Genomic DNA, 57,671 nt, shown 5'->3' on the forward strand with positions numbered 1-57,671 from the left:
CGAGTACTGCGCGGCTGAGGTTTTCTACTTCAGGCATCGTTGAATTCTTCTGTCCGACACGGGTAAAACGGTCGCGTGCTGCTGACGCAGTCCATCGCGGACGGGTGGTTTTCCGATAAATCGCCAACCTTTGATTCAGGTGAATCCAAGACAGACTGGTAGGCCGACAACAGAACCTGGCCTTGATAGTCAGGCGAATAGATTTGACGAACCCGTTGCGAATTTTGGGCGACTAAATCTGAATCGGCTGGCGTTTGTAAGCAGTCCACCAGTGCGGCGGAATGCTCCCGTGCTGCTCTTTCAAACCCCGGATCGTCACTCAGGCGTTGAAGGACTTCTGTTTGTCGCAAAGGAGTCAGCCGGGCGAAATCAATCGTGTCGTTGTTCCTTTGGCCGCTTGCGCTGTGGGCGGGGACGCTGGCCGTGTTTGATGCTGAATCGACTGACCCGGGGCGGAATGAGGGAGCCAGCGACGACCACGCTGCCGTTCTTGCAGCGTCGAATTCCTTGTGGCAGCTTTCGATCCACTCGTTGTCGCCGGGGATCGGGATGGAGTCGTAAAGGACAGGGAATTCGATTCCCGCGTCCCGAAAATCGGCCGTCACGGTCGGTAGGTTTCTTGCCACCACGCAGCGGTTCATCAGCCACGGTTCCAAGAACACCATTCCGAATCCTTCTGCCACGCTGGGCGACAGAACGTAGTCGCTGGCGGCTACATTTTCCGCGAACGACAAGTTGTCCTGGTGCCCCACGTCGAACAACGCTCCCGGAGCCACGCAGGCGGCGATGGTTTTCCATCTTTGATACGACCTGGCTTCGACCGGAGTGGTCGGGCGTAGCGTAATTCCCGCGAACGTGTTCGTGGGGAGCCAGCGGGACAACAGTAGAAACTCACCGACGTTTTTTCGGCGAATGCCGCGCACCGGGTACAGGCACCATCGTGCGTCTTCGGGAAGATTGAGCGAGTTGCGAACTTTCTTTAATGCGGTTTCGCGATCTGGTAATTCACGTTCTGGCATCGTGACGCTGTTGGGCAAGCAATGCATTTGCTGCTCGGGTACGCCCAATTTGGCAAATACACTCAGGTCGGTCTTCGTTAGCGATGCATAGTGAATCTGATCCGCGGTCGGGTACAGGAACCGGTCCACGTCCGCAGCCGAATCAGCCGCACTGGAACGCACGATGTGCGAGTAGTTTTGTGGCCGATTGTCTTCGGCAAAGTCGTGCACATGTAGCAAGAATCGCCAGCCTCGATGCGCTAGTCGAGCGATCGCAGCAGGGGCCGCGACGTTTTTTCCCAAGCTATGGTTGTGCCAATGCAGGACGGTGTTCTCTGGAGTACATTGGTGTGACGCCAAAGCGTCGCCAATCTGAGTCGCCAAAGAACTGGCACGCGGGTCGAGCGTGGCCGATGGTTTTTCCAGGGAGTCGTAATCCATGGCATCGATGCCGACGTGCATCACGGATTGCCGAGTCTGATTCGAAAGGCCGCCGATGCGATTGCCTGAGATCAACAGCACTTGGTTGACGGCATCGCACGCGCAGAGAAAACGCAAGTGATTTTCAACGACTTGCGTAACGCCACCTCGCTCGAAATGGCAATGAAGTACAACGATGTTCATGGATCGGTGACCTGAGAAGTCCTCAGCGAATCACTCAACACAAATCGATGAACACAGTTTCATCGGAGCGATGGCTACTTATGCGACCTGCATGGAGGGTTTAGCTGATTTTACCACGCCGTCATCCATGCGATAGCACAGATCGGCTTGCTCAGCGATCGCGTCGTCGTGAGTGATCATGGCGATCGTCAATCCGTCGTCGCCGTTGAGTTCGCGAAGCAGTTTCAGAATATCACGGCCTGTTTCGGTATCCAGGTTGCCGGTTGGTTCGTCGGCTAGTAGCAGCGATGGGTCGGTCATCAGCGAACGCGCGATGGCACAGCGTTGCATCTCGCCACCACTCATTTCGGAAGGCTTGTGAGTGGCTCGGTGAAGCAGTCCCACGCGGTCCAGCATGGCTTCGGCCCGCTGCCGCGTTTCCTTGCGAGTCTTGAAATAGCTCCACGCCGATTTGTGAATCATGATGGGCGCGAGCACATTTTCCAACGCCGACAATTCTGGCAGCAAGTGATAGAACTGAAAGATGATTCCAATGTCGTTGTTGCGAAAGGAATCTCTTTCGGCACGTGATGCATTGTCGATGCGATGACCGCGAAAATAAATTTCGCCTTCGTCCGGTTGATCCAGTGTTGCCAACAAGTGCATCAAAGTGCTTTTGCCGCTACCGCTTCGACCTACCAAAGCGGTCACGACTCCTTCGGTAATGTTGACATCCACACCACGCAGTACAGGGACTTCGATTTTGTCCTTGTGGTAGCTCTTCTTGACGCCGAACGCTTGCAATACAAACGGATTGGACATGTCAGATTCTCGCGTGAGGTTGGTTCTAATTTGGTTAGCCACCGGAGATCGCCGCGGGCTTGTTTGTTTTTGATCAGTACAGTCAAACCCAAAATCTAGCGTCGGTCATTAGAGCTAGCGGTTTGGGTGCGTTCTCTACTCGAATCGCAAGGCTTGCACAGGGTGCATTCGAGCGGCACGCAGAGCCGGCAGCACGCTAGCGATGACGGCGATCGTCATTGCTCCCACCATTACCCAGCACAATGTGAAAGGATGGATGATCGTCGGGATCTCGTTGAAGTAGTAGACGGTTGGATCAAACACTTCCTGGCCTGTGATGGTTTCGATCCATCCCGCGATGCGATTGATGTGTTGAACAAAGATCAGGCCGCCCAACAATCCGGCTCCGCTACCGACAAATCCCAGTAGCAGTCCGTAGGTCAGGAAGATGCTCATCACTCCTTTGCCCGACGCACCAAGAGCTTTTAGCGTTCCGATGTCGCGAGTTTTTTCGACGACGATCATAAAGAAAGTCGCCAAGATGCCGAAACCTGCGACGGCGATGATCAGGAAAAGCAAGATGTTCAGGATCATGGTTTCCAATCGAACGGCCGCCAGAAGCGGACCTTGCATGTCACGCCAAGTTTGAATGTTGTAGGCATACAGGTCGGACGGATAACGCAGACGCAGCGCGTCACGAACTGCATTTAGATCGGCACCTTCGATCAGTTTTAATTGAATGGTCGTAATGCTACGCACACCGCTGGATGGATCGATCATGCCGCGAAAATCTTGCAGCTTGTCCAGTCGGCAGAATGCAAAACTGCTGTCGTATTCGCTCATGCCTGATTCGTACAGGTCGACGACAGTGAACTTTTGGTTGATGACTTTGGCATTGTCCGATGCATTGGGAAACATCATGCGGACGTCGTCGCCGGGACGACAGTAGTAGTGCTCTCGGACGATGTTTTGGTCGTCACGCATTTTGGCACTGCAGGTCGCGATTCCCAGAATGATGCCCGGGAACTGATCCTTGGCGGGATCCAATGCTTCGGGGGCCTTGCCGTCACTGTCGGCCAATAGTTCAGGCGAAAACGTATTTCCCATGCTTGGGCCAGCACTGCTAGTGCTGGCTGTTTCGCTGGCCGTCAATGCGCTGATGCGATCACGTTCGGCTTCCAGCATTTTGGCAACAGCTGCGGTGTGTCGTCGATGAGCCCATCCCCAAGGAGTGGGTGACATCGGGTCTCGCTCCATCGGGTAGCCACCGGAGCGAAGTTGGAAATTGGCGTCGGTTTGATTTTTGGGGTGCAGCAGGTACTTGCCGAAATCACTCACCTTGTCGTACGACGCTGCGTCCAAGCCGATTAGCTGGACGTGCCTAGCGATGTTTTGCCCGCGGTATTCGATGCCCAGCATGCTGGGCACGTTGACGCTGACGGACATACCGGCGATTTGATCACCACAGACTTCTTTGATTTCGGCAAGATGCCTTTCGGGATCCGGCATGCCACCGCTGTTGTGGCATTCGATCATGACGTCCGACGCCAAGCCATGCAGTCGATCGTGCATTTCGGCAGAGAAACCTGCCATCACGCTATTGACGACGATCAGCGTTGCGACGCCCAGCGTCACACTGATGATCGACGCAAGCGCGATATAGCGCGTTCGCAAATAGCGAAAGCAAAGCAACCAACGATACATAGCCGTTCCTTCAGCCGATGGTGGGCGAAATCCTTCAAGTCGCCGGAGTCTAGGGGAACCAGCCAAGGGGCGTAAACGGCAATTGGCTGGTCCACAGCGACTGGCAGAACCAATCGCTACTGCTGAGGCCGAAGCACTGGAAACAGAATGACGTCGCGAATCGATTTCTGCCCGGTTAATAGCATTACCAAGCGATCGATTCCGATGCCCAAGCCTCCCGCCGGCGGCATCGCGTGACGAAGTGCTCGGACGAAATCGTGATCCATTTTGGCCATCGAATCTTCGTCTTCTTGGCCATCCAGCTGCGTGGTGAACAGTTCTTCTTGCAAATCCGGGTCATTCAATTCCGTATAAGCATTGGCCAGTTCCATCCCCAAGATGAATAGCTCGAAACGCTCGGCGATCTCCGGATTGTCTCGCTTGCGTTTTGTCAGCGGACAGATGCTGGCAGGGTAATCGATCACAAAGATGGGGCCTTCGAGAGTGTCTTCGACTTTCTCTTCAAAGATCTCGTTGCGGACGACGTCGGGGTGTTTTCCGGACGTATTGATATGTAATTGCCCCGCCAATTCCAGCACCGCTGCTTCATCGGCCGGATCGATTCCAGTCGCTTTCCCGAACAGGCTGGCGTACGTCTCTCTTTTGAATGGCGGCGTGAAATCGATCGTGTTTCCATCGAATTCACGTTTGTAATCACCACCGGTCGCCACGATTGCATCGCTGATGATCTGTTCGGTCAGGTCCATCATCGATTCATAGTCGCCATAGGCTTGGTAGACTTCCAGCATCGTGAATTCGGGATTGTGTCGCGGGCTCAGGCCTTCGTTGCGGTACACTCGCCCCAGTTCGTAGACGCGTTCCATGCCACCGACCATCAATCGTTTGAGGTGCAGTTCCAGAGCGATCCGCATTGTCAGTTTCATGTCCAATGCATTGTGATGCGTTTCAAACGGACGCGCTGCGGCACCGCCGGCGACAGTGTGCAGTGTGGGCCCTTCGACTTCGCAAAAACCGTCGTCGTCCAACGTGCTTCGGATCGATTTGACGATTTTGGTTCGGTCCAAAAACGTTTTCATCGGCCCGTCGTTGAACGCAAGGTCCGCGTACCGCATTCGCTGACGCAGGTCAGGGTCGGTCAGTCCCGCGTGTTTCTCTGGCGGTACGTCCAGCATCTTGGTGTGGAAGAACAGTTTTTCGGCAAACACGGTCAATTCGCCCGTATTGGTGTGCACCAGTTTTCCTTCGGCACCGACCAAGTCACCGTTGTCGAACAGTTTTGCCAGCTCAAAGAATTCGTCACCGACTTGTTTTTTGCCGATGAAAATCTGAACGTCGCCTGTCCAATCTCGGATGGTCAGGAAAAACAGTTTTCCTTGGCCCCGTTTCAGCATGATGCGACCGGCAACGCGGACGGTCGGGCCGTTTTCAGCACCGGGGCCGTTGTCGGCTTTCCATTGCTTGTAGTTCAGGTCCTGGTCGGCAAAATCGGGCAACTCCACCGACGTCCCGTCTTCTTTGACAAACGTGTTGCTGGCTGCCTTTTCAACGCAGTCGCCGATTAAATCGCGATCGTCAAAACGGCTGCCCCAGGGGTCGATGCCCATTTCGACGATTTGCCGCAATTTATCGCGACGGGCAGCGCGTGGGTCGGTCAGTTCTTCTTCGGGGACAGGCTGATTCATCGGTTTGGAAAAATCGGAGAGGGGCAGTCGAACAGGGCACGGTGTCTGGAATCGCGAATTGTCCGTCTGGATCATCAATCATGCAACCACGAGCGATCTTGCTGCGAATGTCGGCTTGCCCGTAAAACCCAGGCTGAATCTCCTTTGCTAGAAGACAGGTTATGAAGAAATTTGACTCAGGCCACGCTGATTCCGCCGCTGCCTCCAGCAAATCCTCTGCTGCTGTCAGCAAAGCGGAACCCCGCAAATCCGCGTCCATCATTGTCGTCGACCCCAATCCGCTTTCGCTGATCGCGACCGCCGGAGTCATGGATTACCAGGGCTACGGCGTCATTTGTGCTCGCACGGGACAGGCTGCCATCGACGCGTTTAGCATGGGACATCAGGATCTCGTGCTCTGGGACGTGGGCGACGATGCGGCAGACGCGTTGTCTCATTTGGAAATGATGCGTCAAAAAACCGGTTACGAAGACCTGCCTGCCGTTCTTGTGGCAGAGAGCCAGTGGGCTGGGCTAGAGAAAAAAGCCGAAGCGATGGCCGCTCCCACCCGATGTCTTTTCAAGCCCATAGACCCCAATTCGCTGATCGCGGTGGTTCATCAGGTCCTGTTCATGCCTTCCTTGGTCAAGGCCCATCGAAAACGGGGGTCGCGGCCCAGTCAAAGCGGTTGGGTTTCCCTGTAGCCCGCTGGGTGGAAAAGCTCGCAAATGACCGACTCGATTTAACAAACCGCACCGAGTGAATCTTGACGTATTACGCTTCCATTGCGTAGGAATATCGCGTACCAATCTCAGTTCACAACAACACCCCGTTCACAAAACCCACTCTCTAGGACGCTGTCGCCAATGTTCCGAACGATTGCCCTGCTTGTTGCTTTCGCTGCCCTGTCAGCAATGACACCGCCGTCCATCGCTACCGCGGACGAAATTGTTCGCTACCAGCTAAAAGACTGGAAAGCCAAGCACATTCACGAAACCAAAAAAGTCGAAACGATCAGCAAGACGCTCAAGAAGCTCGGTTGTGAGATCCAACAGCACCAGCACAACGGCCATGTGGACCTCAAGTATCGCTGTCCCAAATGGCACGAACTGAAACTGAAGACTCACGACGAAGCCCACAAGTGGGAAAAGTGGCTCAAAGAATACGGTTTCACAACCGAGCACAAGCACTGATCACGTTGGCAAAAACGCCCCTGTCACTCGGTCGATAAAGTCGGTCGTCATGCTGGGGCGTCAAGCCAGATCGTTTAGCTCGATCGGCAAGCTCCGCCGTGCCCTGGCTCGGCGGCGAACCTAATCGTCTCGGAGAACGTCGATCAGTTAGACGAAATGCTGACTAAATCACTTTTTCAAACGGCACCAATTAGCCGATAGACGTTTGGTACGGTTTTCGATGACGACCGGTGCCAGCACGCTGCGGCTAGTCTGTCTGAACCAAACGAGTGATTTATTCGGAGTCGAAATGGCAGCGACTTGACGAGCTTCGTTACTGGAGCCAACATAGTCACAGCCAATCTGGAGGATAAGCGAATTGGCAAGCAGGTTGATTCGAAATCAATTGCTCCGCAAGGAGTTGCGGGTTCGAGTCCCGTGTCCTCCGCTAGATGCCCATCAGTGTCAGCAACTGCCTGTTGCTGACACTGGGCGTCAGAAGCCTCGCTATATGCGAGGTTTTTTTTTGCCTTGCCAGAAGCTCGTTGCTGCTTCTCAGTGTCAGGCGATGACCGCTCGCGACTACTTGAGACGCCCGGTTTCCTAACAATATCCTGACACTTTTCGGATGACGGAGCGGGCAGGGCAGCCAGGGCCTTTGCCTGGTCATTAAGACCAACGTGGCAATTCTTCATCGTCATGTCCACAGAGCTGTGCCTTGCCAGGTTCATGGCCTCTAGCACCGTTTTTGAGTAGCTCGGTGATATGGGGGTGACGCCCAGAGGCATGAAAATCAGCGAAGCCGTCAGCGGTGCGGTATGGAATCCCAACCCGTTCAAGGTCTTTCTTGACCATCTTCCAGGCTTTGCGACCGGCTAGTTTTGGGAACAATACGTCGCCCGGCTTCATGTCTTTGAGCCAATAGCGAAGCAGCGTGACGAGTTCTGCATGGATGGGCAGCAGGTCCTTTTTTCGGTGCTTCTACGATTTGCCCCCGACGGTGAGGATAGGGCTCTTTCCCGTCAGCTTAAAGCTCCCCTTGGTCAGGCTTGCCACCTCGCCCTTGCGTAGGCCTGTCATATAGGACAGCGTGTAAATCCGTGCCCGCTCTTCCCCCTGAGTAGCACTGAATAGACACGTTGCTGTTGCGTGCCGATTCAAGCAGTTTGTCAAACTCATCGGTCGTCAACGCGCGGTGGGGGTGTCGGACATCAACGGCAGCGTTTCGGCGAGGAACCCCAGCAAACGGATTGGCGTCAACGATTCGGCGTTTTGGGTGGGCGAGCCAGTTCCCAAACGAATCCATCGCCTGAAGGTAGTGGTTGTACGTTCGTTTACCGTCGTCCTCGTCCTTGTGAAATCGTTTGTCCTTCTCGTTCGTCAGCCAACTGGGCCGCGACAGACTTGTGACGCCGTTGAATGAAGGGCTTGATTGCCAACACCTGCCTGTCGACCGAACGGTTGATTCCTTGTTGATCTCCGTTGATGCCCGCTTCCAAACCCGTCGTGCCTGCCCCTGCTTTGTATTTGCCGACATGGGGCGCAATCGCTTTTCGATACTCTTCTATTTGAGGAAAGAGCTTCTCTGCCGTGAACTCCTTCGTCAGTTCCGAAAGCGCTGTGCGATACATCGTTGGGAAGTCCTCCGTCTTAAACAAGCGTTCAAGCAGCCGGCGATCCGCGATCCAGGGGCGGTCAATGTCCCAATCCACGAGTTGTTCGACACTGGCACCCCGCGTGTGTGCGGCAAAGCTTTCGTTGACGTCCCACGGCAGAAGTCGCATTTTGCCGTCGGCCTTGTCCAGCATCAGATAATAGTTGTGCGGTGCTGAAACGTAGCTGTCGAGGCTGGACAACAGCGATGTCGCGGCAAGATAGCCAGCCAGTTGTGGCAGATCAAAACGCTTGCCAATCTCAGATTCGAATTCACTGTCTGAACCGTCGTTGATCAACTTCAGAAGCTCTCCCAACTGACTAAATTGCCTGGCGTTTTTCTCGCCGTACTTGATGTCGTAGCCGGCGTAGTCTTCAGCATTGTCTCCAAGATATTCCCACGCGTTGACTTCCGGCTTCATCAAAAGGCTATCTTTGGAATCTTTGCCGAAATGGTTTTTCATGAATTGTTTATCGACCTGTTCGATGAGTACATAGATGCCCAGCGGCTCAGTCTTGCCATCGACCGTCAAAGTCACGTTGGCCCAGCCAACTTCCGGAGCTGCGAGGCCGGCCGACTCATAAAGGCCGTAGGCAAGCTTCTCTTTCATGAACGCCGAATCCAACATCGCGTTTGATAGGTTCAGCTTGTCGCGACCATGAAGCGACTGCTTCTTGTTGTATTTGTTCATATGGATCTTCATGGGGCGTTTGAGACTGTTCGCCGAACTGCGATAGGACGAATTGCCTTTGAAGCGCAGACCGACGTCAGCATACGTTTCACCATCAACTTCGATCTGTGCTTTGACGTAGGTGAATTCAGTGCCTCCGCCTGGACCACCGCCTTGTGGTGGTCCGCCGCGACCTTGTGGAGGTCCGCCTCCTGGTGGCTCACCTTGCGGTCGATCACCCGTTGGTGGCCCGCCCCGTCGCGGACCGTCGGGTGGCCCCGGTCGGCGGTTCGGAGGCCCGCCGCCACGGCCACCACGCTCGTCCTGACCGCGAGCACCACGCCCCTCTCGGCCGCGGCCACGTTCCGCTTGCTCAGGCTGCATCGTCTTCCAGTTGTCAGCGCTTAAGGTGATCCGGATGTCGAGCACATGGTTATCTGAATACACGGACTTCCAGAAACCGGACTCAGGAGATGAAGGAACCGTCTCTTGACCGAATGAGTTGCTGATGGGCCCCGCCAACAAGAGAAACAGAACACACGTGGTGAACCATTCCCGACGGGAAACGGCGTGTCTTAATACTGCTTTTTGCCAGGTCTGTGTTTTAATCATATCCGTCTCAGTCAATTCTCTCAGAATTACAAAGTCTCCGCACGCGTGCGGAGACAGTAGAAAAAGGGTATCGCGAAACTCTCGAATTGCCATTCGGGTCGTCAGAAAATGAAAACGAGCTGGGTGCCATACCGCTAAGTTCCGGATGCGAAGGGGTCGGAAAACTTTGGATCTTCGATCAGCTCATGATCGGTCAGGGTCTTGAGGAACGCAACAATCGCTTTCTTGTCTGCGGAGGTCAGATTCAATCCGCGAGATCGACTTCTGCCGCCACCGCGAAAGCGACGGTCCAGGTTGGGATGGTTCTTGATCCCATCGCTGTAGTGAGTCAAAACACTTTCGAGCGTTATGAACCTTCCGTCGTGCATGTACGGGGCAGTCAATTCAACGTTCCGCAACGACGGCGACTTGAAGTCACCCGCATCGCGTAAGTCGAAGGTCTGGTTGGCCACACCCGCATCCTTTGCCTGGTAGTTGCCATCCACACCGTTGTTGGCGGGACCGTCCATGAAAAAGATGGCCGCGTTTCCATTTCGCCCTCGCCCACGACTACCTCCGCGTCCACGGTCGCCGCCCCGACCACGACCACCGCCACGCTGATCCAGCATATGACAGCTTGCACATTGGGCTCGGGTTAAGAAAAGTCGCTTGCCGTTATTTTCAGTCTCGGTGAAATTGGAAAACGATTCGCGAATCGATCCCGCGTTCGCCAGCCCTTCGTCGTACCTGGACTGGTACGAAACAATCGACCGAACAAATTGCGCCAAAGCCATTGCGACGCGATCATTCGTGACGACATCATCTCCGAAAGCACTTTTGAAAAGCGGCGGGTAGACTGAACTGCCTTGAAGTTGCTCGACCAGCTTGTCCAACTGATGGCCCATTTCCAATTCGTTTTCGATTGGCATCAGCACCTGTTCTTCCAGCGAAGTCGCCCGCTCATCCCAAAAGAACCGGCCTCGAGCATAGTAGCGTGAGTTGACCAAACTCATGGAATTGCGTTCGACCTTTTCGCCGTTAAAACCGCGACTGACCTTCTTTGCATCAGAGAACGCAAGTTTTTGCAAGTGGCAGGATGCACAAGAGGTTTTGCCGTTGGCCGAAAGCCCGGTATCGTGAAAAAGGACTCGGCCCAGCGTTGCTCCATGATCGGTGATTGGGTTGGACGTCGGCGTGTTGTCCATACGTCGTACGGCCGACGTCTGAAAGTGCGGTGGAAGCGCGATGTTCGTGTAGTTGTAAGGCGTTTCGGGTAAATGCAGTTGCCTCTTCGTTGGCCCCGGGTCCTTCTGCACTTCTTCGCCCCCAACCGTTTTCGCAGACGGCAGAATCGCCGCAAGAAGGACAATTCCAATCAGCATCAGTGAATCGTTTGACGTCGAATACGACATGGTTTCTCCTTGTTAAGCACAGATTGATGCATTGATTGACGTCTGCAAACTGAATTTGCAGACGGTCCTAAAGCTGTGAATCGGACAAGTTCTCCCTGCTTAGCGTTTGATGCAAATTATTGGCAAGCAAGTCCAAGTCAGCTTCCGAGACGACGCTTTCGCCTTCGTCAACAACTCGGTCAACCGCAAATGCTTGCGACTGATTGGGAGACATCTCGTAAAACGCCGTTGAGTTGACAGGCGTGATTTCCGGATCGAACAGGATTGCACTGGAATCGTCTTCGGCATCTGCCGTCGTTGGTGCGAGCGAATTTGACTGCAGAGAGGCTTGCAGTTGATCCAACTGCACCAGTTCTCCGTTGGCCGATCTTGTCGCTCGCCGACTCAGTTCGTTGATGACCAACAAAGCGTCGAGCGGTGAAATCCTTTGATCGCCACTGACGTCGTACATGAATTGATCCGACGTCAGCTCGCCTTGTGCTTGCGACATCAGCTCAAGTCGATTGAGTACGACCAAAATGTCGGCTGGCGAGGTGAGACTGTCGCCGTTGGTATCGGTGGGTTCTAAGAAATTAGTTGGTGTCGATGGGATGAACACATCGGTGCCAGCAGTCGATCGAACGCTGTAGACGAGGCTCTCGTCGTGCGGCTCGAATACAATCGCGTACATTTGTCCTGCCGTGACCGTCGCTGTCATCACGCCTTGCGAATATCCCCCAACATCGGCAATGCTTTGATTCAAGATTCGAATAGATTGGCTGAAATTGACGGTCCCGATCGGAAGCACTGAAATCGTAGCGTCAGCGACTGCACGAAAAAGGATCGCGGTCGGGATGCTGTCGCCGGGAATCAGATGCGGGCGAACGACATAGTCCGGAGCATAGATACGTGTTGGCGGGTTTGATGAGTCGGCGTCTTGAGTGGTGACTTCCACTCCAACGTTAGCCAACGCAGCGTATTGGGGATCGCTGCTGGAAACGTCGAAAGTGATCAACGTATTCTGATTCCCGTCAATCTGTTCATCGTCGAAACCGCTGACCGTAACCGTCTGCGACACGTTCCAGTTGTTGGGTGTGAACGTCAGTTGGCTTGGTGAGGCAGCCACTTCTTCCGGATCCGCGCTGATGACAGCGACTGTGACAGTTGCTGTCGGCTGACTCGATAGCACCACACTCATCGTATCGACCAAACCTGATTCACTGACGATGCTGGTGCCACCGGACTGAGTAACAACAAGTCCTGGCGTAATGGCCGCGTTGACGAAGACGCTTGCTGTGTCGGTGCTGATCGCCCCTTCGTCGTCAGTGACTTGCAAACCAACGGTGAACGTTCCTGCTGTCGCTGAATCGAACGACGCTGTTGCACCGGTAGCGTCATCGAACTGGCCGTCGTTATCGAGATCCCAGGCGTAAGTCGCGATTGTGCCATCGGTGTCGGATGAAGCCGCACCACTGAGCGAGATCGCATCGCCGACAGTTCCGGTGTAAGGTCCTCCGGCTACAGCCGTGGGAGCAACGTTGGCAACCGCGTCGTTGGTGTTCGCAGCACCAGGAGTAGCGGTCGACAATAGGGTCAATGTCGCAGAACCGTCGGGGAAACGTCCGTAAGAAACGTCCGTTGTTTGTTCGCCAAAGGTAACGGAATCAACCAAGGTGGATCCGTCAGCGGCGTACAGCAGGACAGATTCTCCACCGGCCGACAGCTTGAAGGAAGCGTGGTTGTCACCTTGGTCGGTGTCGCCATCGGCCCAGATGGTCAAGTAGCCACCCGCATCGATCGACGATCCGGCAGGAAATTGCCACTGTGTCGGATCGGCGGCGTCATCGGTCAAGTAGAACCCACTGAGATCCACGGCTGTCGTGCTGGGGGTGTATAGCTCGATCCAATCCTCAAACGCACCGGCTTCATCGGGATCTTCGATCGTTGCGTCGTTGTCCGCCATGATCTCGTTGATGAAGACCACCGGCGATACGTCGGTCACGGTGACAGTCGCCGTGCTGATGCCGGTCGCTCCGTCGTCGTCGGTCACTTGCAGGCCGACTGTGAACGTGCCGGCAGTCACCGCGTCGAATGTCGTTGAGGCGTCCGTCGCATCATCGTACTGGCCGTCATTGTCCAAGTCCCACGCGTACGTCGTGATCGTGCCATCGGTGTCGGTTGAATTCACACCGCTCAGCGAGATCGTGTCGCCGACAGCGCCGGTGTAGGGGCCACCGGCAGCAGCGGTCGGGTCGGCGTTCGTGTTGACGTCGTTGGTGTTCGTTGCACCAGGAGTGGTGGCAGACAACACGACCAACGTCGAAGAACCATCGGGGAAGCGGCCGTAGGAAACATCGGTCGTCTGCGCGCCAAAGGTAATCGAATCCACCAAGGTTGTGCCATCCGTGTTGTAGAGTAAAACACTTTCTCCACCGGCCGACAGTTTGAACGAAGCGTGATTGTCGCCTTGGTCTGTTTCGTCATCGGCCCAAACGATGAAGTAGCCGCCCGCGTCAATTGTCGATCCATCGGGGAACTCCCACTGCGTCGGATCGGTGGCGTCATCGGTTAGGTAGAGTCCGCTGAGATCCACCACCGTCGCGCCGGGGTTGTATAGCTCGATCCAGTCCTCAAACGCACCGGCTTCATCGGGGTCTTCGATCGTCGCGTCGTTGTCCGCCATGATTTCATTGATGAAGACCACTGGTGATACATCGGTTACGGTGACAGTGGCGGTGCTGGTGCCGATCGCTCCGTCGTCGTCGGTCACTTGCAGGCCGACTGTGAACGTGCCGGCAGTCACCGCGTCGAATGTCGTTGAGGCGTCCGTCGCATCATCGTACTGGCCGTCATTGTCCAAGTCCCAAGCGTACGTCGTGATCGTGCCATCAGTGTCAGTTGAATTCACTCCGCTAAGCGAGATCGCATCGCCGGATGTTCCGGTGTAAGGGCCTCCGGCTTCAGCGGTCGGGGCGACGTTTTCAACTATTTCGTTGGTGTTCGATGCCCCAGGAGTAGCAGCAGACAATGCCGCCAATGTCGACGAACCATCGGGGAATCGGCCGTAGGAAACATCGGTCGTTTGCTCGCCAAAGGAAATCGAATCAACCAACGTCGATCCGTCCGTGTTGTATAGCAAAACGCTTTCGCCGCTGGCTGACAGTTTGAACGATGCGTGGTCGTCGCCTTGATCGGTATCGCCATCAGCCCAGATGATCAGGTAACCACCCGAGTCAATCGTTGATCCGCTTGGGAGTCGCCACTGCGTTGGATCAGCGGAGTCATCGGTCAAGTAAAATCCACTGAGGTCAACCGACGTCGTGGCCGAATTGTAAAGCTCGATCCAGTCTTCAAACGCGCCGGCTTCGTCGGGGTCTTCGATTGTCGCATCATTATCAGCCATGATCTCGTTGATGGAGACCTCGACCGACTCCGGTTCCAGGTCATATTGCGCAAGAGCGGAGTTCAGGAAGGTCGACCGGTCCTCGATGAAACTGGTCAATCCGTAGATCGTTCGGTTGCCCGCGTTCACGTTGGTTGTGATGTTCTGTTCAAACTGCGCGTCCGTGAACTGTTTGTTCGGGTCCGCGGTAACATCAGCGCGAATCAGATCGGCAAGCTCACTGATCCGAGCAGTCGCGGAAGTGGCGTCAAAGCCTTCTGCCAGCATCTGCTCTAGATCGCGTAGGTAGTCGGTGCTGTACTGGTCAACCGCCCAAAGATTTTCGGCCAGTGGTCGCAGTTCTTCCTCAATGGGCTGTCCGGGACGCCCCGTCCCCACCGGCAAAAAGAACGGATCGAGTTGGACAATGTTTGTCCCTCGATCAACGAACTGTGTGAACGTGCCGAACGATTCGTTTGCATCCCAGAGAAGGTGGGTGAATTGGCCCGTGTCATCACGTTCATAGAGGTAGTAATTGTGGGCCGCACCGGAGTACGAATCCAAATTCACGAACAAGTTGTTCAGGGCCAACGAAGCTAGCGTGTCTTGGACATCCAAAAGCGGTTCGATGGCACTGGACAAGTCGCCCGACGAAGTACTGTTGAGCACATCGATGAACTCGATCAAGTTGGTGTAATCGTTTGCTGCTTCGTTCGTTTTTAGATCGTAGAAGTCTTCATAGGCAGATTGATCCGTCCCCAGGTACGTCAAGTCAGAACCAAAGTCGGCTGATGGATCGGAAAGGACTGCGTCATCCGACGCAGTTCCTTTGTACAAATTGCCGTCCTCTTCGTCGCCAAATCGGCTTTGCGTGAAAGTCGAATCCACTTGCTCGACTGCTGTGTACAGTCCGTAGAACTCACCGTTGATAGTGACCCGAGTAAATACTGCACGGCCAACGCCTTCGAGGAAGTTCGAGGCGTAATCGTAGAACAACTTCTCCCGCAGCATTGTCGGGTCGTTGTAGTTGTTGTTCAGGTTCAGTTTCTTCAAACCCAAAAACGTCAAGTCGTCGTATTCGTTGAAGTCAATCTTGATCGATTTCTTGACACCGGTACCGTCAAACGAAGAGTTCCCTTTGAAGCGAACCCCCACTCCGTCGATCGCGATCCCGTCAGCGACGAAATCGGCCTCGAAATACGGGTCATCTACATCCGTGTCATGCGAAGTGAAGAGCGTGTTGTACCAATCGTCATCTTCAAAGGTGATCGACACCTCGTGCACATAGGAGTCGTCAAAGAACGCAGCCGCTTCATCATCGACCGTGACGGCATCCCAGGGCGACACGGCATCTCCTACCTCAGAGATTTTGATCGTGCCCGTGTCCACGCTGGTCGCGCCGTCATCATCGGTCACTTGCAAACCGACAACGAACGTACCGACTGCTGTCGATGAGAAGCTAACGGTTTCACCGGACGCGTCGTCATAATCGCCGTCGTGATCCAAGTCCCAAGCGTAGGTCGCAATCGTTCCGTCAGTGTCGGAGGATGTCGAACCGCTCAGAGAAATCGTATCTACCGTCGTGCCAGCGTATGGGCCGCCTGCATTGGCAGTCGGAGCGAAGTTCGCTTCGCCAACGACAGAGTTGGAAGCACCTGGTGTCGGTGTCGTCAGTACGCTGAGCGTATCACTACCGTCGGGAGAACGCCCAAAGGCGACATCGGTCGCTTGCGTGCCGAATTCGATCGAGTCGACCAGAGTTGTCCCGTCGGTATCGTACAGGGCAACCGCTTCGCCGCCCGATGACAGTTTGAACGACGCGTGATTGTCACCTTGTTCGGGTTCGTCGTCTGCCCAAATCAGAAAATATTCGCCCGCAGCAATGTTCGATCCAGCCGGAAATTGCCACTGCGTAGGAGCATCCACGTCGTCAGTCAGATACATGCCACCGAGGTCAACCGCTGCCGTTCCAGCGTTGTAGATTTCCACCCAGTCCTCGAACGCCCCGGCTTCATCGGGATCTTCGATGATGGCATCGTTGTCGGCCATGATCTCATTGATGAAGAGGTCGCCAGCGAGCAACTGACGTGCTTCCAATGCCTCAGCACGAAGAAGACGTGAGTGCCGGCGGCGACGTGTTTTCTTTCGGTCGGGTGAATGGCTAAGCTGTGAAACGACGCGACTGAAAAGGTTTTGTGGTTTTGACATGTTGGCAACGATCTCGTTTCAATGTTGATAAGCCCATCCGCACTCGAGAGGGGGGGCAGTTGGCATGAGCTGAATTGCGAATGGAGCCGATTGTTCTTCGGCACTTTGCAATGCGTCGTTGTGTGCATCGCAGGGCCAAAAAAGAATCGAAATTAATAAAATGACGCGTGAAAGACGTCGTCAGAGCCGTTGTGTCCTGGCAGCAGATCGAAACGCTCCAGGAGTGCCGCAATGGCGACCCTCCATCCTTTGTTTTGAAAAATTCGAAGGCCGCATCACACACCAGTTGCCCACGGAACTCTGCCGGTCTGCTTGCCGATATGCAATATGCAATGAAGTCCCCTCGGCTCCCTTCTGCCGGATTGCAGGCAAATTTGAGAAAAATTTTACGAAGCGCGGCCCACTGCATCTCGCGATTACGCATTGACTTCGGGAACAACCGTTTTATCGCTGTTTGCCACTCGCCAGTCTCGCTGAAGAATCAAACCATGAATCGCGTCCTTTCGTTTTCCGTCGTCGGCATCTTGCTTTGTTCTAATTTGCTGTTCGCTCAACCTCCTGGACGCGGTGGCCCACCCGGAATGCGAGCAGGGGGCCCGTCGACCGAAATGGTCCTCCAGTTGTTTATTCAAGCGGACGCCAATTCTGATGGCAGCGTGACCAAAGCCGAACTCACCACACTCCTGCAGGACCAAGGTCTTAGCAATCAGCGTGGGCCCGGCGGCCCTCCGCCACAGCGGGGCAGCTTCGGCGAGCGCGGACAACAAGGAAAACAGCAGCCGCCTGATGGCGAACAAGGTGGTCACCACGGACCGCCGCCTCAGGCTGGTCAAGTTCTGCCCGAACCAATCGCACAGTCGCTGAATCTGAGCGAGAAGCAACGACGCATGCTCGTTGCCCTCCAGGCCGATGTCGACAAGCGAATCGCTGCGATACTGAAGGACGAGCAGCAGGAGCAACTCCAGAACACCCGTCCGCCACATGGTCCCGGGCACGCTGAAGGCGGCGATGTCGGAAACCGTGGACAGGGGCGACCTCAGCGTCCTCAGCGTCCTCAGTGATCGTTTACCTTATCCGGGGCGGAACTCGTCAAGAGTTTCGGTTTGGATAACCTGTCTCCTTCGACCAGCCGAAAGTTTTGACGACTTCCGCTACGACCTTCATAGTTTCAGGCCATTGCATGTTCCGACATCTCCTCGCGTCGCTAAGCGTCTTCTGTTTTGTCACATTTGCTCAGGCCGATGATTGGCCTGAGTTTCTTGGTCCAGGTGGCACTGCGCGCTCCGCCGAAGTCGTGCCCGTAAAATGGGACGAGACAGAAAATTTGGCGTGGAAAGTTGAATTGCCTGGCAGTGGATCGTCCAGCCCGATTGTCGTGGGGGAGAAAGTGATCGTGACGTGCTATGTCGCTAGCGAAGAAACTGCCAAGCGCGAAGTGCTCTGCTTTGACAAGAATAACGGAAAGCTGCTCTGGTCAATTGATTTCCCGATCGACTACCGCGAAGACGGCTACCAGGGCTACATCACCGAACACGGCTACGCCAGCAACACTCCTGTTACCGACGGCAAGCATGTGTTCGTGTTTCTCGGCAAGGGCGGGGTCCATTGCTTGACGCTTGACGGAGAGAAGGTTTGGAACGTCGATGTCGGCAAGGAATCCAGTAACCGCAAGTGGGGATCGGCAGCCAGTTTGGTTTTGTTTGACGACAGCGTCATCGTTAACGCTTCGGAAGAGGCCAAGGCGATCATCGCGCTTGACAAATCCACCGGCAAAGAGGTGTGGAAGCAAGAAGCCGGCATGCTGGAATTGACTTACGGCACTCCCCGCATCATCAAACTCGATAGTGGCCGGCATGAAATGGTCATCAGTGTGCCCGGCGAACTTTGGTCATTGAATCCCAAAACGGGCAAACTGATCTGGTATGCCGAATCACCGATGACCGGTAACGTTTGTCCGTCCGTGATTATCGATGGGGAAACCATCTACAGCTTTGGCGGCTACCGAGCCAGCGGAAGCATCGCTGTCCGAGCCGGCGGAAAAGATGACGTGACCCAAACCAAAATCCTTTGGACGAATCGTGCGAGTTCATACGTTGCGACACCACTGCTTCACGAAGGACGGTTTTATTGGATCGACGACCGAGGGATCGCCTATTGCACTTCCGCCGAGGGCGGCGAAGAGATATACCGAGATCGTGTGAACAAATTGAAAAGCGGTCGGCCTGTCTATGCATCCCCGGTCATGATCGGCGAACATATCTACGTGGTCACTCGGCGGAGTGGCACGTTGGTCTACAAGCCTAGTGATTCGTTCGAGCCCCTCGCTCAAAACGTCATCACTGGTGACGAAACCGATTTCAATGCTTCCCCTGCCGTCTCCGACGGGAAGCTTTATCTTCGCAGTGACCAATCGCTGTACTGTATTTCTACCCTTTGATGAACAACCTCGTTGCGTAGCTGTTCCAGAGTTTGATCTCTTTTTTGCAAGTCAGTTTCGAAAGCAATCCAATGGGGGATGTGAACTATGGATTCGCCCAGGGTGCAGCGACGTTTGCTAGTCGACTGGTTCGCGATGGCCGTAGGTCTTTGTTGCCGCCATCGAACTCGCGTCAGTGGTTTTCTGGTGGCGACTGCTCGAAATGTTTCGCGTCTTGGTCGTTCGTTTGCAGGACCTTGCCGATCCGTCGGGTAAGCATATTGATACGCTGAAGGTTCTCGATCACGTTCGTTTCCAGTTTGAACGCTGCAAGCCGATGGGCTCGAACGCGACCAGTCGTTTGGAGAGGTGCGTCGTGGCGGCTTCGGCCAAGAGGTTGACTTGGTCTTTGCTTTTCACGGTGTCCATCGCAGCTGTCTGATGGTAATCGCGCAGGGCGTCGAGGGCCCGATCAAACGCCCAGCAGACTTCTTCGTGGACGGTTCGCAGCACCGTGATCGTTTCGGGGCTGACTGCCACCGCACGTCGAACCCGCTTGGCCGCGTCGATCAGGACAGTGGTTCAATCCCTCTCCGCTGCCCAAATCCGCACACCGCTCACCCGATATGCTCAAGTCCCATCGTCAAACGCTTAACGACGAAACGCGACACGAATGACGCCTGGGACGTTTTTGCAATTGCGACCATTAAAGCGGGATCGTTGGATGATTCGATACGTCGGATCAGCTCTACGGTTGATCTGCGATTGCCTGGAGCTTCGGAGACGCTGTCATCAGCGATTCAATCACGGCAGCCAATTTCTTTGGGGGACTGATGAGTTCAACGTAGGAGTGTTTGCCGGCTTCATTGGCATGCCATCTGGTTTGGCCGTCTTGGTCGACTCGAACGTGTCCGCCTGCAACTGTTTTCCAAAATGCTGGTTCAGCGTCGTGCGCGGCAAACAACGCAGCCGCCTGATCATAACTTGGCTGCCCCTGATCGATTGCCCGACGACCTGCGTACGGTCTCAGTTCGTAGGCTTTGCGAATCGGGTTGTCGTTGGGCATCTGCTTGAGCTGCGCACCGGTGATCAGGACATTGCCGACCTCGAATCCATGCCAGACCATTTTGCCAGGCCATTGGTCTGCGACGAATCGAGCTGCTGCTACATGAGTCGCGACGTTGGTCTCGGGTTTGTTTGACTGCGGAAATGCACCGCCCATGACCACCAACCGACGGACTTTCCTGCGAACAAGCTCCGAATCGTGACGGCAGAGTTCGGCCAAATTGGAAAATGCGCCGATGCTGCAGATCGTGACGCTGTGATCGGGTTGATCGGCCAGGACGTGTCGATAAACGTCCAACGCATCCGGAGCTTTGTCGTCCGGTCCAATGTCATTCGGAAATCCGTCTCGCAATGCCCTTGTATAGGAACTGGTGCGTTGCAGAGCGATTGGACTTGTTTTGTCGGTTCCAATCGGAATGTCCGGACGTCCGTACCAGGTGTTGATCGCGTCGGTGGCCGCCGCAGACGCATTGGTCAGATCCCTGCGGTTTAAAAGCGTCGCCAATAGTTCACATTCGCCACGATCGGCCAACGCGTGCAATAGCGCCAGTGCGCCGACATCGTCGCAGTCACCGGACATGTCGGTGTCCAAAATTAGCTTTACGGGCGCAGCCGGGTTCAGACGCTGGACGTTCACATAATAGGCACCCGAAATCGGTGTTTCTTCGCTGTCATGGAACCAAGTTTGCATCGTGGTTCGACCTACTGGCAGCGAGAGCTCGAAACGAGCCGACGACGCGTCGGCATTGACTTCGGTCCTTTGCTCGATATCGCCGACGCGAATAGCTGCCGATGTTACCGGCCACGCGGGGCCAGCCGTCAGCATGCCATCGGTGACCTTCGTTTCGCCGACTCGGTCGCGAAGTCGTAACCCGGAATTCTGCGGCCAGCGACTCAGGGTGAACGCGTACTTTCCGGCTTCCGCCACTTCGATATGCCAAAGCCCGTTTTTGCGGACTCCACGGCGGACCTGGCTTTGTTGGTCCACGAAGACATCGGCCCATTCACAAGCGGTCAGTTCGACCGGATTCTGTGCCTTGTGGCCGATCACCGAAGGCTGGAACTCGCGAGCGGGCAGCTTCACTCCGTCCCACCAATCATTCAAGTGCGAACGCATCGCGGCGACGACGGCCGGGTGGCGATCGATCACGTTGTCCTGCTGCAACGGGTCCGAATTCAAATCATACAACGCTTTGTCTTCGAGTAGTCGCCAACTCTTCCAAAGCACAGCCGCTCTCTCGCGGCGCGGAACGGCAGGATTCATCGGTGTTGTCCGCATCGTTTTGAATGGCATTCGGCTGTAGTTGATGACCAGCATCCGCTCCGTCGGCACCTCCGTATCACCACACAGGATCGGAGCCAGACTGATTCCATCGCAGTGACCGACGGAGGACGCTGGGAGCCCAAGCAGATCCACCAACGTCGGCAGCAGATCCTGGACCTGCGTCAAACCGGTTACGTCTTGCGGTGATTGCAAGCCACCTGCGGGCCATCGAATGAAGCAGGGGACGCGATGGCCGCCTTCCCACAGCGTCGTCTTGCCGCCCTTCATGTTCGCATTGAAATACCGGGGACCAAAAGTGCTGCCGTTGTCCGTCAGAAACACCACCACCGTGTTTTCACGCAGCTGATGTTGGGTCAGAAACGTTTCCAGCCGCCCGACGTTTTCATCGATGTTGACACACATGGCAAGAAAACGAATCAACTGTTCTTCGACTTCCGGGGCAAGGTCCGGCAAGTCGCGATTCGGCAAGTCGCTTGCAGCCGCACGAAGTGATTCACGAATCTCTGCGATGTACTTTTGGGGAACATAGTGAGGCTGATGAGCTGCCGCTGTAGCGAGGTAACACAGGAACGGACGTTCGGCCTCTGCTTCGTCGTGCATCCACGACATGGCTTCGTCAAACAACACATCCGTTGTGTAACCGGAGTAAGCTTGTTGCTTTCCGTTGTGAATGTAGGTGTCATCGAAGTAGTCGTTCTGCCACTGGTCGGGAACAGAGCCGATATGCGACGAGGGAAACCAGAGCGTTTCACGAAATCCACGATCCTGAGGTCGATAGGGATACGTGTCGCCGAGATGCCACTTGCCGAACAAGCCGGTGCGATATCCGGCGTCTGCAAACACGTTGCCCAACGTCGGAAGTTCACGGCGTAACAATGTGCGACCGCTGCTAACGTTCATGGCCCCGTTGCGAAACGCATCGACGCCCGTCATCAACTGACCGCGTGTCGGAGTACACATCGGTGCGACGTGGAAATCCGTCAACCGGACACTTTGCGAAGCCAAACGATCCAGATTTGGCGTTTGCAGGATTGGATTGCCGTGAGCTGAAAATTCGCCGTACCCTTGGTCATCGGTTATCACGACGATCACATTGGGACGTTTCGCCGACGTTGCATCAGCCATCGTGGAGCTGACGATCACCAGCGTGATCAGAGCGAAGCTGCAGCGCCGCACAAACGGTATCATCTCAGAACCCCTATGAAGGACTTGGGAATAACAAAAAAGTTGTCGAAAGGAATTCACTGGCTATTGTTCCTGAGTGACTTGATTGGAATCACAGCCAGTTCTGCGCTATTGAGGTTGCCGCGACGGCCGCCGTTGTTTGAGTAGCCGACGTAGAGTTTGCCATCATGCTCGGTAGCGCAAGCGTAGGACAGACTCAATTGCCGAGCCGATTCCCCAGGGCCCCTTCCGTGAAACGATCGTCGAATCACGAAAACTCTGCTGAAGCGGCTCTCGCCAGGTTTCGACAATGCGATTGTCAACGGCGTCCGCTTGCCGCCATTGTTTTTTGCAGTCGTGCAAACCAGAAAACGCTCGCCAGTGCTAAGGACACCGGAGGCAGGCTTCGACGTCGTCATCGGAAGATTGCTGACCGATGATGGAGACCAAGTACGACCAGAGTCCTGGCTCACCGCGACAAGTGCCACTGCGTCACCGCCATACCTTGCGATGCTGTGGATCGTTTTCCCGCTGGCGATGATCGAGGACTCACCCCACATTCGCTTGATGCCTTCTGCGACCGGGATCTTCTCAAAATCCCACTTCGTGAAGTCGTCACCGTGACTGATCGCGACGGCGGCCGGAAAAACATGGTCATTTGAATACGGCCCAGCAGCGAAGCCCGGCATGATCCAGTTCCCGTCGGCCATTCTCACCGGTTGATTCATCGGCCAAAAGCCATCCTTCAAAACGACGCCAAGCTTTCTCCATTCGTTCGTGTGTTCGTCGAGTAGGTAGGTACGCGTATGGATGTCTTTCATTCGGCCATAGTAGCTTCCTTGAAACGCCCAAAGTCGACCTTCATGGGAAAGGAAAACTCCATGGCTAACGGCGAGGTTTTCCTCGTCTCCAGCATCAATTTTGCGAAGCGGGCCCCACGACTTCCCATGATCTTCGCTGACCCGGAAATGAGCCTCTTCGGAGACCGTGTTTTCGGCTCCTTGGTTGTGACCGAACGAGGCGTAGAGTTTGTTCTTGTGCCAGGCGAGGCCAACCCCGTGAAGGAAGGTATAGCCATCGGCAGCTTTATTCCACTTCTTGATGACATGGAACTCAGCATCCCGAATGACCGGCAACTCACCGGATTCAGGCAACGGAACGGTGCTGTCCCAAAGCAATGTATGCCCCGGTTCCTGCGCGGTTGCGTACTGAAACCCCATCACCAAGAACAACAGAGGGAACAGCAATTGACGATTACGGATCATTGTTTTGTGTGCCTGCTCTAACATTTTTTGTATTCGTTGTTGTTCTTTTGCCAGCGCCGCGGGGGGGAATTGACATCGGTTTGAAGTCTGGTGATGGCCTGAGTTGTTCTGCGGTTGGAATCTCTCGCCAACGCAGATTGCGATACCAAACTGGTTGTCCGTGATCCTGTAACCACAACTGGCCACCGCGACCGGTGAGATCACCGCCGCGGATCGTCAACAGTTTACTCATTCCGGTCCTTTTCGGATCGGTGTAGTTAAAGTCCAGAACCTTCCGGTCGTTAAGCCAGTGCTGAATCACCGTTCCCTTACACACCACGCGCCCACGATTCCATTGGCCCACCGGTCGCGTTGCATCTTTGCACGGGGCCATACCAAAGAAAGGGACTGTCGATATTGTCGAACGCTTGCTATTCACCTTGACCGGTTCGTGCTGAAACGTAAACGTCACGCCCAGCGTTGGCACAACGCCGATCGTGTCCTCGTACCTCAGATCTTCAGGGAATCGAAGTACCGTCCACTAGGGATAACCCCCTAGCATCGAATCGAGACCAAGCGTTAGGCACTTTGATCTGCGATTTTCCCAAAGAACACGTCCCAGCTTTGGTGCGGACGTCCGGCGGCTTTCAAGAATTGGCTTTCATTGTTGGACGCGCCATTGCGGATTCCTTCGTAGATGCCGGCGATCACGTTGCCGAGAAATCCGCCAAGTTCGGCGACACGGTCTTCACGATACTCTTCAACAGGCATTTCGCGGTATTGAAGATCGGTGCCGAATGCGGCGTTCAGATAGTCGGCCAGTTGCTGTTGTGTGATGGCTTCTCCGTGAAGGTTGTACGTTTGAGAGTTGTGTTTTGGCTGCGTCAGCATCTGTGCGTACGCGAAAGCCAACTCGTCACGTGTCGTGTACCCGCACAACGCATCGCCGGCACAGTTGGCAATCTCGCCTTGCTGTTTGTACGTTTCGATGTACTCGACGTCGGGTTCGATGTAGATTCCGTTGCGTCCGATTCCCCACTCGAGACCGCTGTTGCGAACGTCTCCTTCGGTTTGGCGATTGCTTTGAACAATTGGCGAGAACGCTGTGCCTTCTTCCGCTCCTTGGATACTCGTGTAAACGATCTTACTCACGCCAGCTTGCTTGGCTGCTTCGATCACATTGCGATGCTGACCAATCCGCTTGTCGGGCGCGTCCATGCCGGAAACCAGCAGCACGGTATCGACACCGCGAAGCGACTTTTCCAGGTCAGTCCGAGATCCATAGTCGCCGGGCCGAACTTCGATACCAAGCGATTCAGCTTTGGAGGGTGTGCGGGCAAGCCCGATTACGTTTGCCTTGCCAACGATCTCGATGAGGGCTCGGGCAATCTCTGAACCCAGGTTTCCGCTGGCGGCAGTCACTGCAACAGTGATCATTGCTAATTCCATCCTTCGAGAACGTTCTTGCCGATCGCACGAGTACTCTCTTGCTCGGCGTGGGCGTTTTTGAGTGTGTCGACGCTGATCTTTCCGAGGTTGTTATTCACGGTGGAAATCAGCGTGCCATCGTCGATTAACTCTGACACGCGATTCAATAGATCGTGTTGTTTTTCAATGTCATCGGTCTGGAACATCGAACGCGCAAACATGAACTCCCAACTGAAACTCAACGCTTTGAGTTTTCCTGATTTGATGTCCAGCGTTTCCGGGTCGTCGATGAACGCGACGTGTCCACGCGGTTTGATGAGTTCGATGATGGCGGGGAAGTGCCCGTCGGTGCCTGTTAGCGAAGCAACGTAGCGAGGCTCAAGTTCCAGTGTCTTCAATTGATCGACGAGAGACTCACGATGGTTGATGACGTAGTCGGCACCCATCTTCTGCACCCACGCGATCGTTTCTGGACGCGACGCAGTGGCGATGACTGTCAGGCCCGTCAGTTTCTTGGCAAGCTGAATCAGGATCGACCCGACTCCGCCTGCGCCGCCGATCACTAGCAAGCTTTCGCCGCTGCCTTCGCCTTGCTTGATTGCGAGCGAATCGAAGAGGAGTTCCCACGCCGTGATCGAAGTCAGCGGGAACCCGGCGGCTTCTGCGAAACCGAGTGACTTGGGCTTTTTGCCAACAATTCGTTCGTCGACCGCATGCAGTTCGGAGTTCGTGCCCGGCCGTGTGATGTCGCCAGCGCAAAAGACATCGTCGCCGACTTTGAATTTGCTGACGTCGCTTCCGGTTTCTTGAACTACGCCAGCGGCGTCAAAGCCGATGATTTTTTTACCGCTGTCAGGTTGTTGATTCTCACGGACTTTGACGTCCACGGGATTGACCGAGATTCCCCGCACTTGGACCAGTAGATCATGCGGTCGCAGTTCGGGGGTTTCTGTTTCAAATTGGACGAGCGAATCAGCGGCGTCGATTGGGCCGGCTTGCGTGTATCCGATGGCTTTCATGCAGATCTCTCTCGATTAGTGATATTAGTTTTCGGTGAAGTGTTGCGGGTGCCATTGCGTTGCAGGAAAGCAACATTTGTGCCAATGCGTTGCGAACGCATGTTCATTGAAGATTCTCTGCTACGTGTTGCTCGATAACCATTGACCTGTCACATCGGCAAGAACCTGATTTTCTCACTGCCCGTGAATCAGAAAAGGGGAGCAGGTCACTTCTGAGCTGCTACCCAAATCTGTACCACCTTCATTGAGAAAACCAGGGCTTCATCTGGCCGGGCTAGCCCGGCCAGATGAAGCGAAATCTTTGGGGGCCATGCGTTGGCATCGCGTAACGGGACAGTTCATCGTCGATCTGCGGACAGCGAACCGAAGCGGAATCTGGAGTCGCATCTGGCATCGCTTAATTTCGTCGCAAACCGAGTTACCACCGATAACTCAAACAAACGCAAGCGAATAAGCCTTAAACTAAATGAAAACCGATGCTACTCAGCCGACTGCACCCTCCACGTTGGACGTTCGATGGCCAAACTGGGGGACGATACTCTCTCAGAACGGTGATTCCGACTATTTTTTCACACTCAAAAGCGGAAAGAAGAGCGGAAGTCTCTCCGCAGATGGCCTCCAGCAATTTATCGCCAACGTCGTGGCGAACTACGATGTCGATCCGCAACAGATCACGATCATTGGGTACAGTGCGGGCAGCGGGTCTGTTACCAGCACCGCGGTGAACAAAGGTGACTTGATCAAATCAGTGATTGTGATCGAAGGCGGCTTCCGAGGTACTGTCCCGGACGACCATACGCTGAAAGGTCTGCCGATCTGGGTTTTTCACAACAAGGACGATCAACGGGTTGCGTTGGAACGTGGCGAAAACTTTGTGAAATTGGCACGGGACAATGGAGCAGAAGTCCGTTTCACCATCAATCCCGATGGCGAACACAAGATTCAGATCAAGAGAAATCTAACACCGGAAGTGGTGAAGTGGATTTTCGGAGATAAGGACGCGAAATAGATGACCGCTTTGTTTCACAGCAAGCGCTCGACTGGAGTTTTCTTGAAAGACCTTCGCGAATGCGTACGCTTCGGCCATTCGCCGTTTGCTTCGGCCCCTGCGAACCAGACGATAGAAATCATGCTCGGGTTAACAGCTCGGAGTATTTTTCGGCGGTTCGGTGCGTTCGACCATATCGGGTGGAATGGACAGCATCAGCGACCGGCCGTTGTCCCATTCGACATCGACTTGCGTCCAGCCGCTTTACTGTCCCGGTAATGCCGGCAGGAATTGGGGCGGGATCGTCGGTCATCGAGATCAGCCGAATACGGCCGCCTGACTTGAGTGGTGTCGTCATGGCTGAGTTCCTCGTTGGTGGATTGCTGGGTCTGAATAAAGACCTGGCCCGCTGTCGGCCAGTGTGGTGCGTTTGGTTTGGCTTAGTAGCAGTTTCCGCACTCACGACAAAACGCCCGCACGTTACCAACGTCGGGCGTTGTCGGGGCCGCGCGGTTCAGAATCGGAACAGCACCAAGACTTCGGCGTCCATGCCGGCGTTTCGGCTTTCGTTCAAATCACCGCGACGTTGGACAGATCACCCACCGCAACTTGCACCGTGAATGTGCTTCCGCTGCCCAGTTCGCTTTCGACGGTGATTGCGTCTTCAAGCAATTTGGCCAGTCGATGAGCCCCGTTACTTCGGGGTTCGTCGGGTTTCTACTTTAGTGCTAGGAAATTGGAAGTTGAAAGGAGCGGCAAGCCCGCCGAATTCGCCATTTAGATCAGGGTGAGATGGACGTGGTTTACGAGGCTGTCCAACAGAGCTTCACACGTTGTGTCGCGATCAAAACTCCGATGCAAACTGCCCTCTTCTTTCAGGGATACACGAGCGGCACCTTTTGTTCGCCAACTCGCGTGGGCATGCTGATTGGGAGCTACTCACAGCACGTCGGTGCGTACTCGGCGAGCGCGGCCTACTCGCAGCAAGCATCCAGACGGTTTTCCGCGGCTTGTTATAGAAGAGCTTTTTGGGGGCCCGGATGTGACGCACCATTCCCTGAAATTGCAAATCCGTGTTCTCGTGCGGCATCCAACAGATGCTGTGCGATTGGCAGGCATCTGTTCGCCTGTATATAATTCACCGACTGGCTTTCACTTAGCTTTTCGTGGGTCAACTGGCACTTGCGACGACGTTTTCTTCCTGGCATCTCGCCTTACTGAAAATGGAAGGTCACAGGAACAAAGAAATCGCCATCAAACCCGGATGCATACGTCGTTCGATACAATGATGGCTTGCAATGATCCGCGAGATTTGAATGGAAGACGATGGTCAGTAGCGCCGAACAGTTTCTTCACGCTACCGCCGGCGCGCATGATCAGCAAATAATCGCAATCGAACGACTGTGCACGGAGTTCGAACGCAATTGGCGACCGGACGGCCAGACGAGAATCGACCAATTTATCCGAAACGTCGAACCAGCGATCTGCGGCAACTTGGTCACTGAGTTGATCCCGATCGACTGCGAACTGCGTGACCGCGAAAATGATCCTCCCAAGCTACAGGAATACCACCAGCAACTTCCAGAATGGAAAACGCAAGTGGAAATCGGCTTTGCCATCTGGGCAAACCTTGCGATGGGCATCGACGAAGTTGTCCCGCGTCAAGACCTTAAGCAAATCGGTGACTTTCGTCTTCTGCGACAAATCGGTCAGGGTGGGATGGGTGTTGTTTACGAGGCCGTCCAGGAGAGCTTGGGACGTCGCGTCGCGATCAAAACTCTGACACAAGCCAACCGCATGAGCTTGGTGACCCGTTTTGAGCGTGAAGCTCGCGCAGTCGCGATGCTGCACCACACCAACATCGTGGAAGTGTTTGGCTCGGGTGTTGATAACGGTATCCCGTACATTGCCATGCAGTTGGTCGATGGTCGTGGTCTGAACGAAATCATTCAGGAGGCAACGCAACCCGCCACCGACGAATCGTCCGGTCACGAATTGACTGGTTTTAGTGGCCACAGGTTTGTCGCAAGAATCGGATTGCAGGTCGCCGAAGCTCTTGATCACGCTCACCAGCAAGGTGTTTTACATCGCGACATCAAGCCTGCAAATTTGCTGATTGACGACAAAGGCAATGCCTGTGTCAGCGATTTCGGACTCGCGAAATTGAACAACGAAGACTCCGACGCCACCGTCGCTGGCAGCATCATCGGAACGTTACGTTATTTGCCACCGGAGACTTTCGATGGCCAGTGGGACGAACGGGCCGATGTTTACTCCTTGGGGGCGACATTGTACGAAGCGTTGGCGTTGCGTCCCGCCTTTGGTGCGTCGGAGCAAGGGCAACTGATTGACCGAATCAAACGCGGCGAACCTGACGCGACACTTCTTTCGTTGAACAAACAGTCATCTAGTGGGCAGATTCCGTTGGATCTGCAAACCGTCGTCACCAAAGCGATGTCTCTGGAACCTGATTCGCGTTATCAAACCGCCGGTCTGCTTGCCAATGATCTCAGGCGTTACCTCAACGGCGAGCCGATTCTTGCTCGCCCGGCTTTGCCAGTCGAAAGGATTTGGAAATGGAGCAAACGAAATCCGGCGGTTGCCTCACTGCTGGCGTTAATCCTATTGTTCCTGTCGATTGGATTGCCAACGATGACTGTCTTGTGGCGACGTGCCGAAACGGCGCGAGGCAATGCTGAATCACAGCGTGAATTTGCCGCAGTGGCTCAGCGCGAATCCAGAATCGCTGCGATCGCAGCGGAGCAAGCGAAAGAGGCCAGCGAAGTTGCACGTTATGGCAGTTCCATGATGTTGGCTCAAAAGTACTTGGAAGAGGGCAATGCGTATGAGTTGAAACGCCTGTTGAATGATTGGGTTCCCGATCCTGATGACGAGGCAGCCAACGACCAACGTGGTTGGGAATGGGATTACCTGAATCAAAATACGAACACTTCGGTCCTGACGCTTTCGGCGGATCTACGGTTCGCTTGGGACGTCGCGATCCATCCGGATGACACACAGATCGCGGCCGCCTTTGGTGAAACTGTCAGTGGTCTTGCGAGCCAAGTTGTCGTGTGGGACGCGGTGACAGGGAAAGCTCTTTATAAAATGAGCGACCCCCAGTGCAATCTCAACAGTTTGGCGTACAGTCCCGATGGAACCTTGATTGCAACCATCGGGCATGTGCTTTATCGGGAGGACACGCGTGGAACATTGACGCTTTGGGACGCGTCGACCGGGCAGAAGAAACGGTCCGTTGAACTACCTGGCAAGTTCAACAAACAAAACGTCGACGGCTACACTGGGTTCAATTATCCGCCAACCGTTGCGTTTAGTGCCAGTGGCGAACAAATCCTGACCACGCCCGGCCCGATTGAGCTGTACGATACGCGAACGCTTCAGCCGATTTGGAAGGGCAAGTCGGTCAAGGGTCGCGAGGCTCTTTTTGGTCAAGGCGGTCGGATCGTGACGCACGTTGACGGGGTATTTCACGTCTACGACCAAATGACGGGAGACGCTCTGTCCACGGACGAACATGCCGACCGTTTTTTTCGACTTCGCTGCAGTGCTGATCGCAGCGTGTTCACGACCGTGACGGAAAACGCGGTCAGAGTTTTCGCGAATTCAAACTGGAGCGAACACACCGATATCTCCTCCGTTGGCATTTCCTGGGGATCCGTCAGCCCGGATGGGCAGTGGGTGTTGACCGGCAGTCGGGCAGGTGCGTTGGCGATCAGTCCACTGGCGGATCCATCGCAGCAGCCAATCGGGTTCCTAGGACACGAGTCCGAAATATCTGATGCGGCGTTCAGTCACGATGGGCAATGGTTTGTGACCAGCAGTTTGGATGGAAGCGTCAAGAAATGGAGCATGGGATCACTGCGTAGTTCCAGCACTCTGGACACGCAGGTTGAAGACATTTCTGCGATTGCCTTTCGAGATGATTCGCATACGGTTGTTTGCGCTGGTCCGAAAAGGAGGGGCCGGCCATCGGCCTCCGCGATTCCGATCTCTGGCGAGCAACCTTTGATGCAGGAATTGCCAACCACCCAAAGCGAAGTCTGGCCTCGCACGGATTTCGCTTTTTCGCATAACGGCATGCTCCTGGCCGCACCGTACAAAGAAGAGCAAATTACTGACGGGATTACAGAGGCCCGTTCAGGAAAAATCGGAGTGTGGTCAACGCAGAATTGGCACGAGCTGGCTCAGATAGAACTTGGCATTCCAATCATCACCAGCGTTGTCTGGAATGAAGACAGTCGGATGCTCGCCGTGGCCGGACATTCCGAAACAGACCGTGCCGATGATCGCTCGGTGTCCTATCGGGTCAAGATATTCCGTGTTGATCCGCTCGGATTCGAGTCGATACTCGCAGCCGAAATTCCTTCGACTGCCAGAGTCGAGTCCCTGGCGTTTCGCGACGGTTTGTTAGCTGTTTCCTGCCAGTCGGGGATCAGTGTTTGGCACCTGAATGACGTCAGTGACAGTGGCACTGACGGGGTGGGCATGAAGTTTGTAAAAACGATTGAGATACCGGCACAGCACGCTGGCATCTTCATGGACTTTTCTCCCGATTGTGACCGACTGGCGGTCGTCGGTTTCACTGGCGGCAGTTTTGGAGTGTTTGCCGTAGCGACGGGGCAACCGGTTTACGAACGCCCTGGACCACGCGACGGACGCTGCATTCGGTTCAGTCCGGACGGTCGGCGACTCGCCGTCGTTGGGGACGACAGCCACGTTCACTATTGTGACGCTGAGACGGGAACGCAGTTACTAAATCTAGCAGGCAGCAACGTCCCGGCAGGCACAGCAAATTTGGATGCCCGTGTAATCTTCAGTCCCGACGGCAAGCGGATCGCGACCCACAATCTGCAGCATCAGATCAAAATTTGGCAAGTCGACGACGGTCGTGGTCAGCCAAATCTTATGGCACCGTCGTCAACGCCGGGCAAACGCTAGTCGGCGATGTTTTGATCGTATCGTGAATCGCCGAAAGTCTTGAGGGCTTGTCGATTTACTGAGCCGACGGCGCTAGCCGCGGGCCTTGTGGTGATAACGCAGACCTTCGAGGCCCGTGGCTAGCGCCATCGGCTCACAAAAATTGGCTTGTCGATTAAATCGACAAACTCTTTTGACGACTTTCGCTACACCGTGAATCACGCTGCTTGACCCCAAATCAAACTTTCAAAGAAAAATCTTCTTCAAGCGTCGCAATTTCGACCCAGAGAGTGTTCCAGGGAATAGGGGTTTCTCCAGCGGGAGTTCGCCCCATTTAAATATGATCCCCGCATCTGGAAGCCTGCCGCACCAATCGGCGGGGCCTCCCACTACAGAACGCTGATATCCAACGTGAAAAATCGATTGTTAAGTTCGACCAAGCAAAAAAAACTGTCCAAAGTCCTGTGTCTGGCCACAGCCATGGGGGGCGCCGAACTTGCGCTGGACGGAGGAACCGCCGAAGCCGGGATCATTACCGGGAATTTTAATAAGGTGAATCAGGCCAACATTTTTAACATTCAAAAAATCGCCACGATTTGCATCACAGGTTTGCTGCTGATGGCGGCTGGAAATGTTTGTTCAGCGGCAGTGATCACCTATACCGACCGAACAGCGTTTGAGGCGGACGCCACGACTGCCGGAATCTTACTGACCACGGAAGGCTTCTCAGCTGATCCCGGCACCCCGTTTACCATCTCCAATGCGAACGGTGGTGCAGAGTTTACGCTGGCAAACGGGGGATACTCTGTCATTGGAGAGGACTTATCTGATTCAGTTAGCGGTGGAGGAACAGCCAGAGTGCGATTAACCGGATCGCCTACCGGAGATCTTGTTGCAATCGGCTACGATTTTAGAGGTTCGGCATTCAATTCGGATGGCTTGTTCGCTGGGTTAATGGACGTGAATGGCTCCACTCACGGCGTATCTGTCCCCGCCCATCAGGATCGCTTCGTTGGGATGATTTTCGACGGTGGTGACACGATTAACACGATTGCGTCGCTTGAAGCCACTGGAGAATGGGTTGCCGGCGCGCCTTTTGGGGCTGTTGGCATTGGCTTTGACAACCTCACCATCGGAACATTGTCGACCACCGCAGTGCCCGAGCCATCGTCGCTGGCCATCTTGGCTTTGGGAGCTGGCGGTCTGGCCATGTTCCGCCGGAAACGCAAGCCGGCGCAAGCTGCCGAGCAGACCGCGTAGGACGATTGATCAGCTCCCACTATCAAAATTTCGCACCTGAATCTCCGTATCAACTCTTCATATAATCTGAATTTTCCATGAACCACAATAAGCAAAGAAAACTGTCCAAAGTCCTGTGTCTGGCTACGGCCATGGGGGGAGCCGAACTTGTGCTGGACGGAGGAACCGCCGATGCCGCGATCATTACCGGGGACTTTGGTCAGGTGAGTCAGGCTGGCAGTTTTGTCATTGAAATCACTGGTGTCCCGGGTGTCGGCAGACTGGAAGCGAATCTGGCGTTGCTAAATCGGTTCGTGTGGAGCTACGGTTCCAAATACATGTCGGCTGTTTTGACGCCCCCGGCTGGTTTCAGAGACGACATCTCGGAGCTGGCGGCGGCCGATGTCGTTGGATCCGGACTGGCTTTTGGCAGCCTCGGCGATCTTCCAGACAATTTCGACGGATTTATCGGGTTCAAATTCAACGGAGACGGCGGGGTTCACTATGGCTACGTTCGTGCCGAGGGCAACGCCGATGGAACAGTTCTTTCGCTAACTGATTACGCCTACGAAGACCAGTTGAACACGGCAATCACGATTGGGGCCACCGCAGTTCCCGAACCATCATCGCTGGCCATCTTGGCTTTGGGAGCTGGCGGTCTGGCCATGTTCCGCCGGAAACGCAAGCCAGTACAAGCAGCTGCTGAGCAGACTGCGTAGGGCGATCGATTTCGACGTCCCCAACTTTGTGGGGCTGTTGGTTTGTCCGCCTCCGATCTTGCGCCGGAGGCGTCGCCGTGGCTTGGCAATGCGCGATCCACCGCGTTTTCACTATCGCACTGACCGGCACCTTAGAGATTGCTTCAGCGACACGGAGGTCGTTGGACAATTCACTTCTCATTCCGAGAAAGTGGGCTACCTCTAGCGGTGTAAATTCAAAGGCATCCCGTGTCGCACTCCGACCAAAAAACTCAGAACTCTCGTCGCTTGCTGCTAGTCGGCTGGGATGCGGCGGACTGGAACGTCATCAACCCGCTGATCGCCGAGGGCAAAATGCCCGCGCTGGCCGGATTGATTCAGCGAGGTGTATCCGGGCCACTGGAAACGCTGTATCCGCCGCTCTCGCCCATGCTGTGGACCAGCATCGCGACGGGCAAGCGACCGTACAAACACGGGATTCATGGATTCAGCGAGCCTGATCCGAATGGACCAGGCGTACGGCCGGTAACCAATGTCTCGCGGCGCACCAAAGCACTGTGGAATATCCTTCAGCAGAACGACCTGCAATCGATCGTCGTAGGCTGGTGGCCGTCGCACCCGGCAGAACCCATCGACGGTGTGATGGTCTCCAACCATTACCACACGGTTGCAGACGCTGATCCCGACAAGCCGTGGCCCATGTCGCCCGGCACCGTGCACCCACCGTCGCTGCGCGAGGAACTGGCGAAGCTGCGGTTCCATCCTGGTGAATTGATGCCTGAGCACATTCTGCCCTTCGTGCCCAACGCCGCCGACGTGGATCAGGAATCAGACAAACGGCTAAGCGTTCTCGGCAAAATGCTGGCCGAATGTATCAGCGTGAACGCCGCGGCCACGGCGCTGATTCAAAACGAGTCCTGGGATTTCATGGGCGTCTACTTCGACGCCATCGACCATTTTTCGCACGGGTTCATGAAGTACCACCCGCCGCGGCAAGACTCGATCAGCGAACAGGATTTCGAGCTGTATAAGGGAGTGGTCGCCGGAGCGTACCAGTTTCAGGACATGATGCTCGCTGCACTGCTGAGCCAAGTCGATGAGCAGACGACAGTGATGGTGATCTCGGATCACGGGTTCCATCCGGATCACTTGCGCCCGCGCGAGATCCCCAATGAACCTGCCGGACCGGCCGCCGAACATAGCCCGATTGGCATCTTCGTGATGGCGGGACCGGACGTCGCAACAGATCGTGAAATTCTCGGCGCTAGCCTGCTGGATATTACTCCCACGGCGCTGCGTGTCTTCGGCCTGCCTGTCGGTGAAGATATGGACGGCCGCGTACTGAGCGACGTTTTCGCTGAGCCGAAGTTCATCGAACCCGTCGTGTCGTGGGATCAGGTCCCTGGCGAATGCGGCATGCACTCGGCCGATTATGTGCCCGATCCCGTCGAGTCGCACGCGGCTCTGCAGCAGCTTGTGGCTTTGGGATACATCGAAGACCCCGGCGAACAGGTCGACGAGGTGGTGGAGAACACCACGCGCGAACTGCGCTACAATCTGGCCCGGTCATTCATGGACGGTAACCGTCATCTGGACGCCGTCCCGATCCTGAACGAGTGCTGGCAGCGCTGGCCCGAAGAAAGCCGATTCGGCGTGCAGTTGATGCAATGCTATCTGGCTTTGGAGCAGACCGCCGACGCTCGGTTGGCCCTACAAAGCCTGATCGAACGCAAACAGAAGTACGCCGAAACGGCCAAGAATGAGCTGGAAGAATTGCTCAAGCAGTTGCAGGAAGACGGCGTCGACGCAAAGGACATGAGCGACGAGCAATCTCGCAGATTCCGCGACCTGCGGGCGCGGGCGACACTCAATCCTTACGCCGCGAAGATGCTGGAAGGATCACTTCTGTTCGCCGAACAGAACCACGAGGACGCATTGGCCTGCTTCACCGAAGCCGAGCAATTCGACCAGCAGCGGCCTGAGGTCTATGTCCGTATGGGCCAGTGTCTGCGGGAACTGGAACGGTTCGATGAAGCGGCGGCGCGGTTCCAGGACGCACTGGCTATCGATCCGCGTCACGCTGCCGCGCATCTGGGACTGTGTCGGTGTCTGCTCAGGCAGGACCGACTGGACGAAGCCGAAGCGTCGGCGCGAAGTTCTCTCAGCTATCGTTATCACAATCCGTGGGGACACTACTATCTGGCAGCTGCACTGATTCGAAAACGGCTTCATGACCAAGCCGTCGAATCACTCGAGCTGGGTATTCAGCAGAATCCCAATTTCCCCGAAGCCCACGCCGCTTTGGTAAAACTCTACGGGGGGCCGCTCATGAACCCACTTAAAGCGGAAGTGCATCGCGGTAAGGAAGCGGACGCGCGGGCGCGCATCGAAGACGTCAAGCAGGGCCGACTGGCCCCACTGCCCACGCAGTCGCCGCGACAGCAGGCCGCAGATGAAGCGATTGCTGAACCGCTCAGTCGGATCACGATCAACGAACACGCTGTCAAAGCGCCGCCGGAAAAGGTGATCACCATCGTTGCCGGGCTGCCGCGATCGGGCACGTCCCTGATGATGAACATGCTGAACGCAGCCGGTCTGGAAATTCTGACCGACGGCCAACGCGAAGCGGATGAAGATAACCCGCGCGGCTACTTCGAGTACCTGCCTGCTACACAGCTCCGCACCAACAACGACTGGCTACCCGACGCACGCGGCAAGGCCGTGAAAATCGTGGCTCAGTTGCTGCCTTACCTGAAACGTGACGAGCAATACCGCGTGATTCTGATGGATCGCTCGCTGGACGAAGTGGTGTTGTCCCAGCAAAAGATGCTCGCGCGACGGAACAACGGCAGCAAACAATCGGCCGACGCGACAGACCCGGCCGCGCTCAAGCGCGCCTTTTACCAGCAACTGACCCGCGTCCGGGCCGGTCTTGAGCAACTGAAGTGCCCCGTGATGAGCGTGCCGTTTTCCTTGTGTCAAAACGCCCCCTCTGACGTGGCAACACAATTGCAGGAGTTCCTTGGCACCGAACTTGACGTGCCCACAGTCGCCGCCCGGGTGGACCCCAGCCTGTACCGCAGCCGAGGCAGGTAAATTGGCATTAACGCCATCCCCGAGCCATTATTGTTTTCGCTCTCGCAACAGTGGGCTTAGACTCTCCTCGTTTGACGTCGAAAGCGACCAGTAGCTAAGCCGCTCAGGCAGCATTTTGAACTGGTTACGTTGAGGATTGCCCGAGAACACGCTGTTTTCGTCACTTGAGCCAAAAAGATGAGTATTCTGAAAAAACGGTGCTTTGTGTCGTCACTGTTTCATGCGGAATGAGTGTTTTAATAGGGTGAGGGTTCATTGTGGATGTTTTGGCAGCAAACCACCTCAATTTACATCCCAGAAAGAATCCTGAAGAAAGTCGCCTGATATCCAGCGGGCAAGTACGTATTCGCTAGGTCTCCTGGCAATGCAAAGACAGTGCTGGAGCCTATTTGTAGACTCCCAACTTAGGAAAGCAGCAGGTTCCGGCGATGATTGGAAGCGATTGGATGTCTGATATTTCTGTAACTCGTCATGCGCTCGAATTTCAACGTGGAGATGCGTCGGCAGCTCAGCAATTGTGGGTGTTCTTGCAACAACGTCTGGTGCGTCTTGCGCAACAGGAGGTCGATCGCAGGTCAACGCGAAGCTTTGATGCAGAAGATGTTGCTATTACTTCATTTGATTCGCTTTGCACTGCCATTCAGGAGGGCCGGTACGACATCGCGTCTCGAGACGAATTGTGGCGATTGCTTGCGGTTGTGACGGTCAACAAGGTCCGTCGCATGGCTCGAGACGAAAATCGCCTGTGCAGAGGTGGCGCGTTCAGGAGGAAGAGCGATGAGGTACTCGGTACGCTCGCAACACCGCAGCCAGATCCCGAAGCCGCTTTGGTGATGCAGGAAGAGTGCCAAGCGCTGCTTGCGATGCTGCCAACGAAGGAGCTTCGATTGTTAGCGTTGCTTAAGGTCGAAGGCTTCACGAATGAGGAAGTCGCCGAGCAGTTAGGCTGCACGCGTCGGGCGATTCAACGGCGACTTGTGCTCATCCGCGAGGCTTGGGCGGCGGAAGTCTTGTAGTTGCCGCCGGCAATAACGCCGCGGCAGATCAGCTTCCTGTTACTCAAGAGGCTTGCATGTCGCCCCGAGATTCGCTGGCCTTGGCATGACCGCGATCATCCTGCGGTCACGTCTGCCATCGATGCCGAAGCCCACGCCAGCCAGTACTTATTTGCACTCGATCTAGTGCCCGCATTATTGTTGAGTTGCAGCTGACTCAATTGGACACCAGTTTGATTCCGCCGGGCCACGTGTCGTTTTGCCGGTGAGAAACAACTTTTCTCATGGAACTTCGTGCCAATGCCAACTTCTAGGTCGGACCGCTCAGCCATCGAGCAACGATCATTTGTCATCGGAAAGTGGACGAATCTGCTGATGGCTGTGTTGGGCGTCGGGGCGGCGTACGCGTCGCATTCCGACGCGTTGCTGGTTGACGGCCTTTATTCGGCTGTGAACTTCGTGTCTGCCATCGTCGCGGCACGGATCAGTGCATCGGTTATTCGACCGGCGGACCGTCGTTTCCCATTTGGCTACGATGCTCACGAGGCGCTCTACGTGAAGTATCGGGCATTGATACTCTTGGGGATCACATCACTGGCCATCTTCAGTGCTATTTCAAGAATCGCAATTTATGCAACTGGCGGTCACGTGGAAGAACTCGTGTTTGGTCCAATTTTGATCTATACGATTCTGATGACGGTACTTTGCTTTGGCCTCTCGATGCTGCATTACTACGATTGGCATCGATCGGGGCGCACTAGCGAGTTGCTGATGATGGAGAGCAAGGCTGCTATTATCGATGGCATCATCAGCGTAGCCGCCGGAAGCGGCTTGCTTGGTGCAATGTTCTTACGTGGCACGATGTTCCAGTTTCTTGTTCCGATATCGGATTCGATCATCGTCTTGATCGTGAGCATCGCGATTATCGGCGATCCGGTCCGCATGTTCCTTCGGTCGCTAACAGAGGTGGCGGGCGGCGCTTCAGCGCCAGAGATTTGCAGCGAAGTGGAGTCTCGTACGCGACAGCTCCTTGAAGATCGACCGTTTCAACTTCTGGATGTCGCGGTCGCAAAAATCGGACGAAGCTACCTCATCATATCCTACGTCAATCCAGATGGCGCGATTCATGCGTCGCAGGTAGACGAGCTACGCCACGAGTTTCAAGAACTGCACGCCGATCTGCTTGGCGAAGTCAAGACGGAGCTAATGATCACAGCAGAGCATCCATTTCAGGATCCTCCGGATCACCAGGGTTAACTCGTCGCAACTGCGCTACGCTCATCGTCCGACCCCATTTCTTGGCCTTGCCCTCCCAGGCTGAAGCGGAAGTCCACTCCGCGATTGATCTTGAGGCTGAGCCGGACGAACCCAGGTCAAAATAATCATGGGAAACGAGCTCTCTTCTTGCCTCCCGTGTGTTGGCTAATTGCTGCGGGCGAAGGCCCACTGTTGCAAAGTGTTGGCCGAGCGAACCAGAAAATGTCGTCGCCGAGTTTGGCTTTTTTCTCACTGGGCCGTCACGTTTCGTATCCCTTCGGTGTTCTTGTTGATGGGTGTGTCGAACAAAACGTCTGATTGCTTAGAGATCGCAAAAATTCAGACGATTGCATTCTCGTCTTCGGCCCGAATACATCCAATTGTCACATCAACGAAGCGGAGAACCAATGGCCTCGCTAGTAGCAAATAAAAGCAAGCGTCAACGCTATCGCTTTGACTCCGCTGCACCTGCTCATTGGCAGACCAGCAGTTATCCGGAACTCACCATGGACCGGGTGATGGTCGAATTGGGGAACAACACCCGCGACGATCTTTCTCCCATCAATTTTTGTCAGTCAGGATCATCCTTCAATCCATTTGATCATGTTGACGTTTCGCTCTCGTGTACTTCGTTAGGAAAGCATACGAGTTACGGTTGCGTACGTGGCGAAACGGGTTTGCGCAAAGCGATCAGCAGGTTTTATGCCGAGACACTTGACTACGCGGTAGATCCTGAGCGGATTTGTATTACCGCAGGCGCGACCGAGGCGCTGACGATTGCGTTTGCAATGCTGACGAAGCCAGGCTGCGAAGTCATATTCGCAAAGTCGCATTTCCCGCCGTTTCGATGCTTGGCCCATATGTATGGCGTGAATTGCCGGTTTGCACCCGTTAACAGTCGAAACTGTTTAGACATATCTGAGCTACCCAACCACATTACGTCTCGAACGGCTGCGATTGTCGTTAATTCACCCAGCAATCCACATGGCGCAGTCTTGACGTCCGCCGAGTTGGCCGCGATCGCAGAACTTGGTGTGCCCGTCATCTTCGATGAAGTCTATCAACAATTGGGACTAGCCGGCGACGACGTCCCCAGCGCGATCCAGCATTCCAATCGGCACTTGATCGTGAATAGTTTTTCCAAGTCATTGTCATTGGCAGGGTATCGGGTTGGCTACCTGATTTCGCCGGAAAGCGAAACAGGCCGTGTGGTCGACGTGAAGGCAACAACAAGTTTCAGTACCTGTTCGATCAGTCAGGCTGTTGTCGAAAACCTGCTTCCTCACTGGGGTCATCTTATTTCGATACACAGGTCATTCTTGCGCAAGCGGTGGCAACAGTTTGCAACTGCTGCACAGGAGTGTGGCTTGACATTACTGGGGTCTCCTGCAGGTGGGCTCTATGGGCTATTGGATGTCTCTGAGTACGGGCGATCTTCAGCGGGCATCGCAATGGAGCTGGCACGTGAATATGCCGTCGCGGTTGCTCCTGGCGATGATTTTGGATCGCCGGATCCTCGCTACCTTCGCCTGAATTTTGCCGGTCCAAGTCAGACGATCGAGCCTGGCTTGCAGAGAATCGCTGACTGTCTGAGCAGCTAATCTGTTTTGAAATCCAACGTGCATTGTCATCGTTTTTAGGGGAAAGCTTTAGTGTCATTAACAAGTCAAGCCGTTCGTAGTGCAGAAGCGACGACGGAGGCCTCTCGCAGCACGACACCAGGCCCGGTGTCGGGATGTGATGATTTGCCAAGCGGATTCGAGTCTCGCCTGATTGATGCGATCCAGCCGCTGCGGTTTTTCATGCTTGCGATCAATTTGTATCAATTGTTCGAGACGGGACTTTACGACCTATTGGTTTCGGCCGGCAGTGCGTCACCGGCGGAAGCTGCGAACAGTAAGAACCTGGATGCGTCTCGCGTTGAAATATTCTTCAAGTACTTGCGGAATGAAGGTGTCCTCGAGGAAAACGACGGGGTGTTTACCGTTACCAGAAAAGGGCACGATCTGGCGGAGTCTCGGCCGTGGTACACGATGTTCGTCGGTGGGTACGCAGAAACGTTTTTGCAACTAGGCGACAAGCTACAGCTCGGGTCCGGTTTCGCGTCGCGGGATTTGGCCCAAGTGGGAAGCGGCAGTTGTGGGATAAGCCACTACGATGCAATTCCGTTAACGCGGCGACTGATGCAGATGGTTCCAGGCGATTGTTCCCGTCTGCTGGACATGGGCTGTGGGAATGGCCTTTACTTGGTCGAGTTCTGCAAGGCATTCCCTGAGATCGAGATGGCGGTAGGGGTCGAGCCGAGCGCTAAGAGTTGTGAAGAAGCCGCCGAGCTGATCAAAAGTCATGGCCTCCAGGATCGCGTGCAAATAGTCCACAGCCCTGCAGCCGAATTCTTAAGTTCAGACTTCGAATTCGAGCCAGATTTTGCCGTCTTTGGATTCATACTCCACGAGATTCTGGGACAAGGTGGCGAATCAGAAATGAGGCGGTTTTTGGTGGAATTAGTGAATCGATTTCCTGATCTCAATCTCATTGTGATCGAAGTTGACAATCAAATCGACAATCCCGCTGTAATGCAGCATGGTCTCGGCCAAGCCTACTACAACCCGTACTATTTGCTGCATCCTTTTACAAACCAACGGCTGGAAACCCAGGCTTTTTGGGAGCGAATTTTCGCCGAATGTGGCTTGGCCATTCGAGCCAAAGAGTTTGCTGATTCTCGTGTCGATTCGACCGGATTGGAAGTCGGATATTTACTGCACAAAGCATGATTAACGACACCATTGTTGAGCAGACGAACTTCGCTCATTCGCAGAGAAACAAAACAAGTAGCACCATGTCGCATCCGATCGTCGGCTGGGAATCGAAGACGTCGGTTCCTAACCACAAATTCAGTGAGCTTCTTAGTTCGCGTAGTGGCCACCTCTTTTATGAAGACGTCGATCTCGCGCAGTTGTTTATGTCGGGAGAGCGATTTGTGTCCGACTTGGATACCCCATTGTCCACTCCACTCGAATTTGCTTTCCTGCCGACCATTCGCCGCAAAGTGCACGAGATGCAGCAGGTATTTGCCGACGTGATTGACGAAGTCGGCTACGGAGGTAGCTTTGAATTTGCCTTTGCCTCCAAAGCAAACACGACGGAAAAGGTCGTGCGAACGGCGCTCGATGCTGGCGCGCACCTTGAAATGTCTTCCGCCGGGGACGTGGAAATTGCAACGCGAATGATCGATCGCAACCATTTACCGCCGGGGCGCCAGGTTATCGCGAATGGCTTCAAGTCGTTCGGGTCAGACTATGCAAAACGGCTCGAAGGATTTCGCCGACTGCATGATGGATTGACCGTCGTTGTGGATAGCATCTCAGAACTAAAGCACTTTTGTGAATCAGGCCTGGAGTTTGACATTGGTCTGCGACAGAAACGGATCGGGCAAAAGTCAGAAGCCGCCCTGGACGAGGTCAACTCACGGTTCGGCTTGAGTTGTGAGGACTCCGAGATTGCGGCGAAGATGATCGAGGAAGCACCAAACTTACGACTGACCATGTATCACACCATGGTGGGCACTCAGATGCGGGATCCCAACGTCTTCGTCGATCGATTGCAAGGTGCGATGCATGCTTACGCCAAAATGCGTCAGCGGCCTCACAGCCTTTCGATTTTCAATTTTGGTGGCGGCATGCCCGTGGCGCATACATTGGAATTCGAATTTGACTATCACACACTCGCGCGATTAATGCTGACCAATCTCCAGCAGATCTGTGGAGAATACGGTGTACCTGTCCCGAATGTTATGGGAGAATTCGGTCGCTATACGACTGCCGAACATGCGGCCTACTTCTTTAGAATTGCGAACGTAAAAGACCATGGTGCCGCTTTGCCTTGGTACATGGTTGATGGGTCAATCATGACGTCGTTTCCTGATGTCTGGGGTCTGGACGAGCATTTCATCGTCCTGCCTCTGAACCATTTGGACCGACCATTTCAGCGTGTGCAGCTTGGCGGCATGACTTGCGACCATGACGATACCTATCCGCCGCGAGGCAGTGCGACACCCCTCTATTTGCCAACCGTTCGTCCTGGTGATGGGTTGGAGCGTGATGGTTCTGACGACCTTTTCATCGGCTTCTTCAATGTCGGTGCGTATCAAAAGATGCTGCGAGGAGTGGGGGCAGGAAAGTACTGCGTACTTCCGAGTGCGGACGAGCTTGTCATGGATTCTGGTGACTTGAATCAACTCACTTCTCATCTGATTCCTGGACAAACAATCGATGACGTTTTGGGCAGCCTCGGATACGGCCAACACGGAAGGACTTCACCCTATGAAAGGGCTTGAGATGGAAACGCTGGAGAAGTCAGCCGTCGTTCACAGCAAGACAGATTGTCCCGTCAATTCGCACAATGAATGGGACCCGCTAGAGGAAGTCATTGTTGGCAGCGTTGACACTGCCATGTTTCCTGGTTGGAGCCGGATCAACGAAGTGACGGTTCCTCCTGGTGAATGGGCTCGCATTGAGCGCAATGTAGGCGGAAAAGGAGTGCCGTACCCAAGCGAAATGGTTTCGCGCGCGCAAGAAGATCTTGCCGAGTTCGTGGCGATCCTCGAGGGGGAAGGTGTGGTCGTTCGGAAGGTGGACCGAACCGATTTCTCGCGATCTTTCCAACCCCCTAGTTGGGGTGTTGATTGTGGTTTTTGTTCCGCAAATCCGCGTGACCCTTTCTTGGTCATTGGAAACGAGATTATCGAAGCCCCCATGGCAGATCGCAGCCGATACTTCGAGGCTTGGGCCTATCGATCTTTGTTCAAGGAATACTTTCATGCAGGCGCGAAATGGACTTCGGCGCCCAAACCACAGCTTCTCGACGACCTGTACGACTCGCAATACCGCGTTCCCCAATCTGGTGAGCGGATGCGATTTATTGCCACCGAGTTCGAACCTGTGTTCGATGCCGCGGATTTCGTTCGCTGCGGTCGCGACATATTCGCTCAAAAAAGCCATGTTACAAACGACATGGGCATTATGTGGCTCCAGCGGCACTTAGGCGACGACTACCGCGTTCACATAATTGAGAGCCGCAATCCCGAAAACATCCATATCGATACGTCATTTTTGCCTCTTGCACCGGGCAAGGTGATGGTCAATCCGGACTACGTTGACATTGATCGTCTCCCGTCTGTCCTAGACGACTGGGAAATTCTGATTCCACCCGCGCCTGTTGGCAATGCGGATCCTTTGCGCATTTGCAGCCCATGGATCAGCCTGAACGTACTCATGCTGGATCAGGATCGCATTGTCGTCGAACGCCGTCAGGAGCCTTTGATCAGGGCTTTGAAGGAATGGGGCTTTACGCCGATTCCTTGCTCGTTCGAGCACTACTTTCCTTTCATGGGATCGTTTCATTGTGCAACCTTGGACATTCGTCGCCGAGGAAAGTTGCAATCCTATTTCTAGTGAAGGTGAAGATCGGTGAAGAGGCGTTCCTGTCACAAATAACGCTGTCACAAATCGACAGTCGGTACGAACGCACCGCACCAAGTCCTTGCTCGCATTTCACATTTTTCGTTGGACCACACTATTTGGACCACACTATGACGATCGAAAGTCTATCTCCCGATGGGGTAACGCCCTTGTGGAAAAAATCCCAAATCGAGTTGGCCTTGGCCGATTGCAAACTACCCAGCTGGGTACAGAAAAGTTACGACGCCTTTGTCGAGACGATGCGGGGAGACGATTTCCCTTGCTTTTTTGGTGTCCTGGCGGAACAGAAAGAATTGATCCGCTATGCGATCGCTCCTTCGTTAACGACCCCAGAGGCTTTGGATTGCATTCTGGAATCCGTTTACGCTTATCTGGAAGAGGAACGCAGGCTAGAAGAATTTCCGACCGGAGAAGACCCACTCTACTTGACCCTCGTTGTCTTCTTTCCAATCGAATCCGAGAGCCGCTCGTTAGACCATTACGCCGAGCAGGCATTTAGCGTTTTGAATGCCTTGCACCGACGCGATCGGATGCCTTGGCCCGACGACATTCCTAGCGACCCGAGCGATTCGCATTGGCGTTATTGCTTGGGTGGGCGAAAGCTCTTTGTGAATGTGTGTACTCCTGCAAACCACAATCGCCGATCTCGCAATCTAGGTCCTGGCCTGACGATGGTCATCAATCCGGAAGACGTCTTTCAAAAAGTGTGGGAACGCTGGGGAGAAGAACCTCGACGAAAAATCTACAAACGCATGGAATCCTACGATCGCATCCCGCCTCATCCGTTGGTGCGACCCTGGGACAAAGGAGAACGAGAAGATGAACGCAATCACCTCAATACGAAAATCACCGTCTTAGCCGATCGGAACGATAGCGAATTTGAATTCCCGTTCCAGTATGTCACCCAGGATCAAAAGCAGGGAGCCTGCCCTTTTCATCAGTCGTCCTCAACGTCTGACAAACAATCGAAATGAGCTCTCCCGCGATCCCTCGCTCGATTCAGTCGAATTCTCGCTTCAGTCTTGTATGCAGCGAGGAGCGAGAGTTCTTTTCTCAAGAGGCTGATGAGGTTGTAAGTCAAAGTTATCCCCGGTTCCTGGTCGAGGATTTTATCCGCAGCGAGCCTTGGAGCCGACTGCGCTCGTATTTTCCAGAATTTCAATTTGGCATAGTCGAAGATGCTACCGACAAGATGGTCGCGCAGGGGAGTTGTTTGCCGCTTCCTTGGAATCATCCACTGGACGAACTACCGAACACGGGGTGCGATTGGGCGCTGACGACAGGCTTGGACGCGAGATCGAAGAACATCGCACCCACAATTTTAAGTGCGTCGTCCATCGCCGTTCTTCCTGAATATCGACGGCAAGGATTAAGCCACTGCCTTTTGGATTACATGCAGGAGTTGGCTCGGTACTCTCACTACTCTGCGTTGATTTTGGCAGCTTGTCCCAGCCACAAACACTTGTATCCGCTCACGCCAATGGATCGATACATCAACTGGCAAGACAAGTCGGGATTTGCATTTGATCCTTGGTTGCGAACGAATCTCCAACGAGGCGCAGAGCTGATTGGCATTTGCGGTCGCTCCACCGTTGTGGTTGAGTCAATTGGAAAGTGGGAGGAATTGACCCGCATGCGCTTTCCAGAAACCGGAAGTTACATCATTCCGGGGGCCACCGCGCCACTGGATGTGAATTACGAAAACGATCGAGCAACTTACATCGAACCCAACGTGTGGTTGAGTTATGCAGTTTCATGAATACTCTACTAGGAAGTCCTATGTTTACTTTAAAAGATAAAGAACAGTACCAAAGAGACGGATATATTGTTGCCGAAAACGTTCTTGCCGAGACCCTGGCAAGTGATCTGCAAAACGAGGCGAGTCAGATCACAAGCCAGACCGAATTTGATGAGCAGCTATTCGTAAACGACATCTATTGCGGGAATGACTGGATGCATTCTTTGCCAAGTCACCCCGCCTTTGAGAGGCTTTTCAAGCTTCCGGCTCTGCTCGATGGGATTGCCCATTTGATGGGAGCGCCTTGCGAATTGGTTTTGTGGTATCTCCATCAAAATCCTCCTCAAGTTGGGGCAGCCATGTGGCATCAGGATTTAGAAACGTTGCCTTCCGGAGCGAAAGTGTGCGTCACTCTTTCTATTCACGACACAGAAGATAAGAAAGATCATCTCAGAGTTTTGCCAGGTAGCTTTTCAAGGGCAGAACCAACAGAGGAGCAACTCTACGAGAATTTCGCTGACGAAGTTGCTCTGAGAATTTCTAACCGAACGGCAATCATTCACGACCCTGTACTTTGGCATGCCACTAAGGTCAACAATTCCTCTGACAACGAATTGTCGCTATTCTTGTTCTACAAGATGGCGGATTGATATCCAGGCTGGGAATTCCAGTCGGAAAATCTCGATTGGGATTCTAAATGTTGCCGGACCGACGATGGGTTAACGGATCGTTCACAAACGGAGTGACTCAAAAGACCAGTTGATGAGGGCCACCGCAGGCGAGCGGTTTCAGCCTCGCGGCCTTTACGACGTTGACCGTTTCAATTGGTGACAGTGGTCAACTTCGATCTTTGCAATGGGCTCAGCCGGGAGGTCTAAGCGGCGAAAGAGTGGCGACGCGGCAATCACGCTACCGGTCGCGAGTGTTGCAAAATACATCGAGTAGATAGAAATCAACGAAACGTGCAGAAATAGTGCGCCGCCCGCCGCCAACACCGAAGTCAACATCATGGACCCTTGCATCAACTTTTGATCCCTGCGGTAGCACCTGGACAGATCAAACAGCATTCGAAGATTCGCCAGCGAGGTTTGCTGGAGGACGATTTGGGCCGAATCGGTTGCTACCAACGACGCGCCGTTGAGCGACACAGATACGTGTGCAGCTTTCAGAGCCATACCGTCGTTGATGCCGTCGCCCACGAAACAGACTGAACGCCCCTTGCCCTGCAATTTCTCGATGAAGTTAGCTTTCTCATTTGGCAATACACCGGCACGCCACATATCGATACCCAGTGCCTCAGCGAGCCGTCGCGTCGGTCCCTCGTGGTCGCCCGAAAGTATAGCGGTCTTGTAGCCATCGGCGTGAAAAGCGGCGATCATCGCCGCAACCTCTGGCCGAATCGATGACTGCAGCGTGATCTGGCCGATCCACTGTTCGTCGCTTGCGATGTGAATAACGGTCTTTCCCTCCGACAAAGCTTCCAGCGATTGGTTTTCGATCTGGGTCGGAATCGAAATACCTTCGTGCTTGAAGTATCGCGGGCTTCCGACCAGGATTCGTCGGCCTTCGACTTGTGAAAGGATGCCGTTGCCAAGACTGCTCGTATCGGTGATTCCAGCGGGAATGCGCAGACCCATCGCTTCGGCCGCCTCACGAATCGCCATCGCGATCGGATGCTGCTGGCGTTCCTCCGCTCCGGCACAAATCGCGAGAACTTCGTCGTTGTCCCATCCGTCGGCTGCCTGAACTCCCACGACGCTGAGCCGATCAACCGTGAGCGTCCCCGTCTTATCGAAAACAATGGTGTCCACCTCGCCAAGCAACTGTAGTGAGCGACCATCCTTGATGTGGATACCGGCTTTCGCCGTCACATGCATATAGTTCATGGTCGACATTGGCGACGTAAGACGGTCGGTGTCCGCGAAATTCGAAGCCGCCACGGAGAGAGCCCCTAGCGGTCCGCGAACGACCCATCCGATTGCTGTCAGTGCCATTGCCGGCATCACGCTGGCATCGGCCACCCGAACACTTCGATGCTCGACGGATGATTCGAATGAGTCCATTTCACTGAGCACCTCGGCAACCTGTCCTGCAAGCGTCTCATTCCCGGCTTGTTCTACCCGGATATCCAGAGTCCCACTAAGGAGCAGTGTGGAAGCAAATACGCGGTCCCCGATCGTTCTTTCTGCCACGACCGACTCGCCCGTGATGACGCTCTGGTCAACTCCACCCGCCCCGGCAACCACGGTTCCATCAACGGGAATCGGCTCGCCCGCCCGCGCGACAACGATGTCTCCAGGTGACAAGTCCACGAGGTCAACTGAAATCTCGACTTCGCCGGACCGGACCCATGCGACTCCTGGTGAATCTTCAAACATTCCCTCGAGGGACTTCCGCGTCCGCCGCCGCGTTCTGTCAACCATCACCTCGGAGCCGCAGTAAACAACAACACCCAAGGCGGTCAATACGAAGTATCCCGCGATCATGCACCCGGCTGTCATGCCCGTGACGAATAGTCCGTAATTAATACGGTGATCCCTTCGTAACTCCAGAAATCCCTCTCGGACATGTGGCAACGCGGCCCAAAGCACGGGCATCGAAAACAAGGATAAAACAGGTGCAGCGACGGCACCACCGATTGCCAGTGTCAGACCTGAGACCCCGATCGCAAGATTCCGAGAACTCTCTTTCTCGCGTTCCGAGATCGGTTCCTCGCGCACTGCAACATCCCGAGAAACGGAACGCGACTTCGCATCCGCTTGTGCTGGTGATTTCGTCAGTTCAGCATAGATACGTTTGCCAATCCAGACTGACCCGGAAATCACAAATGCTTGGATGATCAATTTCCATCTCCTCGGTGTGTTAGACCGCGACAGGCATTTACGGCACTACGGCCAACACGAACGCGCCTAGCAGCCAAGTCTTGTTTGAACCAGCAATCGCTTGCGATGCGTGCTGCCAATACGTTTACACGTACTGTCTGTTAAAAATAAGATTTCAATTCGCCTCGACGACGCACGTCCAGGGTCGCGCAGTGAAACGCGCCTAGAAAGGGGAAGTAGTGATGAAAGGCGCATGGTATTGGCTTGAAGCCCCATTCCTTCAGCGCCTTGATCAACGGTTCTTGCCTCTCTTCCACAACGACGCGTTCTTCATCCAGCATCAGCACGTTGAACGCAATGCAGTCACAGACACCACTTAGGGGATCGGGCTGAGGAATCGGATCCGGCGCGACGAGAATGTCCCAACTGTCCAAAATGCTAGGCAAGTTCTGAACGTCCAAATGCTCCGGATTGACGAGGACTTTTCCTGGGGCGAGAGGCAAGAAGGTCGTGTCGATGTGAATCGCCATTGGATTACGAGACTTCAGGAGATGTATGCGGTACCGATCACCGAGATGTCGCTGGAGCCAATCGATGCCAAACTGGTTTGTCACGTGACTTTTTTGACAGAAAATGTCTTCACCACATCGGACGAAATCGGCTGCATCGAAAACGGGCTCAAATTCCGTAACCAAATAGTTCGACGGGAGCTCGCCTTCTGCGGGGCACTCGTACTCCGAATCATACAAGTCATCCAGAAGCTGCGGCCTGGGTGCCGATGTCCACTTAGCGCCTGCTTTGAAATACTCTTTGAACAGCGATCGATACGCCCAAGCTTCGTAGTAGCGACTGCGGTCCGCCATAGGTGCTTCGATGATTTCGTTGCCAATCACAATGAACGGGTCTCTAGGATTGGCCGAACAGAATCCACTCGACACTTGCCAGGAGGGGGTGGCAAACGAGGATGCGAAATCAGCTTGATCCAACCGCCTTACATTCACGCCTTCTTGCTCGAGGATGTGAATGAACCCCGCTAGTTGCTGACGGGCCGCGTCAACCTGCTCCTTGGAGTAGGGCACTCCAGCGCCACCCATCCTCTCTACAATCTCATCCCACATGCTAGGTGGAACGCAGGCTTCGTTGATCGTCTTCCACTCAGGAAACATTGCACCTTCAACGGATCCGATAATGACTTCTTCGAGCGGATCCCATTCGTTGTGTGAGTTGACGGGACACGAACTCGTCAACTCGTCTATTTGGTTTTCCGCCATACCAACCGATTTCATACAAAAGTCTCCGATAAGCCTGTTAAAAATTTTCGTTGCTCGTGTTCGATGCATAGACAAAAACACCAACGAGGCCAGCAATGTGACGGTAGCTTTCATGGAAATAGAAAGCGGATCGAATTTGTGGTTGCCCAAGCCAGTTCTTCACGATTGCGGTTGCTGCGCAGAAATCCTCATGGTTTCCCGTCACGTTTCAGGCTTGGTTGGTGTTGTTACATACGGAGCATCGACTGCGATCGACCAGTATGAAGTGAAGCAGTTGTAACGAGTCTTGTTTGAACCAAGCATGAAGAAGAACGCATTGTCGATGGGCCAGAATCGAGGCCGTTCGCTGTTGCTCAATGATGTCCACCGCTAGTTGACCACGCAGGAAGAGCAAGCAACGTCGCAGGCGAGCCACGTGGCTTTTCTTAAGTGGCTTGAAGGCAACAGGAAAACATGGTTGAAGAAAAATTGCGAATCGACACCTATCATCGAACGGTTCTGACCGCTCCTGCGATTGCCGGGCTTCTTGCGGAAACGCGACCTCGTCACCTGGAGCACGACGAAGCAATCGCAACGATTCAGCGGCGAAAGGGGCTGATACCCGTGGCATTCGATCACGTCGGTGGAAACCGCATCATTTGGTTGGATGTGGGTGACTATAGATTTCCTGAGTATCGGTGCATGGAATCCTTGTCGGCGGTGATTGCCAAACGTGGTCCTGGCGATGCATTTTCCACCGATGTTGGCATTCTTGCTTCGGAAGATATTCTCACGGACTATCTTTGTCCGACGGGTTTCATTTTCCACATGGCGAGGTGCGGCTCAACGTTGCTGGCGAATTCGCTCGCCAATTCTCCGCACAACTTGGTGATGAAGGAACCGACTCTGTTCCGTGAAGCCAGTGTGATGCGGTACTTCACCGACAACTGGACTCGGCCACCCGCGGCGACCGAAGAAAACCTGCGGATGCTGCGGAATCTCGTGCTGCTGATGGGGCGACAGCGAATCGCGTTGCACGAAGACTACTTCCTGAAGATGACGAGTTGGAACACTCTGTTCATGGATTTCATTGCCCAGGCATTTCCCGAAGTTCCGAGTCTGTTTCTCTATCGCGATCCAAGCGAAGTCCTCGTTTCATTGGTACACAAAAAAGGTCCCTACGCTTCGCTTCAAGGGACGTCGAAGGCTACTGTTCTTACAAATTGCCCTGCGGATGAGACAGCCAAGATGAGCGATCTGGCTTACTACGTTCAGATGGAAGTCAATTATTTGACGACGGCACTACGACTGAATAGCGATCGCCTTCGTTTCCTGGACTACCGCCATTTGACCAGCCAGAATCTTGAATTGATCCTGCGATGCGGATTCAACTACACGCCCGAGCCGGATCAGCTCACGCTCATGCAAAATGAATTCGGCTACTACTCCAAGCGCGGCTCCGAAGACGTCAGTTTTCAGTCGGATCAGGCCGAGAAGCGGCAGCTAGTGACGCCAGAGATTCGACAAGCAGCAGCCGGGAAGCTGGCAGAGTTATACGAAGGCCTGGGAAACCTGGAAAACAATTTGGCGATCCAATTGCAGCCGGTCGATGCGATCTAGTGCATAACTGCGAGGCACGATTTGCTGAACGAATGTCGCCCGCACTCCGATTTAATCGGGCTCCCCGCCATCGGAGCATAACCCAATCTAGCGAAGGTGCGAACCACCAACCAACTGCAAGTAAACTTTGATGTCCCGAAACTCTCAATACGATAGCGTCCTCCGCTTCTTTCGGGATGCTGGTAAGTCATCGTTTGGTCACGCGGTTGCATTCGCCACCATCTCGGGTGTCGCCAACGCTGCCGTCTTGGCGGTGATCAACCAAGTGGGCCATGCGTTTGACGCAGAGCAGATCCCAAGGGTGCATCTGCTTCAGTTTGTTGTCTTCACCATAGTGTTCGTCATCTGCAAATGGCAGTCGTTTCGCAGTGCCAACGGCGTAGTGGAAACTGCATTGGCGCGATTGCGAGATCGGATTGTCGATAAACTGCGGCGAACGGAACTGCTGTTCATGGAGACGCTGGAGCAAAGTGAGATTTATGCCCAGGTCACCGGCGACATTGGTCAAGTTTCGCAAAACATGTTTCGCATTGTGTCCAATCTTCAGTCAGCGCTGCTCATTGTCTTCTGCTTAATCTACCTGGCATTCGTTTCGTTTCCGGTCATGATCATGACGATCATCGCTATCTTCTGCATGTTTTTGGCACACACGGTGGGTGCCCGCATGGCTAGGGATCTGCTGCGGCGAGTCAATCAGAGCGAAGCCCGGTTGTTCAGCATTCTGCACAGCTTGTTTTACGGGTTCAAGGAAATCAAGCTCAATTCGGCCCGTAGTGACGCCCTGTTCGATACGCTCAGCAAAAACACCAAGTCGAACACTCTGATGCGGCAACAAGCGGGAATGTTGACGTACTATCGAATCATGCGAGCAGAGATTGCGCTCTATCTGCTGCTCGGGAGCACCGTGTTTATCCTGCCTCAATACGTCTTGCTCGACGCCCCTTCGATGCTGAAAGTCATCACCGTGCTGCTTTTCTTGCTACAGCCAACGCGTGCTCTTTCGGATTCGCTTTACAACGCCACCTACGCGGGTGCGGTCTTGGACAGGATGTACGCTCTGGAAGAAACAATTGATAACGAACTGGCTCGTTCTCCGCCGCCATCACCGGTGCTTGCGTCCTCGCCCTATGCGAACTTCCAGAAGATCAGCTTCGAGAATCTCTGCTTCACGTATCGAGATTCTCAAGGGAATGCGACGTTCGCGGCAGGACCGCTCAACCTGGAAATCGAGCGTGGCGAGACGCTGTTTTTGATCGGCGGCAACGGCAGCGGAAAATCGACCACGTTCAAGTTGATGACCGGGCTGTATCGCGCCGAGTCGGGCAATATTCGTGTTGACGGGAACTTGATTCCATGGAACATGATCGGTCGCTACCGTCAAATGATCAGCGCGGTCTACGGTGACTTCTATCTCTTTGATCGCTGCTATGGCCTGGAGAACGTGGATGAAGTCGAAGTCGCCAAGATGCTGCATCGCATGCGACTCGAAGACAAAGTCACCTTTTCTAACGGCCGGTTCTCAACCCAGGATCTTTCCACGGGGCAGCGCAAACGATTGGCGTTGATTACTAGCTTGATGGAAGATCGCGAGGTGTATTTCTTGGATGAATGGGCAGCCGACCAAGACCGCGAATTCCGGGACTACTTCTACCGAACCCTGCTGCCGGACTTCAAGGCAAAGGGCAAAACGGTGGTTGCGATCACGCACCACGAGCGATTCCTGGATGCGGCCGATCGGGTCGTCCGACTGGAATTGGGGCGAGTGACGGGCGAAGGCGCCGAATTGATTCAATCCGCTGACACAGTCGAATGACAAGCAGTGAGTCTAGGTCGCCTCTCTTGATCATCGTTTTCGTGAATTGAATTCACTATTTCTTTTTCTCGCGTCACAAGATCGCTCCGAGAAGTGTTTCCTAGAGTGTGTGGCGCTGTGCGCCTCACCCCGCGCCGGGCGTTCTACGATTCAGGAACTCTCGCCCAGCGATTCACACCAAGACGTTTTCACGCCCAAACGACTGAGGGAATTTACATGGCTAAAGCCAGCGAAGCCGTTGATGTAATTGATGAAGTGCCAACCGAAGAGGAAATGACACTCGAAAATGAGCCGTCCGGCAAGTGGAATCGCGAGCAGGTCGCGCAGAGCTTGGTGCGGCAGCACTGTGCAGCGGGAGCAGCATCAGGGTTCATCCCCGTTCCAGGTGGCGATGTGATCGGCATCTCCGCATCAGCTCTGAACATGATCAAGCGTTTGTCGGATCTCTACGAAGTGAAATTCACACGTGAAGCCGGATTGAATGTGATCATGGCCTTGGCTTCCGCAGCCGTGCCGTTGGCACTCAAGGCAACTGCAGCCAGTCTGGTCAAATCGATTCCTGGTGTTGGCACTTATGCCGGTGCGGCTGCCATGTCAACGCTCGGTGGAACCAGTGTCTTTGCAATTGGTCAAGTCATGATTCGGCACTATGAAAGTGGTGGAGACCTGCTGAATCTGGATGCGAAGAAAGCAAAAGAGTACTTCCGCGAGCATTTTGCCAAAGAGAAAGGCGAGCAAGCGGAAGTCAGCTCAGCCACAGTGGCCGAGAAGTAGAAGAGCCCTGTGATTGAGGAGAGTGCCGCATCATGTGCAGCCAACGAATCACTTCCAAGGGCTTCGGTACCTCCGTCATAGAACCATGAAAACGACAAGCATCACTCGCCGACACTTCGTTTCCTCAACCATTGGGGCGGCGGCGATGCTTGCGGCAGAGGCGGCGCGAGCTCAATGGGAGACGAGTCAACGGTATCCCGATCCGCGGATCAAAATCGACGACCAGGCCTTTGAGAAGTACCGACTTGCCAACGCGAAAGTTCAGCGGATTGCAACTGGAATGCGATGGGCGGACGGACCGGTTTGGTTTGCCGATGGTCGGTACCTATTGTGGAGTGACATCCCCAGCAACTGCATCATGAAATGGGATGCGACAACCAAATCGGTTAGCGTGTTTCGGAAGCCCGCTGGATACGCCAACGGGCACTGTCGCGACAGGCAAGGTCGGCTGCTGACCTGCGAACATGAACCACGACGCGTCACGCGAACGGAGTACGATGGATCGACGACAGTGGTCGCGAGCCATTACCAGGACCGCCCCCTCAATTCACCCAACGACGTTGTGTGTAAATCTGACGGATCGATCTGGTTCACTGATCCGACGGATGGAATCCTTGGATTTTACGAAGGCAAGAAGGCGAAACAAGAATTGCCGACGAACATTTATCGTTGGGATGCCGAAACCGAAACACTTGCCGTTGTCGCAACCGACATCAAGAATCCAAATGGTCTCGCGTTCTCACCGGACGAGTCCAAGCTTTATGTGGTGGAAGCCGGCGTGATGCCGCGAGTCGTTCGAGAGTACGAGGTCGTCGACAAAGGAAAACGCCTTGGGAACGTAAGTTGGCTCGTTAAACGCCACGGGACTCCCGAAGGCTTGAAAGTCGACGTCGACGGTAATTTGTGGATTGGCTGGGGAGCGGGCGAAGAAGAACTTGATGGTGTTTGGGTTTTTAACCCCAATGGTCAGCGAATCGGAAGGATTCAACTGCCCGAACGTTGTGCCAATGTGTGTTTCGGTGGACGACACCGAAACCGACTGTTCATGTGTGCGAGTACGTCGATCTATTCGCTGCATGTGAACACGCAAGGATGCAAACTCGTTTGACGAAGCCAACTAAGAAGACAAAGCCACCACCATGTTAATGCACAATGAAAACGCTGATATCGAGTATGAGTACGAGGAAGTACCCGCTGATGGCGTGAGTGGATGGTTTCGTCGGACACGTACCAACTTTTCCATCGTCGCGATCCTAATCGTAGTGTTAGTCGCTGCGATCAGTCCCCTGGTTTTTAAACGTGTCGAAGCCGGCGAAGTCGGCGTGCGTTATTGGTTGTTCGGCGGAGGAACTCAGACGGACCGGGTTTATGAAGAGGGTTTGCACATCATTCTGCCCTGCGACACGTTGTTCCGATACAACGCGCGGGTCAGCGAGATAGAGCACAACGTCGACTTGCTGACGAGCAACGGGCTCGCAGTCAAGTTTTTCCTATCGATTCGTTACCGACCCGAACGAGAGCTCGCAGGAGTTCTGCACAAAACCATCGGACCAGATTACGTCGAAGCAATCGTGCTACCTGAAGTCACATCGGTGATGCGCCGCAACATTGGTCGCATGACGGCGGAGGATCTCTACACGACGAAGCACGCCGTCCTGGAAACAATGTTTTCCGAGGCGATCGAAAAGCTTGCACAAAGCTACGTGATCGTCGACTTCATTGGGATCCGAACCATTGAATTGCCGCCACAAGTGAAAGATTCGATTGAAGAAAAGATCCGACAGCAGCACATTGCCGCAGCCTATGAGTACCGACTGCTTCAAGCGCAGAAAGAAGCCCAGCGACTGGAGATCGAAGCCGGAGGCATCAAAAACTTCAATGAAACTATCGCGGAATCCATCACCGAAGATGTGCTCCGTTGGAAAGGCGTGCAAGCCACATCCGAGATAGCGACATCCAGCAACAGCAAAGTGGTGGTGATCGGAAACGGAGACCAAGGCCTTCCCGTTATTTTGGGAGCCGGGAAATGAAATGGATCTACGGGAGCGTCCTATTTGTAGGAGTGATCACGTCCTACATTCTGATGCGCTATCCTTGGCACCGGATGGATCACTTGCCAGGCCAGCGAGAAACGGCCGCAGTCAATTCCGAAGGCGATATCTCCATCGCCGTCGTTTGGCCTAAGCAGAAGAGGTCATTTTTACGGGGAGTGCAACTGGCACTGGACGAAGTTCAGGCAGCTGGCGGAGTGCCGATTCGCAATGAAGACGGCAGCGAATACAGCAGCTCATTTAGCGTACGGTTCTTTGACGAATCCAACCCTGAACACGGCATCGATGTGGCCCGATACCTGGCACGCGATCGTGACACCGTGGTAGCGTTGGGGCATGAAAACAAGAGTGCGGTCCTCGCCTCGGTCGTCTACGACGCTTCGGGAATCTTGTACCTTGCACCAACGGCCTTGCAGCAGACACTAACTAAACATGGGTTTGGGACCGTGTTCCGCA

40 protein-coding genes and 1 tRNA gene (2 of these 41 only partly in view) are annotated in these 57,671 nt (G+C 54.4%); 25 read left to right on the plus strand and 16 right to left on the minus strand.

Annotation, left to right across the window (positions count from 1 at the left end; translation table 11 throughout):
• From K239x_RS23005 to lysS, 5 genes are all read right to left on the minus strand, one after another.
• A protein-coding gene (locus tag K239x_RS23005) for an HAD family hydrolase (protein ID WP_145420697.1) crosses the window boundary here: on the minus strand, nucleotides 1-37 show its 5' portion. It extends 869 nt beyond the left edge of the window; the window shows 37 of its 906 coding nt (coding positions 1-37); its start codon is at nucleotides 35-37; the stop codon falls past the left edge of the window.
• On the minus strand, nucleotides 30-1,622 hold the full coding sequence (locus K239x_RS23010) for a glycosyltransferase family protein (protein ID WP_145420698.1): 1,593 nt from the start codon (nucleotides 1,620-1,622) through the stop codon (nucleotides 30-32). Before K239x_RS23010 ends, K239x_RS23005 begins: the two co-directional genes overlap by 8 nt.
• Before the next feature lie 78 nt (nucleotides 1,623-1,700).
• Nucleotides 1,701-2,423 (minus strand): ABC transporter ATP-binding protein, encoded by a 723-nt coding sequence (locus tag K239x_RS23015; protein WP_145420699.1) that lies wholly within the window; start codon nucleotides 2,421-2,423, stop codon nucleotides 1,701-1,703.
• A 135-nt stretch (nucleotides 2,424-2,558) separates the two neighbouring features.
• The gene (locus K239x_RS23020; RefSeq protein ID WP_145420700.1) at nucleotides 2,559-4,106 is read right to left on the minus strand and encodes an ABC transporter permease; all 1,548 of its coding nucleotides are present in this window, start codon (nucleotides 4,104-4,106) and stop codon (nucleotides 2,559-2,561) included.
• Nucleotides 4,107-4,222: 116 nt separating this feature from the next.
• Complete coding sequence (lysS, locus tag K239x_RS23025) at nucleotides 4,223-5,788, minus strand: lysine--tRNA ligase (RefSeq protein WP_145420701.1); 1,566 nt, start codon at nucleotides 5,786-5,788, stop codon at nucleotides 4,223-4,225.
• Nucleotides 5,789-5,949: 161 nt separating this feature from the next.
• Between lysS and K239x_RS23030 the strand changes: the two genes are divergently transcribed.
• The 3 genes from K239x_RS23030 to K239x_RS23040 all read left to right on the plus strand — a co-directional run bounded on the left by K239x_RS23030 (nucleotide 5,950) and on the right by K239x_RS23040 (nucleotide 7,387).
• Nucleotides 5,950-6,471 carry a response regulator gene (locus tag K239x_RS23030; RefSeq protein ID WP_145420702.1) on the plus strand — a complete coding sequence of 174 codons (522 nt, stop codon included), beginning with the start codon at nucleotides 5,950-5,952 and terminating at the stop codon, nucleotides 6,469-6,471.
• Between the two features lie 162 nt (nucleotides 6,472-6,633).
• Complete coding sequence (locus tag K239x_RS23035) at nucleotides 6,634-6,960, plus strand: hypothetical protein (RefSeq protein WP_145420703.1); 327 nt, start codon at nucleotides 6,634-6,636, stop codon at nucleotides 6,958-6,960.
• 344 nt (nucleotides 6,961-7,304) lie between these two features.
• Nucleotides 7,305-7,387 (plus strand) — tRNA-Ser (locus tag K239x_RS23040).
• An 886-nt stretch (nucleotides 7,388-8,273) separates the two neighbouring features.
• Here K239x_RS23040 and K239x_RS23045 read toward each other — a convergent pair.
• The 3 genes from K239x_RS23045 to K239x_RS23055 all read right to left on the minus strand — a co-directional run bounded on the left by K239x_RS23045 (nucleotide 8,274) and on the right by K239x_RS23055 (nucleotide 16,835).
• A complete protein-coding gene (locus K239x_RS23045; RefSeq protein ID WP_145420704.1) occupies nucleotides 8,274-9,710 on the minus strand; it encodes a CotH kinase family protein in 1,437 nt (478 codons plus the stop codon).
• A gap of 299 nt (nucleotides 9,711-10,009) precedes the next feature.
• Complete coding sequence (locus K239x_RS23050; RefSeq protein WP_419189301.1) at nucleotides 10,010-11,266, minus strand: cytochrome-c peroxidase; 1,257 nt, start codon at nucleotides 11,264-11,266, stop codon at nucleotides 10,010-10,012.
• A gap of 67 nt (nucleotides 11,267-11,333) precedes the next feature.
• Nucleotides 11,334-16,835 (minus strand): lamin tail domain-containing protein, encoded by a 5,502-nt coding sequence (locus K239x_RS23055; RefSeq protein WP_145420705.1) that lies wholly within the window; start codon nucleotides 16,833-16,835, stop codon nucleotides 11,334-11,336.
• 488 nt (nucleotides 16,836-17,323) lie between these two features.
• Here K239x_RS23055 and K239x_RS23060 point away from each other — a divergent pair, with 488 nt between their 5' ends.
• Both K239x_RS23060 and K239x_RS23065 read left to right on the plus strand, forming a co-directional pair.
• Nucleotides 17,324-17,896 carry an EF-hand domain-containing protein gene (locus K239x_RS23060; RefSeq protein WP_419189302.1) on the plus strand — a complete coding sequence of 191 codons (573 nt, stop codon included), beginning with the start codon at nucleotides 17,324-17,326 and terminating at the stop codon, nucleotides 17,894-17,896.
• Nucleotides 17,897-18,015: 119 nt separating this feature from the next.
• A complete protein-coding gene (locus K239x_RS23065; protein ID WP_145420706.1) occupies nucleotides 18,016-19,272 on the plus strand; it encodes an outer membrane protein assembly factor BamB family protein in 1,257 nt (418 codons plus the stop codon).
• 282 nt (nucleotides 19,273-19,554) lie between these two features.
• On the opposite strand, the gene K239x_RS23070 is transcribed toward K239x_RS23065, so the two are convergent.
• The 6 genes from K239x_RS23070 to K239x_RS23095 form a co-directional block, all read right to left on the minus strand.
• Nucleotides 19,555-19,791, minus strand: coding sequence for a hypothetical protein (locus tag K239x_RS23070; RefSeq protein ID WP_145420707.1), 237 nt, complete (start codon nucleotides 19,789-19,791; stop codon nucleotides 19,555-19,557).
• A 208-nt stretch (nucleotides 19,792-19,999) separates the two neighbouring features.
• Nucleotides 20,000-22,789, minus strand: a complete 2,790-nt coding sequence (locus K239x_RS23075) for a sulfatase-like hydrolase/transferase (RefSeq protein WP_419189303.1) — start codon at nucleotides 22,787-22,789, stop codon at nucleotides 20,000-20,002.
• A 53-nt stretch (nucleotides 22,790-22,842) separates the two neighbouring features.
• Entirely contained in the window at nucleotides 22,843-24,030 is a 1,188-nt protein-coding gene (locus tag K239x_RS23080; RefSeq protein ID WP_419189304.1) for an exo-alpha-sialidase, read from the minus strand.
• Entirely contained in the window at nucleotides 24,020-24,403 is a 384-nt protein-coding gene (locus tag K239x_RS23085) for a 3-keto-disaccharide hydrolase (RefSeq protein WP_419190111.1), read from the minus strand. The genes K239x_RS23080 and K239x_RS23085 overlap by 11 nt, the downstream gene beginning before the upstream one ends.
• A gap of 185 nt (nucleotides 24,404-24,588) precedes the next feature.
• On the minus strand, nucleotides 24,589-25,446 hold the full coding sequence (locus K239x_RS23090; protein ID WP_145420709.1) for an SDR family oxidoreductase: 858 nt from the start codon (nucleotides 25,444-25,446) through the stop codon (nucleotides 24,589-24,591).
• Between the two features lie 2 nt (nucleotides 25,447-25,448).
• Nucleotides 25,449-26,456, minus strand: coding sequence for a zinc-binding alcohol dehydrogenase family protein (locus K239x_RS23095; RefSeq protein ID WP_145420710.1), 1,008 nt, complete (start codon nucleotides 26,454-26,456; stop codon nucleotides 25,449-25,451).
• A 466-nt stretch (nucleotides 26,457-26,922) separates the two neighbouring features.
• Between K239x_RS23095 and K239x_RS23100 the strand changes: the two genes are divergently transcribed.
• The 14 genes from K239x_RS23100 to K239x_RS23165 all read left to right on the plus strand — a co-directional run bounded on the left by K239x_RS23100 (nucleotide 26,923) and on the right by K239x_RS23165 (nucleotide 47,535).
• The gene (locus K239x_RS23100; protein WP_145420711.1) at nucleotides 26,923-27,465 is read left to right on the plus strand and encodes a dienelactone hydrolase family protein; all 543 of its coding nucleotides are present in this window, start codon (nucleotides 26,923-26,925) and stop codon (nucleotides 27,463-27,465) included.
• A 1,305-nt stretch (nucleotides 27,466-28,770) separates the two neighbouring features.
• Nucleotides 28,771-32,403, plus strand: coding sequence for a WD40 repeat domain-containing serine/threonine protein kinase (locus K239x_RS23105; RefSeq protein ID WP_145420712.1), 3,633 nt, complete (start codon nucleotides 28,771-28,773; stop codon nucleotides 32,401-32,403).
• A gap of 390 nt (nucleotides 32,404-32,793) precedes the next feature.
• On the plus strand, nucleotides 32,794-33,642 hold the full coding sequence (locus tag K239x_RS23110) for a PEP-CTERM sorting domain-containing protein (RefSeq protein WP_419189305.1): 849 nt from the start codon (nucleotides 32,794-32,796) through the stop codon (nucleotides 33,640-33,642).
• A gap of 77 nt (nucleotides 33,643-33,719) precedes the next feature.
• Nucleotides 33,720-34,340, plus strand: coding sequence for a PEP-CTERM sorting domain-containing protein (locus K239x_RS23115; protein WP_145420713.1), 621 nt, complete (start codon nucleotides 33,720-33,722; stop codon nucleotides 34,338-34,340).
• Nucleotides 34,341-34,568: 228 nt separating this feature from the next.
• On the plus strand, nucleotides 34,569-37,415 hold the full coding sequence (locus K239x_RS23120; protein ID WP_419189306.1) for an alkaline phosphatase family protein: 2,847 nt from the start codon (nucleotides 34,569-34,571) through the stop codon (nucleotides 37,413-37,415).
• A gap of 446 nt (nucleotides 37,416-37,861) precedes the next feature.
• Complete coding sequence (locus K239x_RS23125; protein WP_419189307.1) at nucleotides 37,862-38,431, plus strand: sigma-70 family RNA polymerase sigma factor; 570 nt, start codon at nucleotides 37,862-37,864, stop codon at nucleotides 38,429-38,431.
• A gap of 279 nt (nucleotides 38,432-38,710) precedes the next feature.
• Complete coding sequence (locus K239x_RS23130; protein ID WP_145420715.1) at nucleotides 38,711-39,667, plus strand: cation efflux transmembrane domain-containing protein; 957 nt, start codon at nucleotides 38,711-38,713, stop codon at nucleotides 39,665-39,667.
• 407 nt (nucleotides 39,668-40,074) lie between these two features.
• Complete coding sequence (locus tag K239x_RS23135) at nucleotides 40,075-41,268, plus strand: pyridoxal phosphate-dependent aminotransferase (RefSeq protein WP_145420716.1); 1,194 nt, start codon at nucleotides 40,075-40,077, stop codon at nucleotides 41,266-41,268.
• A gap of 51 nt (nucleotides 41,269-41,319) precedes the next feature.
• Nucleotides 41,320-42,441 (plus strand): 2-ketoarginine methyltransferase, encoded by a 1,122-nt coding sequence (locus K239x_RS23140; RefSeq protein WP_419189308.1) that lies wholly within the window; start codon nucleotides 41,320-41,322, stop codon nucleotides 42,439-42,441.
• 65 nt (nucleotides 42,442-42,506) lie between these two features.
• Nucleotides 42,507-44,003 carry a type III PLP-dependent enzyme domain-containing protein gene (locus K239x_RS23145; RefSeq protein ID WP_419189309.1) on the plus strand — a complete coding sequence of 499 codons (1,497 nt, stop codon included), beginning with the start codon at nucleotides 42,507-42,509 and terminating at the stop codon, nucleotides 44,001-44,003.
• The gene (locus K239x_RS23150; protein WP_419189310.1) at nucleotides 43,990-45,120 is read left to right on the plus strand and encodes an amidinotransferase; all 1,131 of its coding nucleotides are present in this window, start codon (nucleotides 43,990-43,992) and stop codon (nucleotides 45,118-45,120) included. Before K239x_RS23145 ends, K239x_RS23150 begins: the two co-directional genes overlap by 14 nt.
• Before the next feature lie 137 nt (nucleotides 45,121-45,257).
• Complete coding sequence (locus tag K239x_RS23155) at nucleotides 45,258-46,121, plus strand: YqcI/YcgG family protein (RefSeq protein WP_419189311.1); 864 nt, start codon at nucleotides 45,258-45,260, stop codon at nucleotides 46,119-46,121.
• Nucleotides 46,118-46,906 (plus strand): GNAT family N-acetyltransferase, encoded by a 789-nt coding sequence (locus tag K239x_RS23160; protein WP_145420719.1) that lies wholly within the window; start codon nucleotides 46,118-46,120, stop codon nucleotides 46,904-46,906. Before K239x_RS23155 ends, K239x_RS23160 begins: the two co-directional genes overlap by 4 nt.
• Nucleotides 46,907-46,926: 20 nt before the next feature.
• Nucleotides 46,927-47,535 (plus strand): phytanoyl-CoA dioxygenase family protein, encoded by a 609-nt coding sequence (locus K239x_RS23165; RefSeq protein WP_419189312.1) that lies wholly within the window; start codon nucleotides 46,927-46,929, stop codon nucleotides 47,533-47,535.
• A gap of 153 nt (nucleotides 47,536-47,688) precedes the next feature.
• Here the strand turns inward: K239x_RS23165 and K239x_RS23170 are convergent, their stop codons facing one another.
• Both K239x_RS23170 and K239x_RS23175 read right to left on the minus strand, forming a co-directional pair.
• Entirely contained in the window at nucleotides 47,689-49,728 is a 2,040-nt protein-coding gene (locus K239x_RS23170; protein WP_145420721.1) for a heavy metal translocating P-type ATPase, read from the minus strand.
• A 140-nt stretch (nucleotides 49,729-49,868) separates the two neighbouring features.
• Nucleotides 49,869-50,993 carry an amidinotransferase gene (locus K239x_RS23175; RefSeq protein ID WP_419189313.1) on the minus strand — a complete coding sequence of 375 codons (1,125 nt, stop codon included), beginning with the start codon at nucleotides 50,991-50,993 and terminating at the stop codon, nucleotides 49,869-49,871.
• A gap of 438 nt (nucleotides 50,994-51,431) precedes the next feature.
• On the opposite strand from K239x_RS23175, the gene K239x_RS23180 reads away from it, so the two are divergent.
• The 6 genes from K239x_RS23180 to K239x_RS23205 all read left to right on the plus strand — a co-directional run.
• On the plus strand, nucleotides 51,432-52,577 hold the full coding sequence (locus tag K239x_RS23180; protein WP_145420722.1) for a hypothetical protein: 1,146 nt from the start codon (nucleotides 51,432-51,434) through the stop codon (nucleotides 52,575-52,577).
• Nucleotides 52,578-52,707: 130 nt separating this feature from the next.
• Entirely contained in the window at nucleotides 52,708-54,390 is a 1,683-nt protein-coding gene (locus tag K239x_RS23185) for a cyclic peptide export ABC transporter (protein WP_145420723.1), read from the plus strand.
• A 216-nt stretch (nucleotides 54,391-54,606) separates the two neighbouring features.
• The gene (locus tag K239x_RS23190) at nucleotides 54,607-55,164 is read left to right on the plus strand and encodes a YcjF family protein (protein ID WP_145420724.1); all 558 of its coding nucleotides are present in this window, start codon (nucleotides 54,607-54,609) and stop codon (nucleotides 55,162-55,164) included.
• An 85-nt stretch (nucleotides 55,165-55,249) separates the two neighbouring features.
• Complete coding sequence (locus K239x_RS23195; RefSeq protein ID WP_145420725.1) at nucleotides 55,250-56,272, plus strand: SMP-30/gluconolactonase/LRE family protein; 1,023 nt, start codon at nucleotides 55,250-55,252, stop codon at nucleotides 56,270-56,272.
• Nucleotides 56,273-56,303: 31 nt separating this feature from the next.
• Nucleotides 56,304-57,194, plus strand: a complete 891-nt coding sequence (locus tag K239x_RS23200) for a prohibitin family protein (RefSeq protein ID WP_145420726.1) — start codon at nucleotides 56,304-56,306, stop codon at nucleotides 57,192-57,194.
• On the plus strand, nucleotides 57,191-57,671 hold the 5' portion of the coding sequence (locus K239x_RS23205) for a type 1 periplasmic-binding domain-containing protein (protein WP_145420727.1). 1,343 nt of this gene lie beyond the right edge of the window; 481 of the gene's 1,824 nt are visible here — the first part of the coding sequence; the start codon lies at nucleotides 57,191-57,193; its stop codon lies off the right edge, out of view. Before K239x_RS23200 ends, K239x_RS23205 begins: the two co-directional genes overlap by 4 nt.

The organism is Stieleria marina, from assembly GCA_007741555.1.
Taxonomy (GTDB): domain Bacteria; phylum Planctomycetota; class Planctomycetia; order Pirellulales; family Pirellulaceae; genus K23-9.

Coding starts and splice junctions, on each gene's coding strand:
- K239x_RS23010 (WP_145420698.1), bottom strand. CDS start 1,622: ATGAACATCGTTGTACTTCATTGCCATTTCGAGCGAGGTGGCGTTACG.
- K239x_RS23015 (WP_145420699.1), bottom strand. CDS start 2,423: ATGTCCAATCCGTTTGTATTGCAAGCGTTCGGCGTCAAGAAGAGCTAC.
- K239x_RS23020 (WP_145420700.1), bottom strand. CDS start 4,106: ATGTATCGTTGGTTGCTTTGCTTTCGCTATTTGCGAACGCGCTATATC.
- lysS (WP_145420701.1), bottom strand. CDS start 5,788: ATGAATCAGCCTGTCCCCGAAGAAGAACTGACCGACCCACGCGCTGCC.
- K239x_RS23030 (WP_145420702.1), top strand. CDS start 5,950: ATGAAGAAATTTGACTCAGGCCACGCTGATTCCGCCGCTGCCTCCAGC.
- K239x_RS23035 (WP_145420703.1), top strand. CDS start 6,634: ATGTTCCGAACGATTGCCCTGCTTGTTGCTTTCGCTGCCCTGTCAGCA.
- K239x_RS23050 (WP_419189301.1), bottom strand. CDS start 11,266: ATGTCGTATTCGACGTCAAACGATTCACTGATGCTGATTGGAATTGTC.
- K239x_RS23055 (WP_145420705.1), bottom strand. CDS start 16,835: ATGTCAAAACCACAAAACCTTTTCAGTCGCGTCGTTTCACAGCTTAGC.
- K239x_RS23060 (WP_419189302.1), top strand. CDS start 17,324: ATGAATCGCGTCCTTTCGTTTTCCGTCGTCGGCATCTTGCTTTGTTCT.
- K239x_RS23065 (WP_145420706.1), top strand. CDS start 18,016: ATGTTCCGACATCTCCTCGCGTCGCTAAGCGTCTTCTGTTTTGTCACA.
- K239x_RS23075 (WP_419189303.1), bottom strand. CDS start 22,789: ATGATACCGTTTGTGCGGCGCTGCAGCTTCGCTCTGATCACGCTGGTG.
- K239x_RS23080 (WP_419189304.1), bottom strand. CDS start 24,030: ATGATCCGTAATCGTCAATTGCTGTTCCCTCTGTTGTTCTTGGTGATG.
- K239x_RS23085 (WP_419190111.1), bottom strand. CDS start 24,403: ATGGCCCCGTGCAAAGATGCAACGCGACCGGTGGGCCAATGGAATCGT.
- K239x_RS23090 (WP_145420709.1), bottom strand. CDS start 25,446: ATGATCACTGTTGCAGTGACTGCCGCCAGCGGAAACCTGGGTTCAGAG.
- K239x_RS23095 (WP_145420710.1), bottom strand. CDS start 26,456: ATGAAAGCCATCGGATACACGCAAGCCGGCCCAATCGACGCCGCTGAT.
- K239x_RS23100 (WP_145420711.1), top strand. CDS start 26,923: ATGAAAACCGATGCTACTCAGCCGACTGCACCCTCCACGTTGGACGTT.
- K239x_RS23105 (WP_145420712.1), top strand. CDS start 28,771: ATGGTCAGTAGCGCCGAACAGTTTCTTCACGCTACCGCCGGCGCGCAT.
- K239x_RS23115 (WP_145420713.1), top strand. CDS start 33,720: ATGAACCACAATAAGCAAAGAAAACTGTCCAAAGTCCTGTGTCTGGCT.
- K239x_RS23125 (WP_419189307.1), top strand. CDS start 37,862: ATGTCTGATATTTCTGTAACTCGTCATGCGCTCGAATTTCAACGTGGA.
- K239x_RS23130 (WP_145420715.1), top strand. CDS start 38,711: ATGCCAACTTCTAGGTCGGACCGCTCAGCCATCGAGCAACGATCATTT.
- K239x_RS23135 (WP_145420716.1), top strand. CDS start 40,075: ATGGCCTCGCTAGTAGCAAATAAAAGCAAGCGTCAACGCTATCGCTTT.
- K239x_RS23145 (WP_419189309.1), top strand. CDS start 42,507: ATGTCGCATCCGATCGTCGGCTGGGAATCGAAGACGTCGGTTCCTAAC.
- K239x_RS23150 (WP_419189310.1), top strand. CDS start 43,990: ATGAAAGGGCTTGAGATGGAAACGCTGGAGAAGTCAGCCGTCGTTCAC.
- K239x_RS23155 (WP_419189311.1), top strand. CDS start 45,258: ATGACGATCGAAAGTCTATCTCCCGATGGGGTAACGCCCTTGTGGAAA.
- K239x_RS23160 (WP_145420719.1), top strand. CDS start 46,118: ATGAGCTCTCCCGCGATCCCTCGCTCGATTCAGTCGAATTCTCGCTTC.
- K239x_RS23165 (WP_419189312.1), top strand. CDS start 46,927: ATGTTTACTTTAAAAGATAAAGAACAGTACCAAAGAGACGGATATATT.
- K239x_RS23175 (WP_419189313.1), bottom strand. CDS start 50,993: ATGAAATCGGTTGGTATGGCGGAAAACCAAATAGACGAGTTGACGAGT.
- K239x_RS23180 (WP_145420722.1), top strand. CDS start 51,432: ATGGTTGAAGAAAAATTGCGAATCGACACCTATCATCGAACGGTTCTG.
- K239x_RS23185 (WP_145420723.1), top strand. CDS start 52,708: ATGTCCCGAAACTCTCAATACGATAGCGTCCTCCGCTTCTTTCGGGAT.
- K239x_RS23190 (WP_145420724.1), top strand. CDS start 54,607: ATGGCTAAAGCCAGCGAAGCCGTTGATGTAATTGATGAAGTGCCAACC.
- K239x_RS23195 (WP_145420725.1), top strand. CDS start 55,250: ATGAAAACGACAAGCATCACTCGCCGACACTTCGTTTCCTCAACCATT.
- K239x_RS23200 (WP_145420726.1), top strand. CDS start 56,304: ATGTTAATGCACAATGAAAACGCTGATATCGAGTATGAGTACGAGGAA.